The organism is Citrobacter sp. LST-B2 (genome assembly GCF_057983045.1).
The window spans coordinates 4,543,953-4,601,623 of sequence record NZ_CP192598.1 but is presented as its reverse complement, the minus strand read 5'-3'; the positions used below and the strand labels follow the sequence as shown (position 1 = coordinate 4,601,623).

Below are 57,671 nucleotides of genomic sequence, written 5' to 3'. Positions count from 1 at the left end.
AAGCACCGGTATTCGGTGCCAGGGTATTTACAACCGCACCCAGCAGCAATGGAATCAACATCATCCCACCAGGGATGCGTTCAATGGTGGCTTTAATTCTCATAAATGTCCTCACTTCTTGCCCGTGGAACATACGGGTAAGGTGGCAAAAAATATTAAAATTCAGAAGGTTGTATCTGGAAAGTATGCAGGAAAACCTACATTCTCTTTATGTTCTACGTAACGATTGCACCGTGTATCGGCGTTTTTCGCTTCCCGGTGGTATTGCAACGACTATTATCTTGCATTCATTGGAATGTTGATTCAATCAAAACGAAACGCTGTTTTAGTTATCTTTGTCACATAATCAATGTAAACATTCCCGCGCGATCTGAATATTTAAAATTACCGTAAAGAAGTTGTGAAAAATGAGAGGGAATTGCCTGGCAGAATAATAATAACTGCAGTGACTTTTTATGAAGCAAGCACAACAAAATAGAGATCGAAAACGTAAAAAAGAACAACTCTGTGCTTTAAAAAAAGAGACTCAGGATCACCTTATTTACCTCCGTTGACGAAACCCAAACATATATGTGAAGTTGATCACAATTTTAAACACTGGTAGGGTAGATAGCTCATTAACCGCCCAAATCAGGCGTCAACAGGTTCGGTTGTACAGACCTTAACCAGTCCGTGTAAGTAAACCTGCTACGCTTGTTACAGGAGTTGCGTCTGAGCAACCCCGCGCTCGACGGTGACGTTGCGCCCAGTGCGCCAGTGCAGTCGATATGCCGCGAGACAGGGCTTAGTCTACGAGGACAGCTATGCTGAAAAGGAAAAAAGTAAAACCGATTACGCTTCGTGATGTCACGATTATCGATGACGGTAAATTGCGAAAGGCGATTACCGCTGCTTCGTTGGGTAATGCGATGGAGTGGTTTGATTTTGGGGTTTATGGTTTTGTTGCTTACGCATTAGGTAAAGTGTTCTTCCCGGGGGCTGACCCCAGCGTGCAGATGATTGCCGCCCTTGCTACTTTCTCTGTTCCCTTTCTGATTCGTCCGCTCGGTGGTTTGTTCTTCGGTATGCTCGGCGATAAATATGGTCGCCAGAAGATTCTTGCCATCACCATCGTGATTATGTCGATCAGTACCTTCTGTATCGGTCTGATACCGTCCTACGCCTCGATAGGCATTTGGGCACCCATCCTGCTGCTGCTGTGTAAGATGGCGCAGGGCTTCTCCGTCGGCGGTGAGTACACCGGCGCGTCTATTTTTGTGGCCGAATATTCCCCGGACCGTAAACGCGGCTTTATGGGAAGCTGGCTGGACTTCGGCTCCATTGCCGGGTTCGTGCTGGGGGCGGGTGTGGTCGTCCTGATCTCGACGGTGGTCGGAGAAGAGAACTTCCTTGAATGGGGCTGGCGTATTCCGTTCTTTATCGCCCTGCCGTTAGGGATTATCGGACTCTATCTGCGTCATGCGCTGGAAGAGACCCCGGCGTTCCAGCAGCACGTCGATAAGCTGGAACAGGGCGACCGGGAAGGCTTGCAGGACGGACCAAAAGTGTCCTTTAAAGAGATCGCCACTAAGCACTGGCGCAGCCTGTTGGCCTGTATTGGCCTGGTGATTGCTACCAACGTCACCTACTACATGCTGTTGACCTATATGCCGAGCTATCTGTCGCATAACCTGCATTACTCTGAAGATCACGGCGTGCTGATTATCATCGCCATTATGATCGGGATGCTGTTTGTCCAGCCGGTGATGGGACTACTGAGTGACCGTTTTGGTCGTCGTCCATTCGTGATCATGGGTAGCATCGCGCTGTTTGCCCTGGCAATCCCGGCCTTTATTCTGATTAACAGTAATATTATCGGCCTGATTTTTGCCGGTCTGCTGATGCTGGCGGTGATCCTCAACTGCTTCACCGGGGTCATGGCGTCTTCACTGCCAGCTATGTTCCCGACACATATTCGTTACAGTGCGCTGGCGGCGGCATTTAATATTTCGGTACTGATTGCCGGTCTGACGCCAACGCTGGCGGCCTGGCTGGTGGAAAGCTCGCAGAATCTGATGATGCCTGCTTACTACCTGATGGTGATTGCGGTGATTGGTTTCATTACCGGTATCACCATGAAAGAGACCGCGAATCAGCCGCTGAAAGGGGCAACGCCCGCCGCCTCGGATATTCAGGAAGCGAAAGAAATTCTCGGTGAACACTACGATAATATCGAGCAGAAAATTGAGGATATCGATCAGGAGATTGCGGACCTGCAGGCGAAGCGTACGCGCCTGGTGCAGCAGCATCCGCGAATTGACGAGTAAAGCTTAAGGTTTGCTTAATCTCTGACTGGCACACTCTCTTCCATACCCTGGAGGAGAGTGTGATGAAACAGCGTATTTATGAAAGTGTCACGACCGTATTCAGCGTACTGATTGTCAGTAGCTTCCTGTACATTTGGGTCTCAACCTACTAAACCTTCTTCAACAGCACCGAGGCGCGGGTTCCGGTGGTTCCACTGCGATTTTGCAGGAAAAACTGCCCGTGGTGCAGCTGCGTAATGCGGCTGACGATGCTTAACCCCAGACCGATTCCACCGTAACGGCTGTCCATGCGGACGAAGGCTTTGCTGAGTTCGCCGCACTTGCTTTCATCGATCCCCGGTCCTTCATCTTCTACCGCCATTGTCATTGTTGCTTCGTCATCAACGTTCAGCGTAATGGCGATGGTGGTGCCTTCCGGACTGTAGCGATGGGCATTTTCCACCAGATTACGCAGCAGCATCCGCAGCAGCGTCGCGTCGCCCTGAACAGCCGCATCGTCCTGACTGTCAGGCAGCAGGAGTGTCTGTTCGCGCTGTTCCAGCATCGTGCTCAGCTCATCGTAAGACGGCAGGATCACATCTTCCAGCAATCTGACATGCTGATAATTTCCCGATGAAAAAGACTGACCCACGCGGGCGAGTTGTAAAAGCTGCGAGACGCTGTCCATCATTTGATCAAGACGACCCAGCAGCGGCGCGACATCCACGTGATGCGCTTTTGACAGCAGTTCCAGATGCAAACGGACGCCCGATAGCGGTGTTCGCAGTTCGTGCGCCACGTCGGCGGTAAACAGACGCTCGTTTTCGATGGTCGTGGTCAGTCGATTGACCAACTGGTTGAGCGCCGAAACGACCGCTTCAATTTCGACCGTTGAGCTGTGAATGTCGATAGGGGAGAGATTATCCGCCGTGCGGGTTTCTAATTCGTGTTGCAGGTTGGCGAGCGGACGGGTAATGCGGCGAACGGCCTGATAGCAGATGAACAGCGTTAACCCCACCATAAACAGGCTGGGGACGATCAGACTGGCGACCGCCTCGCGGATTTCATGCATGATGTGGCGATCGTTATTGCGGTTATCCCGCAGCGCCTGTTCAAACAGCTGGATCTGCTCAGTGCTTTCATGCCAGAGCCAGAAGGTGCTGATGAGCTGGAAAACCAGCAAAATCATGCCGATGGTGATCATCAGCCGCCGACGCAGGGTCATGGGCTGGCGTAGAAAACGCTTCAGATTCAATTAGCTTTCCTCAGTCGCGGTCGCCACCAGCATGTAGCCAAAGCCGCGCACGGTACGAATACGGGATTTGCCCACTTTATCGCGCAGGTTATGGATATGCACTTCCAGGGTATTGGTGGACGGTTCGTTATCCCAGTTATAGATGTCGTTATAGAGAATTTCCCGGTGCACCGGGCTTCCCGATTTCAGCATCAGACGCGACAGCAACGCGTACTCTTTAGGGGTAAGAATTAACTCCTCTCCCTCTTTCCACACCTGTCGACGGCCCATGTTCAGCGTCAGGTTGCCGACGACCAGTTCACTCTCGCCCTGGTTATTGTGACGACGCAGCAGCGCGCGGATCCGGGCGTGCAGCTCTTCCAGCGCAAAAGGTTTCACCAGATAATCGTCGGCCCCGACGTCCAGCCCGGAAATCTTATCGCCGAGCGTGTCCCGCGCAGTAAGGATCAGCACCGGCAGGGTATATTTTTTCTGCCGGATGCGAGCAAGGAAATGCAGGCCATCTTCGTCAGGCAGGCCGAGGTCCAGCACCACCAGACTGTAATGACCGGTTTCCAGACATTGCTCAGCCGCACGGGCGGTCGACACGCCATCGCAGGCGTACCCTTCGGTTTGTGCCGCCAGAATCAGGCCCTGCAAAAGCAGCGTATCGTCTTCAACAATCAGTATTTTCATTGCGTGGTTCTCCTGCAGGGCTGCAGAATATCATCTGCGGCCTGATATTGCGTGGTCTGTACGCCGGTCAGTCCCAGCATGGTCGAGAAAAGATTGTCCTGCGAGTAATCCTGAGTACGCGCCTGTTTTTGCAGGCAACTGGCATCAACCTGATAGCGCTGCTGATAATCCTCTGACAGCCACAGCAGCATCGGCACATGCTTCTGGGAGTCTGGCGCAATGGCATACGGCAGGCCGTGCAGATAAACGCCGTTTTCACCCAGCGACTCGCCGTGGTCGGAAAGATACACCAGGCTGGTGGTAAATTTATCCTGATGCGCTTTCAGAAGATTAATTGTTTTATCAACAATATAGTCGACATACAGCACGGTATTATCGTACGTGTTCACTAATTGTTCCTGTGAACAGGTCTGGATTTCATTGGTATCGCAGGTTGGGGTAAATTTCCTGAACTGCGGCGGGTAGCGGTTGTAGTAGGTCGGGCCGTGGCTGCCGATGGTATGCAGTACAATCACCCCGTCACCTTGCAGGTTGTTGATGTACTCTTCCAGACCGTGGAACAGAACCTCGTCATAGCATTCGCCGTCGATGCATTCCCCTTTCAGATTTAACGCCGTCATATTCTGATGCGGCACGCGGTCGCAGGCGCCTTTACAGCCGCCATCGTTGTCATTCCACAGTACGTTAACGCCCGCGCGCTGGATAATATCGAGCATCCCTTCCTGATGCTGCGCCAGCTCTTCGTCGTAATGCTTACGCGGCATGTTAGAGAACATGCACGGTACAGAGACCGCCGTAGCGGTACCACACGACGTGGTGCGTGGGAAGTAAACCACATTATCTTTTGCCAATAGCGGATTGGTTTTGCGGGAGTAGCCGCCGAGCGAGTAGTTTTCGCCACGTGAGGTTTCACCGACGATCAGGATAGTCAGATTTTTGCGCTTCTCTTGCTGCATCACCGGATTACGATGGGCGTCTTCCCCGATGCGTACCAGCGGCAGGTGCGCGAGGCGCTGATGGGAGTACCATGACCAGCTGGCGACAATGCCGTTAGACGGGCTGAGAGCTTTGACCAGTTCTTTATTGTTGCGAAACAGTGAGGCGTAATCTTTATAGAAAAAGGCCGCCACCAGCACGATCAATAACACGGATACCAGCACGTTGGCAGCGCGATACAGCACGCTGCGCAGGACAGGCGTGGTCGGTTTGATTTTAATCCAGCAGGCAACGATGGCCGCCACAATGCCGCTAAGACCGAGCGTGAGCACCATTCGCGGCGTCATCAGGGCGAACGTTTCGGCAGGCGTCGTATCCACCATATTGGCAATCATTGAGCGGTCAATGATGATGCCGTAGGTCATGATGAAATACTGCGCCGACGCGGACATTAGAATAAACAGGCAGGCCAGCAGGCGGTTCAGCCACAGGAAAGAGGCCAGCGTCAGGACAATATTCATGACGCTGAACGCCACGACCGGCATCGACAAGAAGACCAGCACGTTACGCAGGGAATCCAGCGGCAGATTCTGCACAACCTGTTTGTAGAACGCGATGTTCAGACAAACAGACAAATAGAATGAAACCAGTAGTAACCAGGCCAGCAGGCTGAGAAGAGGTCTTTTGACAATGCGCTTTAACATGGTGGAGCTTCCGTAGACTAATTAGCGCAGATCCTCGCAAAGTAAAGTTAAGCCAACCTTAAGAACTTAAGGTTGGCTTCATCGTGTAAAAGAGGGGATTAACTGCGGTTAACCGGCGCATCCAGTGGGAAGGGGTTTTTGTGGATCCGGTTGTAGTTCAGGGCGTACAGCGCGGTGATGATCATCAGGGTCACGAATGACCACATCACCTCTTTCGCGCCGGACCCCACCACTGCCCAGATGCAGTAAATAAAGGCCACAAAGGTTACCAGCAGATAGAGCGGACGCGCTTTGCCGAAGTGTCCGTGACCGAGCAGCAGCAGCGCGGCACAGGTGTACAAATAGGGCACCAGCGTAAAGATGACGGACACTGAAGAGACGAGACCAAACTCTTTCGCGGCGTTCGGCGACATACTGCTGAACTGGAAGATAGTCATCAGAATCCCGACAATAATCAGCCCGGCAACCGGTGTGCCCGCCTTATTTACACGGGCAAAAATCGGTGGGAACAGACCGTCATCGGCGGCGGCTTTCGCGGTCTGTCCGGCCAGCAGCGTCCAGCCGCCCAGCGAACCTAAACAGCCTGCTGCCGCGCAGAAGGAGACAATCGCGCCGGCGGTGTTACCCAGCGCCATACGTGCCGCATCACCGAACGGTGAAGCGGAGACGCGCAGCGCGGCGTTAGGGATCATCCCCATGATGGCGGTGGTGGAGAGCACGTAGCACACAGCCGCGATCAGCACCCCGCCAATGGTGGCAATCGGCACATTGCGTTTCGGGTTTTTGACCACCCCTGCCGCTACCGAGGCGCTCTCGACCCCGATGAATGACCACAGGGTGACGTTAAGGGTGCTCTGAATCGCGCCGAAGGTGTTCATGCCGCTCACGTTCCAGGCCGCCATGTAGGTTTCGCCACGGAACCAGAACCAGCCAAACACCGCGATACCGACGATGGGGACCAGCGCCAGCACGGTGGCGACGGCCTGAACGCGGGTGATCATTTTCGGACCGACAATATTGAGCAGAACGAAGATCCACAGCACCACGACGCAGGTCAGGGTCAGCACCAGCGGATCTTTCAGAATGGGGAAGAAGTAGCTCAGGTAACCGACGCCGATAACCACCATCGCGATATTACCGATCCAGCAGGCCAGCCAGTACAGCACGTTGGTCTGGTAACCGAGGAACGGCCCAAAGCAACGACGAGCATACGCGTAAGAACCGCCGGGACTGGGATCTAAGGACGACATTTTTGCGTAGACCATCGACAGCGCCAGCGCGCCGATAATCGTGACTAACCATCCGTAGATTGCAATCCCGCCGGTGGCGGCCAGGTTCGCAGGGAGCAGGAAAACCCCTGAACCCATGATATTCCCCGACACCATTAAGGTGACGGGGATTAAGCCCACTTTGTGAGCATCAGCATCCGAGGACATAATTAATCTCCTGAAGGGAACAATAAATGATGTCTCATAATACGCCTTCAGGTGTCGGTTGAATTATGTGCGACGTGGGTTATCGCTAATGCTGATATTATCGTAGCTCATTACAAAATGCTCAAAAATCACGCTGCCGTACGGTCTTTAAACTGGCTGACATAATGTAGCGGGGTCATGCCATAATACTCTTTGAACACAGAGATAAAGTAAGATGTACTGTTATAACCACACAGTTCGGAGACCTGGGATATATTCTTGCCATCCATCAGAAGTTGATTAACGGCGTAGCGCATGCGGCAAGTGGTGATGATTTGACTGTAGCTGGTATTTTCGCTTTTGAGTTTCTTCTTTAGCAAACTTGGACTCAGACAGAGACAACGGGCGACCTGATTAAGATTCCACGCTTTATGAATGTCACTCTCGATAATATGGTAAACGCTGTCGCTGACGCGGTTTCGCAACATAAACATCAGCAGGGACAAAAACTTCTTACTGTCGAGAAAGCGGGATAACACGGCGAACAACAGGCAGCGTGTACGTTCTTCTTCGCCAGGGCTGTCGGTATGCGCAATGCTGTGTTGTGCTGCCACCCGGAAGACATCGGGGGTCACACATTCAGCGGTTAATACCGGTGAGGAACTCCGTTGCCAGAGTGGAATATTTGAAAGATCTTTATTTAAAAAGCGAAGATAATCTTTAATTATATCTCGGCTAATATGTGCGACCAGTGCGTTATTAATCGATGAGATATCGATGATATTGTTTTCACAGGCGATGAGTGCCATATGATTCGCTTTTAAATTGATAGCCTCTTTACCGTTTACTCGTAGCCAAACGTCTTTTTCGGTTAACACGACAATGCAAGGATTATTGCTGAAAATTCTCATACCCTAACTCCCGAATATGAACATAAAATATCCTTTCTCGCCAAAGGGGAGAGATAAAGCAGATATTTTGATTTGTATGACGAATGAAGTCCGCATTAAAATAATGGTTTTGTCTGGAAATACAATAGGCGACAGATAATTGCTATGTACAGAAACTTTTACGCGGTGGAAACCATGCATAAGGGATAAAAAAAGCGCGGGGAGCACCCGCGCAAAAAGGTATGACAATGGTAGTTTTTCTCAGCAATACTCAGGAAACGCTCGTCATAACCCTACGGCCTAAACCAGGCTGCGTCAGGGTGGCCATGTCATGACGCAGTCGTCGGAATAGATTTACGCTTTCACGCACATTACGTGATAGACGCCATCAATGATTTCAGTGCCTTCGGTTTCATGTTCGAAACCAGGGAAGTGGTGATCCCAGGATTGCAGGGCGCGGAGATAGCCCACCTGCGGACTGTTTTCATCACCGAAGTTCTCGCCGGAAAGCAGCATCGGAATTCCCGGCGGATAAGGGATCACCGAGTTTGCTGCAATGCGACCCGGCAGTTTATCAATGGCCACCATTTCGATGTTGTCGTTAACGATAGCGTTATAGGCTTCACGCGGCGTCATTGCGGCAACCGGCAGGCCGGAATAGGCGGCGTTGAGTTTCGCGCCTGGGTTGTTTTCCCGCAACCAGGCGAACATCCGATCGCCCAGGTCGTGAATACCCATATTGGCGTAGGTTTCAGGGTGTTCGTCGACCAGTTCCGGCATGACCTGCGCCAGTGGGGTGTTGGCATCGTAGTGATGTTTAAATGAGCACAGGGTGTTGATCAGAGTTCCCCATTTCCCACGGGTGATGCCCATCGAGAACAGGAACATGATCTGGAAATCGGTGGTGCGGGTTGGCACGATTCCGTGACGTCCAAGCCAGGCGGTGACCAGCGCGGCAGGCACCCCCGTCTCTTCCAGTTCGCCGTCGTCACCCATCCCCGGTGCGAGAATGCTGACCTTGATCGGGTCAAGCATGCTCCAGTTATCGGGTAAGTCTTTAAAGCCGTGCCAGGATTCGCCCGGACGCATCACCCAGCAGTTCTGGTCTGTTGCCAGCAGTTTCGCCGGTGCGTCAGCAAAATCGAATGTTTTCCCGGTCTGCGGATCGGTGACCACTTCTTTGTTCCACGGCTTGAAGAACCAGTCGCCGTCGGCTCTGAACTCTTTATACAGACGCGCCATGGCCTGGCGGAAGTCGATGGCTTCGTCGATCACTTCCTGAGTCAGCGACAGGCCGCTGTTGCCGTCCATCATGGACACCGCCACATCGTTGGATGCGCAGATGGCATACAACGGCGAGGTGGTGGCATGCATCATGTACGCCTGATTGAAGCGGGAAAAATTCACCGCGCCGCGACCTTCACGCACATGGATGTAAGACGCCTGAGAGAGGGCGTTCAGCAGTTTGTGCGTAGAGTGGGTGGCAAAAACGGTAGGACCACTGTGATCGCCCGGTTCACCGCGCATCGCATAGTGGTCGGCGTAAATCGGGTTAAAGCGGGCGTAGCCGTACCAGGCTTCGTCGAAGTGAATGCGGTCGGTAGTTTGCGCCAGTAACGCCTGTGCGGATTTCGCGTTATAGCAGACACCGTCGTAGGTACAGTTGGTCACCACGCTATAAGACGGTTTTTGTCCTGTCTTCTCTTTGGTCAGCGGGCTTTCGCTGATTTTTTTCTGTAAGGTTTCCGGCTGCATTTCCTGTGGGTAGATAGGGCCAATGATGCCGTAGCGGTTACGGCTGGGCACCATATACACCGGTTTCGCCCCGGTCAGGATCAACCCCTGTTCAATCGATTTATGGCAGTTACGGTCCAGCACCACCACATCGTTATCGGTCATACAGGCCTGCATAATGGTACGGTTGGAGCCGGATGTCCCGACCACGACGGACCAGGAACGGTCTGCGCCAAAGACCCGTGCAGCATATTTTTCGCTTTCGCCAAAGGCCCCGGTGTGATCAAGCAGAGAACCCAGCGAAGCACGTTCAATCCCCATGTCGCTGCGGAACAGGTTTTCGCCGTAATAATCATGATAGAAGCGGCCGGCAGGCGTTTTGGTAAAACCAACGCCGCCCTGGTGGCCCGGTGCAGCCCAGGAGTATTCGTGGATATCGCTATATTTCATCAGCGCACTAAACAGCGGCGGCAGCAGTTGCTGACGATAACGGCTCATGGCGGCGACCGCGCGCCCCGCGATAAAGTCAGCGGTGTCTTCGAGGATCCAGGCGAACTCATCGACAAGCTCCAGCATATCGCGGTCCAGCGAGGCGGTGGCTTTCTCTCTGTCACCTAACAGAAAGACCGGCACATTTTGCTGGCGCTCATGAAGCTTACCGATCAGTTCTCTGACATTTTGATGTTCATCAGGCTGTTCCATTTGATAGCTGAACATCAGGCAATCAATGGCTTCGTTTGCCGACAGGATGGCGTAGCCGTCGTCGAAAGACGTGGACTTAATGACGGTAACATTTTGCCGACTTAAGGCGTCTGCCAGACGTTCCACGGCCTTGCCAACCCAGGTGTCCTGATGCAGAAATTCACTTTCAACAATTAATACTTTCATCATCTCTTACCCGGTTGTGGAGGAATCTGTGATGCGGGCAAGTATTATCCTGACTAAAAAAGGTGTAAAGAGGGCGCGAAACGACGGGGATTCATCAATAATTGTTTATAAACAATGGATTAAAGTGATTTGCCAGCCGTTTTTGGCGATGGTTTATCGACAGCTGAATTATTTTTTGAGCTGATAGTGATATCGCCGGAGCCTGTGTATGCCTCCGGCAGATAAATACGTTATGCGTCGGGGGGCGTTAATCCATAGCGCTGCAACTGACGGCTATGCACTCCCGCCAGCAACGTTACCGTAGTTAATGAACCCAGCAACGCGCAGAACATGTCTGACTGGGTATCCCACGGGTCGCCCTGCGTGCCAAGGAAATCGTCCGCGCCCTGTCCCATCGCCAGCGCGGCCCACCATTCAATTAACTCATAGGTGGCACTGATCGCCAGCGCCACGCAGCAAACCAGAAATGCCAGCATCTTACCGCTGCGAACACTCTTTGTGCGTAGCAGAATTTCGCGCGCCACCAGTGCCGGAACCAGGCCCTGGAAGAAATGGCCGAGCTTATCATACGGATTTCGGCTTAAGCCCAGCCACTCCTGCACTTCAAAGCCCACAGGGACTTTGGCATAGGTGTACATACCGCCCACCATCAGGATGATGGCGTGGAAAAAAATCAGGGTATAAAGCAGAGGAGTGAGCGGGTAGCGCTTTGCGGTTGTCAGCAGCAGCGGTATCACAATAATGACCGGCGTAACTTCCATCAGCCAGGTGGTTTTCTCACCTGCCGAGAAGCCAGTGTAGATCAGGATAAGCGTCAGGATCAGTGCGCCGATATTCAGCAGGGTGGGGTTTAATGTGCGGATCATGGTGATTTCGCAAGTGATGGAAAAGGCTACTATTCACCGAAGTGGTCGAAAATTCAATGTCAGCCATGACGGGAAAAGGTGGCCCGGGGGGATCACCGGACTGCCTTCAAACGTTGAGAGCAGTCCGGTGCCGGGCCGAAGAGGTTATTTCGTGCAGTTAGCGCACTGCTTGTTCACTATCTGCTGGAAGAAATCGTTGCCTTTGTCATCGACCAGGATGAACGCCGGGAAATCTTCCACTTCAATTTTCCAGATCGCTTCCATACCCAGTTCCGGATACTCAACGCATTCCAGATGCTTGATACTCTGCTGCGCCAGAACCGCTGCCGGGCCGCCAATGCTGCCCAGATAGAAGCCGCCGTGTTTATGGCAGGCATCGGTCACCTGTTGGCTGCGATTGCCTTTTGCCAGCATGATCATGCTGCCGCCGTGCGATTGCAGGAGATCAACATAGGAGTCCATGCGGCCTGCGGTGGTCGGTCCTAATGAGCCTGAAGGATAGCCCGCCGGTGTTTTTGCCGGACCGGCGTAGTAGATCGGGTGATCTTTAATGTACTGCGGCAACCCTTCGCCAGAGTCGATACGTTCTTTCAGCTTCGCATGCGCAATATCACGACCGACGATAATGGTTCCGGTCAGCGACAGACGGGTGGAAACCGGGTACTGTGAAAGCTGTGCCAGGATCTCTTTCATCGGGCGGTTGAGGTCAACTTTCACCACTTCGCCTTCACCGGCCTGACGCAACGCTTCCGGGATGTACTGGCCTGGGTTGTGCTCCAGTTTTTCGATCCAAATCCCTTCGCGGTTGATTTTGGCTTTGATGTTACGATCCGCCGAGCAGGAAACGCCCATGCCGACCGGACAGGAGGCACCGTGACGCGGCAGGCGGATCACGCGGATATCGTGGGCGAAATATTTACCGCCAAACTGCGCGCCAAGACCGAGTTTTTGTGCCTCTTCCAGCAGTTCCTGTTCCAGTTGTGTATCACGGAACGCCTGACCGTGCTCGTTGCCTTCGGTCGGCAGCGCATCGTAGTAATGCGTGCTGGCGAGCTTCACGGTTTTTAGCGTGCTTTCTGCAGAAGTGCCGCCAATCACAAAGGCGATATGGTACGGCGGGCAGGCTGCTGTTCCCAGCGTCCGCATTTTCTCAACGAGGAAGTTTTTCAGCTTGCCCGGGGTGAGCAGCGCTTTGGTTTCCTGGTACAGGTAAGTTTTGTTGGCGGAACCGCCGCCTTTCGCTACGCACAGGAATTTATACTCATCACCATCGACGGTGTAGAGGTCGATCTGTGCCGGCAGGTTGGTACCGGTATTCACCTCTTTGTACATATCCTGCGCGGCGTTTTGCGAATAGCGCAGATTGTCTTCGATGTAGGTGTTGTACACCCCTTTTGACAGCGCCGCTTCATCACCGCCACCAGTCCAGACACGCTGGCCTTTTTTCCCCATGATAATGGCCGTGCCGGTATCCTGACAGGTCGGCAGAATGCCTTTGGCGGCGATTTCAGAGTTTCTCAGGAATTGCAGGGCAACGTATTTATCGTTTTCGCTGGCTTCGGGGTCATGAAGAATGGAGGCGACTTGTTGCTGATGTTCGGGGCGGAGCATGAAGGAGGCATCGTGAAAGGCTTGTTGCGCCAGCAGCGTCAGGGCTTGCGGCTCAACCTTCAGTATGGACTCACCTTCAAACTCACTCACGCTGACATAATCGGAAGTGAGCAGGTAGTACTCTGTTTCGTCTTTCCCCATCGGGAAAGGTGCCTGATAGAAGAACGCTTTATTTGACATGTGCTTCCAGCCTATTGATTTCTTTTAATATCATAAGTGACGTGCCGCCCGGTGACGGACGGCACGCGGGAGACCTTTACAGGAATCCGTACATGGCAGCAAAGATCCAGCCAAAGACGCAGGAGACGCTCACGCCAATCAAACCCGGGAGAATAAAGCTGTGGTTGATGACGAAGCGACCAATGCGGGTGGTTCCTGAACGGTCGAACTGAATGGCGGCCAGATCGCTCGGATAGGTCGGCAGAATGTAGTAGCCGTAGCACGCCGGGGCAGACGCCACGATGTAGGCCGGGTCAACGCCAATCGCCAGCGCGACCGGAACGATAGCCGCCAGCGCCGCTGCCTGAGAGTTAACGAATTTAGACACCAGCAGCAGAACAATCGCATAGGCCCACGGATACTCTTTCACCATGTTACCCAGCACACCTTCGATTTCTGTCATGTGCGCGCCGAACATGGTTTCCGCCATCCAGGCGATACCGTACACCGCCACAATCGCGATCATACCTGAACGGAAGACTTCGTTTTTAGAGATTGAAGCGGGATTGGTTTTGGTCAGAATAATAATCAACGCGCCGGTCAGCAGCATGAACATCTGGATAACCAGCACCATCGACAGCGCTTTGCCACCGAATGAAGGGCGAAGTTCAGAGAAGGCACCCAGGATAGCGACGACAGCAATGGCGGCAAGGAAGATCCACATCGCAAGCCAGTTGCTTTTCGGCAGCTTTTTGTCCAGCAGTGTAGCGGTATCGCCATACACGTAGTGATGGTTTTCCGGTACGGAGATGAATTTCTGGAAGTCTTCATCTTTATCCAGATCTTTACCACGGAACCAGCTGAAAATACCGATAGCCAGAATACCAATCAGCGTGGACGGGATAGTGATCGCCAGCAGGTCGAGGAATTCGAGGTGTTTGCCTTCAAACGTCACATTACCCAGCATGGCAACCAGAGAAACCACCGCCACCGATACCGGACTTGCAATGATCCCCATTTGTGCGCCGATGGAGCTGGCGGCCATCGGACGTTCCGGGCGGATGTTATTTTTAATCGCCACGTCGTAAATGATGGGCAGAATCGTGTAGACCACGTGGCCGGTACCGCACAGGATAGTCAGGGTACAGGTCACGAACGGGGCAACGATAGAGACATATTTCGGGTTGCGGCGCAGCAGTTTCTCTGCGATCTGCAACATCACATCCAGACCGCCTGAGGCCTGTAGCGTTGCTGAGGCCGCGACCACGGCGATGATCACCAGCATGACGTCAACCGGTGGTTTACCCGGCTGGAGGTGGAAAACGAACACCAGAATGACCAGGCCGATACCGCCTAACAAACCCAGCGCGATACCGCCCTTTCTGGCACCATAAAACAAACATATTAATATTATGAGAAGTTGTATACTAAATAGCATTTATTTACCCTCGCGATAAAACCAGTCAATTTTGATAAATGGATCACAGCCATGTTCTGTTTTTTGTGTAATGGGCGCAGAGCCTGGCTAATATTCGTTTCGTCTGAAAGTGCGATTAGTTTTTAAACATCGAATAACGTTATTCCTAAGGACAGGAAAACTCTTATCGTTTTTTCAGGCTGTTTTCAGAGAGCACGACTCTCTGGCGATGGGCAGTGTTGAAAAAGAAGAGCAGAGGCAGGTTCGGGCTATTTTTTGTATCTTTATGAAAAACATGAACATATCATCTGCTCACAGAGTGTGCTTATCCTTAAGATGTAGCATGAGCTCCGTTGCTACCGTTTATCGTTTTTGTTAATCCGTCCGGTTATTTCCAGACTACTCCTTTGTGATTAAAAATACACACTCTGCGCAGGGGATAATACTTTATTAACTTTTGTTAGCGTTTTTGAAATTAAAAACAATGGCGTGTCGGATAATAATAACGCATTGAAAAATGTGGAATGATGCAATTATATTTGATCTGGCACAATTTCTGAATTTGCAGGAAGTAACCTTAACCTTTTTATTTTTTCATTATTGTAATAATTGTTACCAATATATAACGAAATAATGCAAGGTTAAGATTTATCTTCTACTGACAATATTGCTTAAGTAAAGAATAATGTTCTGCCTGAATACGGTAACGGTAAACCGGCCTGCCCGTAACGCCATAATGGATGCTGGTAACCAGAATATGACAGTTGACCAGCCAGATAAGATATTTGCGGCAGGAGACGCGAGAAATATTCACCGCATTTGCCAGTTCATCGGTTGAAAACTCATAATCCTGATGTGCATCGATCCACTGACACAGCGTGCGCAGCGTCTGCGGCGTCAACCCTTTCGGCAGGCGGCGGGTGTCCTGCTCACTGGACGCATTGCCGTGAATCAGTTGGTCCAGCTCTGACTGCTCATAATACTGGTGCTTATCCATGTCCCTTTTCTTTTGCAGCCAGCTGGTGAGGGCTTCCTCAAAGCGTGAGGCCTGAAACGGCTTGATTAAGTAATCTACAACGCCGTAGTGCAACGAATCCTTGATCGTCATGGCATCGGCGGCAGAAGAGATGACAATGACATCGCTTTTGCAGCCAGCGGCATGCAGAAGCGGTAGCAGGTCCAGCCCGTTCTCTTTCTGCATGTAAATATCCAGCAGAATCAGGTCAATCTGAACATCGCTATTAAAAATAACCTCTTTGGCTTTTTCCAGCGTTGAGGCGGTTCCGCAGCACTGAAAACCGGGGATCTGTGCGACATAGCGGCGGTTTAACTCCGCGACCATGGCGTCGTCATCGATAATAAAGACATTGATCATGTGCTGGCCCTCTCCCCATCCCAGGGTATTTGTACAAAAAATTGTGTGAAAACGCCAGGTTCGGATTCCACAAAAATATTGCCACCAAGACTTTCAACTTGTTGTTTAACAAGCGCTAAACCAACGCCGCGTTCAGTTCCTTTAGACGAGACGCCTTTATCAAAAATAGCGTCAAGGCGGTGCGGTTCAATGCCGGGACCATCGTCACTGACTTCACAATGTAGCCAACCATTGCGATAGTATAAGGAGACGCTGATCTCACCTCCTGACTGCTGTGCTAACGCGTCGATCGCGTTTTCAATCAGATTTCCGAGCGCGGTAATCAATACCGCAATTTGATCTTCATTGCCGCTGTCCGGTACCTGGCTGTCATGGCTAATCACCAGTTTGTGCCCTGAATCGGATGTGCGATTAATCTTACTAAGTAAAAAGCCAGCAATGACCGGCGATCTAATTTTGCCTAACAGTGAGCCGATCTCTTCCTGATAGTTGTTTGCCGTCTTAATAATATAGTCTTCAAGCTGCTTATAACTCTTCAGATGTAACAATCCCAGAATCACATGTAATTTATTCATGAATTCGTGGGATCGTTCACGGAGTGAGTCGGCATAGTTCACCATGCCATCCAGTCGCTGCATCAACTGGCGAACTTCCGTTTTGTCCCTGAAGGTGGAGATCGCGCCAATAATCTTGCCGTCGCTGCGAACCGGGACGGTATTAATGAGCAGCAACCGATCTTTGATGTTGATCTCTTCGTCGCGGTGCGACGTACCGTCGCGCAGCACTTCGCTGAGATCCACCACCTGCGACCATGCATGGCTGAGCGTGGAAAACTGGGGGTCATCCTGTGACTTACGGTAATCCAGCAACTCCTGGGCGGCCTCGTTGATTAACGTCACTTCGCCTTTGTCGTCAACGGCGATGACCCCCTCTTTGATTGATTGCAGCATCGCCTGGCGCTGTTCAAACAGGGTAGAAATTTCATACGGTTCCAGGCCAAACAGGATGCGTTTGAGCACTTTCACCAGCACCCATGTTCCCAGCAGGCCAACCAGCACGCCAAAAAGTACGGACCAGAGGATGCTGCCGCGACTGTCGTTAATCTGTTCGGTCACCCGACTCAGTTCCAGGCCGATTGCCACCACCCCAATCTGGTGGTGATTGTCGTCATAAATGGGGGTGAAAACGCGCAGCGCCTGGGCGAGAAAGCCCCGGTTGATGGCGATATTCTCTTTGCCATCCAGCGCCAGCAAAATATCGTCGCCCTTAAATGGTTGCCCGATGCGTTGGGCTTCCGGATGAGAATAACGCAGGCTTTTCATGTCGGTGACAACAATGAACAGCATATCGTTTCGCTTGCGCACCGCTTCGGCAATCGCCTGAATCCCGCTATCCTCGGGTTTTTTCATCAACCCCGCACGGATCTCCGGCGAGTCTGCCAGCGTCCGGGCAACGGCCAGCGCTTTGTCTGCCAGCGCATCACGCGTCATGTGGCTGATTTGTGAGAAGTAGAACAGATGGACGACCAGCAAGACAGAAAACAACACGGCGCTGACCATCAGTATCACCGTCGTACCGAGTTTCATCGGCCGTTCACGTAGCTTGCGACAAGGCAGGGAGTGTCTCATGGTGGTCCCGGGTTCACAGTTCGTGTGGATATTATCCCTATTGGGACGCGTAATTCAAAGGTGGCAGGGAAATTCACTGGGGCAGGTGTCCCATTATCGGATCATTATTACGCAGGTCGGATCAGCAACCTGCGGCAATATAATCGCCGTTGGCGCTAATCGGGATCACCGTTAAGAACAGAATTGTGGCAAACAGGATCAGCACCACACCGCCGACTATTTTCGCTGCAGGCGCAAGCCATTTCAGAGCGGGATGTCCTGTACCGAACCATGTGAGTGTCTGATTTCGGGCATAACGTACCGCCAGAGACAGTCCCATGATCGACAGCGCAGTGCCAAAGGACATGGTCATCACCGCTGCAATGCCCCAGGTGACGATACCGAGAGCATTGGAAAACAGCAGGATCATGATTGCCCCGCTGCATGGTCGGGCACCGATGGCGAGAATCACCCCCAGCCGGGTTTTCCAGTTACCGTCCACCAGCGTCTGCCCGACGCCGTGATGCCCGCAACCGCACTTCTCGTCATGGCTGTGCAAGGGAGTAAATCGGGTGAAGGTTATCGGGCGTATGGATTTAAGTGCCTGATAAATGAGAAACGCGCCGAATCCGGCGATCAGCGCAGCGCTGATTTTTTCAACGTACCATCGGCTGGTGCTCAAATCGCCGGCTGCCAGGTTAAAGCCAATCGCGAGGATAAACACAAACAGGATCGCACTGACTCCTTGCATCAGGCTGCCAATAAAAGGCACGACCCGCGCAGCCAGCAGGCTTTCCTTATTGGTACTCAGATAGGTCGTCACGATGAACTTTCCGTGTCCCGGTCCGATGGCATGCAGTACGCCGTACAGAAACGCCCCCGTCAGTAACCAGAAACCGCCGCTGTACTGATGATTATTCAACTGCAGCAGATACATCACCAGATAGCGATGCAGGGTGATTTGCGTCGCCAGACACCACTGAATAAATGCTCCCCAGTGCAGATGCAGGGTATAGCCGATCCCAAACAGTGTCAGCGTCAGGAGTCCTGCCAGCGACAGGCGCAGAGAGGGATGGCGTCCGGATACGATCATGATTCAGTCTGGCTATGGGGATGATGAAACAGTATAGCCCGTTTGCGGTAAGAACTCAGTTCACGCAGAAGGCTTTCTTCTTTTTGTATAACAAAAAATCATATTATTGCTAAATTAGCATAAAAAGTAATATGTTCCTGAACGCCAGGAATATTCATTTTGACCAGAAATACTCTTTTTGGCATACGTTCCAAAAATAAGAATTTTATTGCGCTTGCCTGACGGAATATATAAGCGCAATATAATTAACTATACAATGATTATGCTGTTGTTCTGTTTTTATCTCTTATATGTTTACAAAAATGTCATCTTCAGTTAAATCACTGCTTTTTATCAGATGAAAAATGATAAGAGTGTCATGGTTTTACCACTTTATTTTTCCATAAAAGCGCGTTTTATCATAATCAACCATCAGCCGTGTTTAGCCCTATATGATTACTTATTAATAATAACTATGGATGCAATGTGAGAAAAAAAGATGGAAATAAAAAAGTGGCTAAACACAACGCTGTCCCGACGGGATGCGGTGACAGGCACCGCAAAAATAGGTGCCGCTGTTGCACTCAGTAACGCGATTACGTTGCCTTTCTCTACCACCGCGCAGGCTGAAACGACCGACGCTTCTGCGCAAGGCGGCAATGGCGAAACCGTTCGCCACAGTGCCTGCCTGGTCAACTGTGGCAGCCGTTGCCCGCTGAAAGTGATCGTTAAAGATGACCGCATCGTGCGTATTGAACCGGAGGATGCAAAAGACGACGCGGTATTTGGCGAACATCAGATTCGTCCGTGTTTGCGCGGTCGTTCCAGTCGCTGGCGGGTATATAGTCCGGACCGGATTAAATATCCGATGAAACGCGTAGGTAAACGTGGCGAAGGGAAATTCAAACGTATTTCCTGGGACGAAGCGACAGCATTTATCGCTGCAGAATTAAAACGCGTGACGGAAAAATATGGCCGTGAGGCAATTTATTATAATTATCAGTCGGGCGCTTATTATCATACCCAGGGCACGCCTGCCTGGAAACGTCTGCTAAATCTTACCGGCGGCTATTTAAATTATCATAACACCTATTCCACGGCGCAAATTGCCACCGCAACGCCCTATACTCACGGCGTGTATGTCGGAAGTCACTTTACGCAAATTGCGCATTCCGATCTGGTGGTGCTGTTTGGTCTGAATTTGTCTGAAACGCGCATGTCTGGCGGCGGACAGGTGGAAGAGTTACGTCGTGCGCTGGAAGCCTCGAAAGCGCGGGTGATTATTATCGATCCGCGTTATACCGACTCGGTAGTTACCGAGCATGCCGAGTGGCTGCCGATTCGCCCGACGACCGATGCCGCGTTGGTGGCTGGTATCGCCCATACGTTGATTACCGAACAGTTGATCAATGAAACCGAGGTGAATAAGTACTGCGTGGGCTATGACAGCAGCACGCTGCCTGAAGGCGTTGCGCCGAATGCCAGCTATAAAGACTACGTGATTGGTAAAGGTGATGACGGTATCGCTAAAACGCCGGAATGGGCGGCGGAGATCACGGGGCTTCCGGCGACGCGCATTCGCCAACTGGCACGCGAAATCGCTTCGGCTCGTGCCTGTTACATTTGTCAGGGCTGGGGGCCGCAGCGTCACGCTAACGGCGAGCAAACCGTGCGCGCCATTCAGACGTTACCCGCACTGACGGGCCACTTTGGCCTGCCGGGCACCAATAACGGTAACTGGCCTTATGGCACCCCGTATGGCGTACCGCTGTTACCGATTTTGACCAACCCGATCAAGACTTCCATTCCGTGCTATCTCTGGACAGATGCGATTCAACACCCGGAAATGATGACGGCCACCACGATGGGGGTGAAGGGGGCGGATAAACTGAAAACCGGCATCAAGCTGTTCTTCAACCAGGCCGGTAACACGCTGCTGAATCAGCACGGTGAAACCAACCGCACGCGCAAAATTCTCGCGGATGAAAGCTTGTGCGAAACCATTATCGTCATTGAAAACCACATGACGCCGAGCGCGAAGTATGCCGATCTCCTGCTGCCGGAAACCAGCTATCTCGAAGCGGAAGATCTGGTGGACAGCTCCTATGCCACGGGGTCTCACAACTTCATGATCGCCTTGCAGAAAACGGTCACGCCGATGTGGGAAGTACGTAGCACCTACGATATTTGTGCTGATATCGCCGGGCATCTGGGGCTGCGTGAGCAGTACACCGAAGGGCGGACACAGGCGCAGTGGGCAGAAATGCACTATCAGCAGATCCGCGAGAAACGTCCGTACCTGCCGGAATGGTCGGTGGCGAAAGAGATGGGGGTCGTTGACCAGCGCATCGCAACCGACAAACAGAGCCTGGCGTTTGCTGATTTCCGTGCCGATGCCGTGGCCAATCCGCTGACCACGCCATCCGGCAAGATTGAGATCTACTCGCAGGCGCTGGCCGATCTCGCGAAAGCGTGGACGCTGCCGGAAGGCGATCGCATCCCGGCGGTACCGGAGTTCTGCGCGGTGACAGAGTCGCATCTGAACAAAGCGCTGACCGCGAAGTATCCGCTGCAGTTAAGCGGTTTTCACACCAAAGGCCATACCCACTCAACCTATACCAACGTGTTGATGCTGCATGAAGCGGTACCGGATGAAGTGTGGATCAACCCGATAGATGCCAGCGCACGCCAGTTGAACTCTGGCGATCTGGTGCATGTGTTCAACGATCGCGGCGTGGTGGCGATTCCCTGCAAGGTGACCCAGCGGATTCTGCCGGGTGTGGTGGCGATGCCACAGGGGGCGTGGACCCGTCTGGATAGCAACGGTGTGGACGTTGGCGGGTGCATCAATACCCTGACCAGTCATCTGCCGTCGCCGTTGGCGAAAGGGAACCCGCAGCATACCAACCTGGTTGAAATCAAACGCGCTTAAGGAGTGATCCGCAATGAAACAGTATGGCTTTTATGTTGACTCCTCGCGCTGCTCGGGCTGTAAAACCTGCCAGGTCAGCTGTAAGGATAATAAAGATCTGGACGTCGGCCCGAAATTCCGCCGGGTCTATGAATACGGCGGCGGAAGCTGGATGAAAGAAGGAGAAAGCTGGCACAACGACACCTTTACCTACTACCTCTCTATCGCCTGTAACCACTGTGATGAGCCAGTCTGCGTATCAGGCTGCCCGACCGGCGCGATGCACAAGCGTGAAGAAGACGGTCTGGTGCTGGTCGATGACAGTATCTGCGTGGGCTGCCGCTATTGCGAGATGCGCTGCCCGTATGGCGCGCCGCAGTTTGATGCTAAGGCCAAAGTCATGCGCAAATGCGACGGCTGTCTCGACCGACAGGAGCAGAATCTGCGCCCCATCTGTGTGGATTCTTGCCCACAGCGAGCGCTGGATTTCGGCCCAATCGATGAACTGCGCGCGAAATACGGTAGCGAGAACGAAATTGCGCCACTACCCGCCGCGTCGTTTACCCATCCTAACCTCATCATTAAGCCGCATCCGAAGGCCAAACCTACGGGCGATAAGGAAGGGGCCATTATGAACATGGGGGAGGTGCGCCATGCATGAGTTACCGCTGGTCTTTTTTACCGTCTTTACCCAAAGCGCAGTGGGGGCATTTATTCTGCTGCTGATTGGCGGCACCCTGGGGCAGATCGAGGCGCGGCGGATGGCCATCGGCCTGTTCTGTGTCATGTGTCTGTTTGGGGTTGGGGTGCTGCTGGGGGTAATCCACGTCGGACAACCGCTGCGTGCGCTGAATATGCTGCTGCGCGTGGGTCATTCGCCGATGAGCAACGAAATTGTACTGTCGGCAGTGTTTGCCACGCTTGGCGGGCTGGGTTCTCTCGGTCTGCTGCTTAACCGTGGCGCGACTGCGCTGTGTAAAGCGCTGGTATGGCTGGCGGCGGTGGTGGGCGTGGTCTTTATTCTGGCGATCCCGCAAATCTACCAGTTGCCGACGGTGGTTACCTGGCGCACCTCGTATACGACGGTGATGATGGTGCTGACGCCGCTGATTGGCGGCGGCATTCTGGCCGGGCTGTTCGGGCTGCGTCTGGGCCTGTTGGTGAGCGTACTGGCGATACTCGTAAGTTTCTGCCTGCGACCGGGGTATGTGTCGACGCTGATGAGTGCGGACGACGCGTTAACGGCGGCGCAAACCAGTTGGTTTACCGCACAAGCGGCGCTGCTGGCGCTAGGCATTGTTGGGGTGGTGACCTGGGCGCGGTTGAAGTCCAGTGTCACGGTTCTGGCGATGACCGCCGTGGTCGTCATCGTGGCTGAGCTAGTGGGCAGGATTGCGTTCTACAATCTGTGGACGTTACCGATGTAACCTGTGAGCGGCTTCGGCCGCTCTGTTTTCAGGAGGAGCCAGAGATGACCCCCGATGCTGTATTACCGAGGATCCTCGGTGCACTGTTTTATTACTCTCCCGGACGACCGGAGGTGAAAGCGCTGTTCGACAGTCTGCCCATGCTGCCCGATCTGTATCCGTGGCGCGATCCGGTGCAGATTGCCAGGCTGTGTGCTGACTGGCCGCTGCCGGATGATGAAGAACTGGCGTGGCAATTTTCCGTGCTGTTCGAAGGGCAAGGGGATATGCCCGCGCCGCCATGGGGTTCCGTCTGGCTGGAGCGCGATAATCTGCTGATGGGCGATACCACCGCGGAATACCGCGCGTTTTTACAGTCGCAGGGAATGGCATTTGACTCGCGCCAGAGCGAACCCGAAGATCAGTTTGGCCTGATGCTGTTAGCCAGTAGTGCGCTGCTGGAGGCCGGTAAAGACGCGGCGGTAAATCAATTATTCGCAGTGCATCTGCTGCCGTGGGGATATCGCTATCTGGAACGCGTGCAGGACAGCGCGGTGAGCCCGTTCTATGCGCGTCTTGCCGCCGTAACGGCGTGTTATCTGCAGGAGATGGAGCAGCAACGCGCGCTACAACCTGCGGTGAAACGGCTGTACTTCGGATGAACAAGTCAGAGAAATATTATCAGGCGCTGATGACGCATCGGCACGTCAGTCGGCGTGGGCTGTTTCGCGCGTTTGTCAGTGCGGCAAAGCACACTGCGCCGGAGGGGGTATCGGTGCCTCAACTTGCGCATTCGTTGCCACCGGGAGCCGTGCCTGATGCGCAGTTCATCGCGCAATGTACCCGATGCAACCAGTGTATCGATGCATGCCCGATGGGGATTCTGACCCGTCACGAAGACGGCTACCCGCAACTGGCTATTGATTATGCCAGTTGCGATGGCTGTGGGGCGTGCATTGCCGCATGCCCGAGTGACGCGCTGTGCGTACAGGCGCGTTTTGATACAGGCCTGCGGCCAACGTTCAGCGCTGCCTGCGTTAATCCAGTGCGCTCGTGTAACCAGTGTGTTGAGGCATGCCCCGAACTGGCCTGTACCCTCGGCGCGACGGGGATCCCTGTGCTGGACAGCGAGCGTTGTACCGGCTGCGGTGAATGCCGGGTACAGTGTCATGTTGATGCCGTCAGTCTGAAATAATCCTTCCGCCCGAATTTGCGAGACGGCTTCCCGTTTTGATCTTTTCCTCCTTTATAGGCTTTGAATCCTCTGTCATTGCGAGTTTCTGAGTGTAACGTTCAGCTCCGTGAGTTCTTTGCTAACAATGCAACTACATTGCAATGCGTTTGCATTGTTTTTCTGGCGAGCCTACAATGCGTTTAAAATTTGTACACAGCAACGCAAAGGGATAAATATGTTCGCCTATGTTCGATCTGAAGACATTGCCATTGAAGCGGATTCTAAATTGACGGAACGACATCAAACGACTATCCCTGCGTCGATCAGGGACGCTTTACATCTTCGCAGTGGTGATCGTATTCATTACACATTGCTTTCCACGGGTGAAGTACTGCTTTCAAAATACAGTGAAGCAACGGAGGACGGTGTGATGCGATCATTCCTGGACTTCTTATCACAGGATGTGGCGAATAACCCACAAACGCTGAAGAAGCTGGATTTATCCCGTGGCTATGAACTGGTTGATGGTATCGACGTCAATCTTGATGATGAAATCAGCGACGAAGACTGAAAAAATGGATTTTCCCACATGGCTGAACGGGTGGACGATCTACGCTCATCCCTGTTTTATCGATCAATACAACGCGCTGGTCGCACGTGTTGAAGACCTTAAGCACAGGTTTCCAGATCCCATTGTTTTCCAGAAGAAGAAAGAGACCATGGTGCTGGCGCATTTATTGAAATCCATTGCCAACATTACCCACGAACCCCGAGCTTCTGTTTACCGGCCTGGTGACAGTATAGGGAAAGCTTATACAGACTGGTCGAGAGCGAAGTTTGGTGGGGGACGGTATCGCTTATTTTTCCGTTATAGTCTCGAGAGTAAGATCATTGTCATCGCATGGGTGAATGATGAAGGGTCATTGCGCACCTGCGGCAGCAAGACCGATGCCTATAAGATTTTCGGGAAAATGCTTGATGAGGGGAATCCACCCGACGACTGGCTAAGTTTGCTTCAGGCTTGTCAAAACGACGGGAAGGAACATCTTTGAGCTCTACTGTTGATATTTTCACCTTAACTATTCCAATAATTTACTGAGTCATTATTTTATTTCCGGTATTATCGGGAATTATCCTAATCTCTTCTCCGCTTTTGAATTCTATATCCGCTAAAACCCGTCATGTATTTCGGATTTATCACACCACTTCGCGAGATATAAATCCACCTTTCCTTTCCCTGCGAGTTAACAATGCGTATCTATCCCACAGCAAATGTAGCGCTTTGTGTGGGAATTTTGATTTGGTAGCATTTTCATCAGTTCAAAGGAGTGGTGGTAATTAATATTATTGCATTTTTAATTATTGCCAGGACATTTCCAGAACAAAACCAAGAGTTGATTACAGCAGGACGAAATAACGAATGCGACGTGATGACTCTTTATTTCTCAGGATATTGGTACAAACAGGAAATTGTTATGAAAATGAATAAAGTTGCTATGGCTGTTGCGTTCAGCGCCGCTCTGGGTTCTATGTCTGTTTTAGCTGACACAACGAACGGTGTGATTGAATTCCAGGGTGAACTGGTAAATACCGCCTGTGGTCTGGCACCAGGTTCAAGCCCGGTGACCGTTGATTTTGGTCAGATTCCTGTTTCTGCACTGGCTAACGGTGCTCGCGCCGGAAACGTACACCAGAACATCGAACTGCAGCACTGCGACATCACGGTAGCGCAAACTGCAGAAGTGACTTACACCCCGACCAGCACCAACCCAACTGACGCCACTCTGGCGGCCTTTACTTCAGGCACCGCGTCTGGTGCGGGTATCGGCCTGCGTGACAGCGCCAGCCAGGATGTGGTGTGGGGCACTGCAACAACACCTGTCCAGCTGGTTAATGGCACCAACACCATTCCGTTTGTGGCCTATGTGAAAGCAGAAAGCGCAAGCGCAACCGTGGCTGCTGGTTCCTTCCAGTCCACCGTGAACTTCGAGATTGCGTACCAGTAATTGACCTGAAGTGATGAGTGCGGGGCGTGTTCCCGCACTTTCTCCATCGTAGACCAGGGAGGGACAAAGTGAAAATAAACAATACGCTCCTCATTGCCGTCTATTTTTGCGCTCTGGTCGGGTCGGCTTCGGTTTCAGCATCCACCGTCACGCCGGGTAAATTAGCCATGAGCGGTGAACTGATTGAGGCGGCATGCAGCCTTGACCCGAACAGTCGGGATATAGAGGTTGAGTTTGGTAATGTTTCTGCCAGCCTGATTAATCGTAATGATGAAGGCAATATTACGCGGCCAGTGTTGATACGCCTGACAGGATGTTCCGTGGTGAAACGAGGCAACGATGGTTCACTTTATCCTTATGCTTCGGTCACTTTTATGGGCAATGCGGCGGCATCCGATCCCACCACATTATTAGTCAGTGGTGACGCCGATGGCTTTGGTATTCGTCTACGTGACAGTCAGGGTGAAATATTAACGCTGGGTCAACCCTCTCAGGAATATGAACTGAGCGAGACCGATAACGTTTTAAAATTTTCCGCATCGCTGGTACCGGTTCAAAAATATATAAAAGCGGGCGAGTTTACTGCCGTTGCGCAGTTTTTTATGGATTACCACTAACAGCATAACAATAACCTGGCAGGAAGCAGGACGTTTTTAACGGATTTATTCGGGATGAAAATCATGTCGGTAAAAATAAAAACCCCTATAACGATGATTGCTCTTCTGGTAATGAATAGCTGCTATGCAGCGACAACCAGTGCTGAGGAGAGCGTTGAGTTTAATACCGATGTCCTGGATGCAGCGGAGCGCACGCAGATTGATCTGTCGCGTTTTGCAACCGACAACTATGTCACGCCTGGTGATTATTTGTTGGATATCCGTATTAACGGTCAGCCGGTCGGTCAGGAGAAAATTCGTTATATCGAGGCTCCTGAAGGCAAGCGCACGCTGCCGTGCATCAGCGGCGACCTGCTGGACAAACTGGCGCTGAAAGATGAGGCCCGCGCGCAAGTCACCCAGCTCTATGAGAACTGCTATTCCCTGCAAAGTCTGCCAGGGGCGAAATTAAGCAACTATGCTGGCGTGCTTGAAATTACCGTGCCGCAGGCGTGGATGAAGTATAACGATCCGAACTGGACGCCGCCTGAGCGCTGGGATGAAGGGATCGCGGGTCTTCTGTTTGATTACAGCCTCAACGGGCAACTTACCCGCCAGTTTAACGGCCAGGAAAACTACAGCGCGGTTTCAGGCTATGGTCAGGCGGGCGCGAACATCGGCGGCTGGCGTGTGCGCGGTGAATATCAGACCAGCTATTACAGCCAGAACCATCAATTCGATTTCGACTGGAATCAGATCTACGCCTACCGTCCTTTGCCGATGATGGCGGCGAAACTGACGCTGGGTGAGATCTACCTGAATTCGCAGGTTTTCGATACCGTGCGTTTTACCGGGGTCAACCTTGCCAGCGATGAGCGGATGCTGCCACCGGCGTTACAGGGCTATGCCCCTGAAATTCATGGTATCGCCCGTACCAACGCCAAAGTGACCGTCAGCCAGAGTGGGCGCGTCATCTATGAAACGACCGTACCCGCCGGGCCGTTCAACATTCAGGATTTGCGCAGTTCAGTGCGTGGCACGCTCGATGTACGCGTCGAAGAACAGGACGGCTCGGTCTCCACTTTCCAGGTGAACACCGCCAATATTCCGTATCTCACGCGTCCGGGCTACGTTCGTTACAACATCTCAGGCGGTACGCCGTCCCGTTACAACCATAAAATGCAGGGCCCAACGTTCCTTTCCGGCGATTTCTCATGGGGGGTCAGTAACGCGTGGTCGCTGTATGGCGGCTTACAGTCTTCAGGTGAAGAGTACACCGCGGCGTCGTTGGGTATCGGGCGCGATCTCTATGCGTTTGGCGCTATTTCCATTGACGCCACCGAGTCGTGGAGCCGTGAGCCAGACGGCAACCGGCTGAAAGGAACCTCTTACAAGCTGAGCTACGCGAAAACCTTCGACGAATACAACAGCTCTATTACCTTTGCGGGCTACCGCTTCTCGCAGGAAGACTTCCGCACAATGGCGCAGTATCTCGATGAACGCTATCAGGGATACGACCACATCGGGCGTGAAAAAGAGCTCTATACCATCACCGGGAATAAAACCTTCTGGGCTGGCGAAGCAGGGAAGGCGACGACCGTCTTCCTGACCTGGACGCACCAGAACTACTGGGATAAGCGTAGCCAGGATCGTTACGGCATGTCGGTGGGGCGCGCCTTCCGCATTGGTGACATCAACGGTATCACCGCCAACCTTTCCGCTTACCGTACCGATTACAAAGGGCGCAAAGACGATTCGATCTCCTTCTCGCTGTCGGTGCCGATTGGCGACAACAAATGGGCGGGTCTGGATATCCAGACCAACAACGGCAAAACCAGTCCGATGGCGTCCTACACCGACAACAGTGATTACAACAACTTGTGGCGTATTCGTGCCGGTGCCAGCCAGAGCGGTAACGCCAGCGTTGACGGTTATTACCAGCATCGTTCGCAACTGGCGGAAATCAATACCAATGCCAGCTATCAGCAGAGCCAGTACATGGCGCTGAGCACGACCCTGCGCGGTGGCTTCACGGCAACCCGCCACGGTGCCGCGATGCATAACAGCGGCGCAACGATCAACACGGCGCGCGTTATGGTGGATACCAATGGCATTGGCGGCGTGCCGCTTAACGGCAAGAAGTCGCGGACTAACGGCTACGGCATTGCCGTGGTGCCGGATGTGGTGAGCTACAACAGTTTTGACACCCGCGTGGACGTGGATGCGATGGACAGCGACATCGAACCGTCAAAAGCCATCAGCACGACAACCCTGACGGAAGGCGCGATTGGCTATCAGGCCTTCGGTATGGCGAAGGGGATGAAGATGATGGGGACGCTACGCCTCACGGATGGCAGCGTCCCGCCATTCGGCGCGGAAATTTACAACACCGATGGCGTAAGCGTCGCGATGGTGCTGGAAGACGGGCAAGCCTGGCTTGCGGGGGTCAATGCGAACGAAACGCTGAACGTGATGTGGGGCGGTAAACAGCAATGTCAGGTGACGATCCCGCCAGGCGCAAACAACGGATCGGCGAACACGCTTCTGCCGTGTCGTTAATCCCGACAGAACGAGTTATCTCACTGTAATAAAAGGCCAAAAATGAGCAAGAAAAGACATAGCGGATATCTGATGGCGGCGTGGGCGCTGAGCATGATTGGCGGCTACGCGCAGGCGGGGGTCTCTCTGGATCGGACCCGCGTCATTATTACGGAGAAAGAGGCCTCATCGAGCGCCAATCTGTCCAATACCAGCCCGGATATTCCCTTCCTCGCCCAGTCGTGGGTCGAGGATGAAAAGGGCAACAAGATTACCTCGCCGCTGATTGTGTTACCGCCGCTACAGCGAATCAACGGAGGGCAGAAAGGGATCGCGCGCGTCACCAAAACCGCCGGGATCGAAAAGCTGCCGCAGGACAGAGAAAGCCTGTTCTACCTCAACGTCCGGGAGATCCCGCCGAAGCCGGATAAACCGAATACGCTGCAACTGGCCATGCAGTCGCGCATCAAGCTGTTTTACCGCCCGGCGGCGGTGATCCCGAAGACCCGGAGTGAAATCTGGCAGGACCAGGTGGTGTTCCAGAAAAACGGCAACCAGATGACGGTACAGAATCCAACGCCTTACTACGTCACGATCCTTGGGTTGTCCAAAGGGGCCGGACAGAAGATCACCCAATTCCCGGGGATCATGATCGCGCCCAAATCGAGCCAGCAGTTTGCGGTAACGGACGGAAATGTCAGCCAGTTTTCCATGATGTACGTGAACGACTATGGCGGACACCCGGAGCTGAAGTTTCGTTGCGATGGCAACACCTGCAAAGCGCTTCCACCGGCGCAGCAGGGCTAACCAGGAGGAACCTGACAATGCAAAATCCTTTATTCACGGTGGCCCTCCTTGCGATGGGCGTGGCGTTTCAGTGCGGGGCGGATGTGCCCGCGCAGCCACAGCATAGCGCTCAGGAACATGTCAGCGAAGATAGCGGCATTGTCCGGTTTCACGGCACCGTGTTTGCCTCTCCCTGTGTGCTGATGACACAAGGGCGTATTCAGGATGTCGAGATGGGCGAGATCAGCGCGCAGAATTTTCGCCAGGCGGGCGATCGCAGTGAGCCGGTACGCTTCAAATTGTATCTGAAGGACTGCCTGAAAGGGGCGTCGCAGTCGCGAGGGAGTCTGGCGTCCAGAACCACCGGGAATGACTGGCGTGCCTACAGCACCGGGGAGCAGGCGGTGCAACTGACGTTCGTTGGTGAATCCGATCTTAATAACGGCCAGCTATTACGCACCAGCGGTACGACCCAGGGAGCCGGCGTGCGCCTGCTCGATAAAAACGGGAATGCGCTGGATGTCGGGCAGACCCATGCGCCCTGGCTGGTGAACTCTGGTGATAGTGAACTGAATTTTATGGCGGCGCTGGAATCCACGGGGTTGCATGTGAGCGCGGGTGACTTTAGCAGCCTGGTCCGCCTGAAGATGGAGTACTTGTAATGAAACTGTCAGGCCTGTTCCGCCGCAAATGGCCGGTCTTACTGGCACTCAGCACGCTCGGCTTACCGGGCGCGGCGTGGTCCGCACTGGACGGTGAAATTGAACCGGTGAATGGGACCTATGACTATCTGATTAATATCAGCAATCATGATATTACCTCCAACCAGGCAGGGGCGACCATTACTGACGAGTTTAATCTGGCAGGGATGTTCCAGGGGCGTGCGTACTGTACACAGTCAATGGTGGATCAGCCGGTGTATTACATGTCTCAGGCGACGTTGACGCAGTCCGGAATGACGCCGGGTTACCTCAAACTGAATGACTATATGGACGTTAAAATTGAGATCTACATCGGCGGGAATCTGCAAGATTATAAAACAGTACCGTTTGATAACATCTCAAACGACGCCAATCAGAACTACTGTAACCCGCCCAGCACGATCCTTGACAACCAGTTTACCTCCGGTGCAAAGGGGAAAGTGACCTTTATGATCACCAAACCGATTATCAACGGGGTGAACCTGCAAGGATCTGAGATTGCAAAACTCTTTGGTCGCCTGGGGCCGGGCGCAATGGGGCAAACGCCGCTTTCCCGCATCACCATCGCTTCCGGTGTCATCACCGTGCCGGATAAATGTATCGTCAATCAGGGGACGCCGATCGTCGTTGACTTCGGCAACATACCGGGGATCGGTAGCCGACTGAATGGCATCAATTACAGCAAAAACGTACCGATTCATGTGAAGTGCGAGGGCGGCAGTTTTGCCCAGGGGGCACTGAATATCAAATTGGGGATCCAGCAGGCTAATCCTGCGTTTGACGATGGTAAATACCTGAGTACGCAGGGGACAACGGATCGTTCCGAGCTGGGCATTGCGCTGCGCGATCGTCAGGGCAACCCGGTGGCACCCAATACCTTCTATAACGTGCCGGGGTTTGCCAATAACGAAGGCGACTGGAACCTGACTGCCGCGCCGGTGGCGAAATATACCACCTCCGTCATTCCGGAAGGTGAGTTCCATGCATCTGCAACGGTTGTGGCTGAATTCCAGTAAGGAGGGAATATGCATCGCATAACAATGGTCTTTGCCGGTTTATTGACGGCGCTCGCTCCGGCCCCGGTGTGGGCGCTGGGGGAGTTGCTGGGTGGCGATCTCAGTTTCACCGGCGTGGTGATGGCTTACCCGTGCAGCATTGCGCCTGATTCAGAGCGAGTGCCAGTCGATTTCGGGAAAGTATCGACCAAGTCACTGTATATCAACGGAAAAACAGTGCCGGTTCCGTTCACGATCAAATTAGAGGATTGCACGCCGAGCGTCTTTGATTCCGTGACGGTGACGTTCAGCGGTACTGCCAATGGCAATCTGGCGGACCGACTGGCGATCAGCGCCACATCACCGGGCAACGCGGGTGGCGTGGGGATCGGTCTTCTGGAGGAAGACGATACGCCTGTGCGCCTGAATGTGGCGACCCGTCCGGCCGCGATCAGCGACACCACTTTACGGCTTAACTTCCAGGCATTTGTGGAGGCTGAACCGGATGCCTTAGCAAACGGCACCCTGACCACCGGACCTTTTACCGCCACAGCGAATTACACATTGAACTATCAGTAGCGTCATCAAAAGGATATTGAGGCATGGTGTATCAGTGTTTTCTTTACAACAAAGATCTCTTTTTTTCGCAAGGAATCAAAACAGTGATTGCCAGTTTGCTTGCGGAGAAAACGGATGTTTTATATTCCTTAACGGATGATTACACGCAATTGATTAAGCAGTTACAGACTCGCGTGAATGATGACTGCTGCCTGTGGATCCTCTGCGATTTGGACAGCCTGCCGCGTGAGCGGATTCGCGCGCTGCAGCTCATGAATAATTTCTATCAGCGTGAAAACAAGAATCTGATCATTTTATTAAGCGAGCACAACATGCCGCTGTTTTTCACGTTGTATGCGCTGTTGCCAAACGCGCACTGGTTATTGAAAAGCGAGAATCTCGCCAATATCACCCCTTTTTTTCAGGAATTATTGGACCAACGACGCCAGGGATGCTGCTTTAGCTATTCATTAGTGAATTACACCCGCAGAAGACTGCACCACCGGGAAATGAATTATACGATTTCCGGCAATGAATGGTGGCTGATGGAAGAGATATTCAAAGGGAAATCGCTGTCGCAAATTTCCGGTGAAGTGAATATTGATGTCCGACGCCTGAGCTATATCAAACGGCACTTAATGAAACGACTGAATATTAGAAACAACATTGCGTTATTCACGGTGTTCAAGGGAATTATGCCGTGTGACCCGTGAACTGTCTTTTCGGCAGTGGTATTTGCCGAGCGATCGGTGCAAGTGATTGCACCCCATTAAACCCTAAGTAAGGAAAACAGAGATGAAAAAATTAACTGCGATCGAAGTGGCTAACGTGGTGGGCGGAACCTGTAAAACCTGCGAAACCACGTATCAGAACGTCACTATTGGTGGTGTGACCTCCTGTAAGGAACTGACAACCTGCACGGATAAGCACGGTACGACCACGTCAATGAAAGATGCGAACGCCAGCAAGTGTGGTGGGGTTCCGAACCGCTAATCATTGGCTATGACCTGGAGGTACCCGCGCCTCCAGGTTTATCTTTTCCGCTGCGAGAATACTATGGCGACCCAATTTAAACGCATCACTATTATCAGCTATTCGCTGTGTTTGATCGTCATCTCTTCGTTGATGACGGTGCTTTGTTATCACATTTTTGTCTTTAATACCTTTGCCACGGATAACTCACAAACACAGGCTTTTCGTGAAGTCAGCACAGAACAAATTGCTCAGAGTCCGATTAAAGACGCGCGCAGCATTATCGAGGTGATGTCTTACGGTTGCCATTATTGTGCGGCTAATGAAGAAAATCTGGCGGAATTTTCCCGGACCCTGCCGCCGGGCAGTGTATTTACCGCGATTCATATTACCAGTGAGGACAGCGGTCTTGCTGCTTACGCGCCGATTTTCGCCACGCTGGAAGAGATGGGGATTGAAAAGAAGGTTCGCGACAGCGCCTATAACGCCGTTATTACCCGTAATGTCGACCTCACCGATGAGAAGGCATTGAATGCCTGGCTGGTAAAAAACAATATTGATGTGGATAAATTTAATACTCTGCGTCAGAGCGACGCGGTTAAAAACCGTCTCAGCACGATGGCGGCCATTACCGCGCATTATGATATTAACGCGACGCCGATGTTTATTATCAATAAACGCTATGTGGTCGCCCAGGACAGTGAATTTCCTCAATTTGCGCAGCGCATGCTGCAATTGCTGAAAGAGGATAAATAACCGCGGTGGTCAGATTTTTTATTATCTGGAGCGTATTTAGTTTTAAAAACAGTGCGGGATGGCTGTATGACGCGAAGCGTAATTTTTCTCAGGGAACACTGATTCTGCTGCGAAAAATGGTGCGTTATCTACCGCTGCCCGCATTACTGACCGTGGCGAAAGGACTCTGCGCGCTACGGTTGCTGGGGCGCTCTTATCGCTTACGCAATGCGGTGGCAAACGAAAACACCCGCTGCCTGATCGGGCAAACCGGCCGGGTGAACGCGGCCTGGATCGCGGTGCGTCGCCGCCTGCTGGAAGAGGCCGCAACATGGGGACAAAACCCGGCGCTACTCCAGCAGATCCGTGCCTGTGCGGCAGAACTTGATGCCGTAGTCGCACCGCTGCATCAGCAGAACATTCCTTACATTCTGGCGCCGTTACATACGGTGTCGGACGTGCTGGCGGCGATGGTCGGTGCCTGCGTCACGCCGGGTAAAGCCTGCGTGGTGGTCTCTTCCAGCGCCGAACTCTACAACGCGCAGACCCGTGCCCTGGGCGGTATCGACCTCTCCTATTGCTCCATCCATCAGCAGAACAAAACGCTGGCCGGCAGCCTGATGGAGCTCATCACCGATGTCGCTACCGGACGGCAGAACATGATTATTTTTCCCGATATCTCGCCGGACTACACCCTACAGGCCGAAGGGGCGCTGGCGGCGAAACTGCCGTGTCGTTTATTCGGCCGCAGCGCGAAGTTACACAATGGCGTGGTGCGCCTTTCCGGAGTGATTGCGGCGCAGGTGGTGTTTTATCACCTCAGCTACCACAACGGTCTGCACATTCATATTCGTCCGCCGGTGAGCAGTCAGAATGTCGCCCGCGAACTGCCTGACATTATTGAATCCACGCTGCGCGAATATCCGCAGGAGTGGCTTCTTTGGCACAGCCATTCTCTCTTCTTTATTAATCACTGATGATAAAAATGACGACCACGATCCCGAATCTGATCTTTCAGGAAGAGACCAACGAGTGCGGCCTGGCGTGCGTGGCGATGCTGGCACAGACGCAGGGGCAGCCTGTTTCGCTGGCAACATTGCGCGAGTGGTTTCCGGCCTCTGACCACGGAACCTCACTGGATACGCTGATGAGCATTCTGGCGCGGCTGGGTATTGCGACGACGCCGGTCCTGTTTGAGCACGATGAGCTGAGCGACCTGCCGCTGCCGGCCATTTTGCATTATGGTGCAAGTCACTATGTCCTGCTGGCCTGGCGCAAAGGCAACCACGTGTGCGTGATGAACCCGGCGATTGGTGAGCAGTGGTTACCGTTTGCCGCGCTTAAGCAGGAGATCAGCGGCTATGCCCTGATTGTCGAACCTGAGCAGGCCGTTGCCGCAGACCCTGATTTGCCGTTGTCGACAACCGCGCAGAGCGCGCCGCGGGCGATGAGCATGCAGGAAACTGCGGCGGTGCCGGGGATCTATCGGCTGATGCTGCTGACCTTCCTCGTCTCGCTGACGCTATTTCTGATGCCGACGATGGTGAGCAACGCCATCAACCAGGCCTTTTCCAGCGTGGAGAGCAGCGACTTTCCCTACGGCTGGTTTATCCTGGCGTTTGTCGCCTCCTCACTGATGGCGCTGGGCGTGCGGGTGATTAGCGAACGCTTTATCAAACGCTTTGTGCTGATTCACAGCGGTGTGGGGTTTTCCCGCCTGCTCCACAACCCACTGCGTTTTTTCGAAAAACGGGCGCCGGGGGAGATCTTCAGCCGCTTCACGGCCTGGCAGATTGGCCTGTTGCAAAAGATTGAGCTGGATAACGGCCTGCGCTCCGACTGGGTGATCTGCACGATCGCGCTGGCGATCATGTTCTGGATTGCGCCCGTGCTGGCGGCGATCTCCGCCGTCGGCGTCACGGTAATGGGGGTCATCAGCGTCTGGGCGGTGATCCGAGACCGCTGGTTCACCCAGCAATTGCAGCTGAAAAGCGCCACCCTGAATGATTTTTTCATGGAGACAATTCAGGGCATTTTGACCGTCAAAACCGCCGGACTGGAAGGGCAGCGCCAGGGACAATTTGCCAACTTCAGTCGCGATCTGTTTTCGTGTCTGCAACGCCAGAAGGTCTATCAGCAGGTGAAAGAGGGGCTGTATCAGCTCACCGGAAGCCTGGAGATGGTGGTGTTTATGCTGGTGGTTCTGCCGATGGTGCACAGCAAACTGATCTCACTGGGCGATTTTTTTGCCTATAGCTTCCTGCGGCAAATATTCACCTCCTACGTCACGCGTATCTTCTACGCCATCATTCAGAAATCGCAATTGAACGTGATCGACACCCGCGCCCATGCGCTGTTTGCGCCACGAGACGAGGCGAAGCCCGCTTCGTTTGCGATGCAACTTCCCACCGATACCGCGCCGGATCTGACGTTTGCGTCGTTGTGCTATGGCTACGATCCCGCCAGGCCGGTGCTGTCGTCGGTGTCGCTGTCGCTACGCGCGGGCGATCAGATTGCAATTGTCGGTGAATCTGGTGCGGGTAAGAGCACTTTACTCCGTCTGATTGCCGGCCTGTTTTCTCCGCAGGCGGGGGGCTGTTATGCCGCAGACGAGGCGTTGACTGCGCAACAACTTGCGCAGTTTGTCTGCCTGCAAAGTCAGGAGGATATTCTGTTTAACGCCTCGGTTCGCGAAAACATTACGTTGTTCGACGCGCACTACCGCGAACGCGACCGTGGGCGGATTGAGGCATTGCTGGAATCCCTCGCGCTGGGTGAGGTGGTACGCGGATTACCGGGCGGTATCGACGCCCTGATCCGCGAAAGCCACGCGGCGCTGTCGCTCGGTCAGCGTCAGCGGTTATTGCTGGCGCGCGCGCTGTACAGCTCACGTCCGGTGTTGTTGCTTGACGAACCGACCGCCAATCTTGACGACGACACCGCGGCCATTGTTATGGAGACGATTCACGCTCATTGCCAGAAAACCGGTAAGTCACTGATTGTGGTCACCCACAGCGACGCGATTCTGTCGCGGTTTCAGCGAGTTTATCAACTGAACGACGGCACGCTCAGCCCGCTGGAGGTCAACGTATGACGCCGAAATCGCGTTGGCTGCTGATCGGTGGTGCAGTAGCGCTGGCCGTTGCGATCGGTGGCACCTGGGCGTCGCTGGCTTCGACCTCGCCGCAGGAGAGTTTACCGCTGGAAACCATTGGCACGGGCGATATCGAAAAGGTGGTGCTGGTGACGGGGGTTCTGAAACCGGCGGTGCAGGTTAACGTCGGGGCGCAGGTCAACGGACAATTGCGCAAGCTGTATGTGCGCCAGGGCGAGAAGGTGCAAAAAGGACAACTGCTGGCGGAAATTGACCCCACGTTGCAGGAGTCCGATCTGAACAACACGCGCGCGCAACTGGCCAGCGCTAAAGCGCAAAAGCTGTCGGCGCAGGCGACGCTGTTACGTTATCGCCAGGAACTGAACCGCCAGCGCATGATGCTGCGTGACGGCTCTGCCGTGCGCAGTGAATACGAGCAGGCGAAGGCGCAATACGATGCGCAGGTGCAGCAAATTGACGTGAGCGATGCGCAGATTGTGCAGGCGGAGATGGCGGTGAAAACGGCGCAGGCCAATCTCAGCTATACCCGCATTGTGGCGCCCATCGACGGCGAAGTGCTGGGTATCGTCACCCGGGAAGGGCAGACCATCGTCTCCTCGCAAACGGCACCGACCATTCTGGTGCTGGCGAACCTCGACACCATGCAGGTGCAAACGCGTATCTCCGAAGCCGACGTGCAAAAAATCCGTCCCGGTCAACCGCTGCGCTTTTACGTCATCGCCAATCCGGATAAACGCTACGTCAGTACGATGGGCTTCGTGCAGCCTGCGCCGCAGGAAGCGCTGGAAGCGCCCGGCGAGAGCGGCATGGGCGGTAATCAACAGGCGATGGCGGTGTACTACACCGGTACCTTTGAAGTGCCTAACGCTGAGCGCGAGCTCAAAACGTCGATGACGGCGCAGGTCTTTATTCAGATTGCCGAAGCAAAAAACGTATTGCGCGTGCCGGTCGCGGCGCTCGGGCAGGCGCTGGATACCGAGCGTTACACCATCACGACCATTGAAAACGGGAAAACGCACACCCGCACCATCCGCATCGGGATAAATGACCGGCAATACGCCGAAGTGCTGGAGGGATTGCAGGTCGGCGATCGCGTGGTGCTGGCGCAGGACACGGTGCGAGGATAGCGGATGGAACCGATTATCGTCTTACGCCAGGTTTGCCGGACATTCCGCGCGGGAAGCGAGACGCTTGCGGTGCTGAGCGACATTTCACTGACCCTCCACAGCGGTGAGATGGTGGCGATTGTGGGCGCTTCGGGTTCGGGGAAGTCCACGCTGATGAACATCATCGGTTGCCTGGACAAACCTTCTTCCGGCGAGGTGTTGATCAACGGAACGCCGGTACATGATGCCGACAGCCTGCACCTGGCCGATCTGCGCAGTCGTTATCTGGGGTTTATATTTCAGCGCTATCACCTGATGCCGTATCTGACGGCGGAAGAGAACATCGCCATTCCCGCGCTGTACACCGCAATGTCAGCGCAAGAGCGCAATGCACGCACCCATCGTCTTGCACGTCAGCTTGGCCTGGAAAACCGACTCCAGCACCGCCCCGCCCAGCTTTCGGGGGGGCAACAGCAGCGCGTGAGCATCTGCCGGGCGCTGATCAACGGTGCGCATATCATCCTCGCGGATGAGCCCACCGGCGCACTCGATAGCGTCAGCGGCAAGGCGCTAATGGACGTGCTGCATCAGCTGCATGCGGCTGGGCACACGGTCATCATCGTCACCCACGACCGCGACGTTGCCCGGCAGGCGCAGCGAATGATTGAGATCAGCGACGGGCGAATTATTCGCGACGTTCAGCACGCCGCCGTTCGTCGGCCGATTACGCTGCCGGAGCAGGATAACGGACGCGCCTCGCTGGGCCGCCGTCTTCATGAAGCGGTCCGCATGGCCTGGCGTTCGCTGCTCGGACACCGGATGCGCGCGTTTCTCTCCATGTTGGGGATCATCATCGGCATTGCGTCGGTGGTGTCGTCGATGGCGGTAGGCGAAGGCGCACGGCAGGCGATCATGAGCGAGATTGGCAAACTGGGAAGTACCACGCTGGAGATCCATCCCGGCACAGGGTGGGGCAGCAAGCGCCCGGATATGGAGCGCGCATTGTCGATGGACGATGTGCGCAGTTTACAGGCGTTGCCGTGGATCATGGGCGTCTCGCCGGTGGTCAGCAGCACAACGCTCGCGGTTCGCAAAGGGCTCGACTCCTCCATGATGCTCTCCGGCGTGTCACAGGACTTTTTTGCCCTGCAAGGGCTGCGCTTTGTGCAGGGAAATGGCTTTACCGCACGCGACGTCGCGGAAGGCGAACCGCTGTTGATTCTCGATGAGACCGGGCGCGATACGCTGTTCCCCGGTGGCGAAAATCCGCTTGACGAGATAGTCCAGATTGGCGGCGCGCCGTGGCGGGTGATCGGCGTGGCGATACGACCCGGCCCGAAAGTGGTGGGCGGGTTTATGACCGCCTGGGTTCCGCATACGTCATTACAGCAGCGACTTACCGGCGAAAAACCGCTGGAATCGTTGATTCTGCGTTTTCAACCGCGGCTGGAACCGCATGAGGCGGCGCTGCGGGCGGAACGTCATCTGCTGCGGGAACATGGCCGGAAGGACTTCTTTATCCAGACCGACGATCAGCTGGCGAACGCATTGCAAAAAACCTCTGACTCGATGTCGTTGTTGATTACCGCCATTGCGGCGATCTCCCTGCTGGTGGGCGGCGTCGGAGTGATGAACATCATGCTGGTGTCGGTGACAGAGCGGACGCATGAAATCGGCATCCGCTTGTCGGTGGGGGCGCGTCCCTCGGACATCATGAACCAGTTTCTGATTGAGGCCGTGATGATCTGCGCCCTCGGCGGCCTGTTGGGCGTGTTCGGTTCGTGGGTGGCGGGGCATCTTTTCGCCCTTGCGACCGATGCGTTCTCAATGGTGTTCACTGCGTTTCCGGTGCTGATGGCCTGTGGGTTTTCTGCCCTGATCGGCCTGACGTTTGGCTATTTTCCGGCGCGCAGGGCGGCTCGCCTCAACCCAACCGAGGCGCTGGCCCGCGAATGAAAAGACTGCTTGTGTTGCTCGCACTTTTATTGCTCGCGGGTTGTGGCTCACTGACCCGCAGCGACTACCAGCGTCCGCTGTTGTCTTTGCCCACCCAATGGGGGCCTGCTACCGACACGGTGTCGGAATACGGCTGGCAGCGTTTTGGCGATCCCCGACTGTCGCGGGTGATTGAACAGGTGCTGGAAAGCAATAACGATCTCGCGGCGGCGGCCATCACCGTGCAACAGGCGCGCGTGGCGGCAGGATTAACTGACACCAATATGACCCCCGATGTGGCGGTCAGCGGTTCTGCCAGTAACAGCAAAAACACACGCCGGGGAACATCCGCGCAGGAAAACTACAGCAGCGGCATCACCATCGGCTGGGAACTGGATCTGTGGGGAAAACTGGCGCGGGCCCGTGAGCAAAGCGAGTGGGAAGCGGTGGCGAGCGAGCAGGATTATCACGCGACGGTACTCACCACGATGGGCACCACCGCCCAGTTGTACTGGCGTATCGCACTGTATAACCAGCAGATTCGCAATCAGCGTGACGGTCTGGCGATTTCGCAACAGACCGTGCAGCAGGTGACGTCATGGTTTAACGCCGGGAAGGTCGGCCAGCTCGATGTGTTGCAGGCGCAGCAGGCCCTGCTGGAACGAGAGAATCAGTGGCGAACGCTGGTTCAGCAACGTCAGAATACGCGCAATGCGCTGGCGCTGTTGCTCAACAGACCGGCAGAACAGCATGCCGATGAATCACCCGCGCTGGATGCAAACCAGCAGGTGCCGATTGCGCAAAAAACACCGCTACGGGTGATTGCGCAGCGGCCGGACATTCAGGCCGCGGAGTCGCGTCTGCGCGCGGCCCTTGCGGGTTACGACGCCTCAAGGCTGCAGTTTTATCCCGCACTTTCGCTTGATGCCTCACTGAATGCCGGCAGTCAAATCTTCAGCCAATGGTTCCGCGATCCGATCCGCACGATTGGCGGCACGCTGGCGCTGCCGTTTATCCAGTGGAACACCCAACAGCTCACCGTGAAGCAAGCGGATCTCGCGGTAAAACAGGCGGCAATCGCCTTTCGCTCGACGGCCTACGCCGCGCTCGCCGAAGTGGATGAAGCGATGGAAAACCGCCTGAGTGCTGATGAACAGCGCGCACGACTTCACCAGTCGCTGATCCTCAGTCAGCGGCGTTTAACCCTGACGGAAAGCCGCTATCGCGCGGGTGCCGTGGATTTTCAGACGTTGTTGAACGCGCAGGACGATCTGTTGACGTTAGAGAACGCCCTCGCACAAACCCAATACGACTACCTCTACGCCACGTTGCAGCTCTGGCTGGCGCAAGGGGGTGGCGAAACGCAATACAGGATGATGCAACATGAAGCCGAATAATGAATTTAAGCGGGTCGTCGTTACCGGGTATGGCGCCGTGACCCCACTTGGCGCGACGGCTAATGAGAGCTGGCAGGCGATGATGGATAACCGTCTGGGCTATCGCTACGTCGATAAAACGGCGCAGAATATCAACACCCATTTTCTCGGGCTGGTGGATAACGAGCCGAGCCTGGCAGGTGTTCCTGCAGTGATTCGTCGTCGGCTGCCACGCTTTGCCCGGCTGACCGTTGGCGCGGCACGTCAGGCTATGACGATGGCCTTTGGCGTCAGGCCGCCGCAGGAATACTACTGCACGCTCGACTGCGGCGTGATCATGGGAACCGGCTGGGGAGGACTGGACGAAAGCTACGACGCGCAAAGTGAGTTTGCGGCCGCGGGCGTCGCTTCACCGTTTAACTGTTTTTATTCGATGCCCAGCGTCACCACCGCAGCATGCAGCCAGTTCTGGGGACTCAATGGTTACCAGAATACGGTGGTTGCCGCCTGCGCGACGGGGACGATCGCTATTGGCGACGCTTACGAGGTGATCCGCAGCGGCAGGGCAAAGATGATGCTGGCCGGCGCCGGAGAATCTCTCACCAGCCACTGCGCGGTGTGGAACATTGACGTGCTGGGCGCACTGAGTAAGGAGGCGTCGGATCCGCAGCGCGCCAGCTGTCCGTTCAGCGCCCATCGTAGCGGCTTTGTGTTATCGGAAGGGGCGGCGGTGCTGTGTCTGGAAGAGCGCGAAGGGGCACTGGCACGCGGCGCGACGATCCTCGGCGAGATTACCGGCTACGCCAACTTCTCCGACGCCTGGGATTTCACCTCGCCGGCGGAAGACTGTCTTGCCCGCGTGCAAACCATCACCCATGCGCTGCAACAGGCGGAGCTGGAACCGGAGCAACTCGACTACATCAACGCGCACGGTACCTCGACGCCGCTGAACGATATCAATGAAACGCAGTCGCTAAAAATGGCGCTGGGGGACGCGGTGTGGTCCATTCCGGTTTCCAGTACGAAATCGTACTCCGGGCACTTAATTTCCGCGGCGGGCACCTTCGAGAGCATTGTCTGTCTGCAAGCTATCGCCAACGGCATCATTCCCGCGACGGCCAATTTCCAGCAAGCGGATGAATGCTGCGATCTGGATTATGTGGTTGAGGGCCATCGTGCGGGCAATGTCCGTCGCACGCTAAACCTGAGCTTCGGCTTTGGTGGCGCGAATGCGGCGTTGATTCTGGAGAAGCACGTATGATGCCGCTTCATTATGGTCAACAGGATGCCCGGCGCTGGGCCGCGTTTTCGGGCGATTACAACCCGGTACACTTTGACGAGGCGTGGGTGAAAGCGCGGGGCGGAAGCGGACTCAGCGTACATGGCATGCGCGCCTTGCTGGACGTAAAGCGGTTTATCAGTCCGCCGGTCGACGACGCCCCGTTTCTGAAATGTACCGTGCGTCTGCGTCGACCGCTGTGGCGGGATACCGCCTATCGACTGACGCGCGATGCGACTAAGCGGGTTGCGGCGTCGGTGCGGGAGTTTTCTGCCGAAGAGACCTGCCTTTCTTGCCAGATCACGCCGGAGAACCACCTGCCACTCGTCGATGGCGAAAGCCAACGGGTTCTGGATTCGTCGGCGCTGGCCGCGCTGCACCGGACGTTTCTGCCGCTGTTGCCCGACGCTCAGCAATGGCATTTTCTCGACGCCCTGTTGTTTCGTCATCTTCTCCAGGATACCGCGCTGTTACGCCAGCAGGCGATTGCCGACATACTGCCGACGTGTCGGACGCTGGATGCGCTGTTTTCTCACTTTCCTGTTGTACAGACCCATCAGGAAGTCATTTTTGACAGTCATCTGCTGGCCCCCTGGCGAGCAGAGTCGCTACCGGAACATCTAGAGATCGACACCTTGCCGGCCCTGGTGGTTGGCGACCTTGCGAATGGCGCGGTGGTGGTGCGAATCGCCGCGCGAACCTGTTATCAACATCACTACATTAGCAATGCCGTAACGCTTAAAGTCGGCGCGCTGACAAAAGGAAAATCAAATGAGCCAGCATGAAATGATCTACGACAAAATCAGTGAAATGATCTGTGACGCCAAAGACCTGGCGCCGGAGGCGCTGACACCAGAGACGACGCTGCCTGAACTGGAGCTGGACAGCCTCGACTACGTTGAACTGATGGTACTGGCGAAGCGTGAATTTAACGTCACGCTCAACCCTGAAATGTTTATGAAAAATCCAACCATGACGCTTCGCGAACTCAGCCAGCGTATTGCGCAGGAAATGGCAGGTTGATATGGCAAAGAAATGGATGCTCATCACCGGCGGCAGTCGGGGAATCGGCCAGGCGCTGGTGAGTCACCTGTTGCCTGAATGGAACATTGTCTTTACCGGTCGCAACGAGGCCGGGATCGCCCGCACGCTGGACATCGCGCAAAGCCAGAGTACGTCGACCTGGGTGAAGGGCATTCGCTGCGACGGCAGCGATGAAGCCAGCGTCGAGCAGTTAGCCATGTCTCTGCTCGAGGCGCATGGCGCGCCTGCCGCTATCATCCATAACGCCGGTATGACCAATGACGCGCTGCACATCCACCAGAACGCGCGAGACTGGCAGGAGGTGCTGGGAAACAATCTGGTCGCGGTGGTGAACTGGAATCGCATTCTGCTGCCCGCCATGATGACCCAGGGCAGTGGCTCGATTGTGTTTATGTCATCCGTGACGGCCATAAAAGGCAACAGCGGACAGACGGCCTATGCCGCCAGCAAGGCGGCGATGATTGGCCTGACACATTCGCTGGCGCGAGAAGTGGGGCGTTTTGGCATTCGGGTGAATTGTCTGGCTCCGGGGTTGATTGAAGGTGAGATGGTTCAGGCTATTCCGGAAGCCCGATTGAAAACCATGCGGCAGAATATTCCTCTGCGTCGCCTCGGACGCACGCAGGACGTCGCCCGCGCGGTTGCGTTTCTGACCGGGGAAGGGAGTAGCTATCTTACCGGTCAGACGCTGGTGCTGGACGGTGGTTTGTCCGCCTGATAAGCAAGAACCGCGAGAATGGCATCTCGCGGTTCAGGTCAGGCCTAGCTGGTTAATTCTCTGGACCAGGGCGCGTCGCTCTTTGACCGACTCCTGAAAAATTTGCAGTAAAACCTCGCTATTTTGCCGCACAATGTCCGCCAGTTCAGGGGCGATTTCTGCAGTTTCCCCGACGCGTACTTTAAATTCCGATGACAGCGTGACGCCCTGCAGCAACGACGCCAGCCAGATGCTGGCCTTCAGAATCCTCACTTCAAGAGGATGGGTGGCTTGTGCAACCCCTGTCTTTTGAATTTGACACCAGCGGGCAATATCCCGAATGGCTTCAATTGGATAGAGTTCACCCCAGATAGCATTATCTTCCCCGGTATGTGCCGGAGCGGCGCACAGCGCCAGAGACGTCAGGTTATGCAACAAGCCACCTATTTCGATTTTCAGGCACTGGACCGGGGAAATTCCCATTTCTCGAGCCAGGTAACCGGAGATACGGCCGACAACCAGGGAGTGCTGGACGCCGTTCTGGCTGAACCCATCAATAATAAACGCCAGCATGTTGGCGATATCGCGAAAGTTATGCAAAGAGATGGAGTCGTTATGGATGCGGGGGATGTCCTGGATATAATCGTCGAACTCTGTGGATTTAATTTTTAACCAGAAGTGTTCGCAATTTGCTACTTTTCTGAATGCATTGATAAATTCGGGGTTATATAAAATATGTTCGCCGCCAACAATGATATTAATAATTTCCTCTTTTGCCGATAATATATCGCTAGCACGGTAAAGGGCGATTAAAACATCCAGACGATCCGCCAGATAAACGACATGGCTCTCTCTGGGCACTTTTTCACCGTTAACGTAGTCGCCTTTTCCATTGTCCCAGTGGGTGTGGTGATAGCGAACAATCGAACTTAACGGATTCAGTAAAGGAACGCTCGCCAGTAATTCAGCACCGACGGCCGCATGGTTATTGAGTTCATTATCGTAATAGCTGAGGGGTTGAAGACGCGATTCCTCGTTCAGTCCTCCAATATCATGAAGCAGGGCCGCCAGCAGCGTTTTCCTGCACTGTGCAGGTGTGAACCGCGATTCCCTGGCCAGGTGCCAGGCGATGAATGCCGTTCTGACATGATGCAGGTTAAGCCTGGGGTTAATCATGTCTATTATTTTTGAGATGCAAGCCAGTGATTCTATTAATTTTATATTCATATAATGAGACATTTAACTTTCGCTGTGCTTCGTTAAAGAAAACCACGCTAATTAATCTCGTTTGCAACCATATTGCGGGAATACGTGGTTACCAAATAGTATGACATTATTATTGACTTTTTTTAGGAAAATTATTTTGTCGTCAGGGCCTTTGCCAAACAACAAACTATTAGCAATCTCATCATCAACATTATCAGTATTATCATGTATGGTTTTGACACTCATTATCTTATACAGATGCGCATTGGCATTGTATGTTTCATATTTCATTTTGAGCGTGCGCGAGATTAAATACTTTTTTTCATTATGTGTGAGCAGCCCGTCAATATTGATAAGAAGTTGATCATCCGTCATGTGGACAAAAATTAGCCCTTCGGCGCGAATGTTGTCGCTGTTGATACTCTGGATAACAGAAAACTGTGACTCGCATGAGAAAACCGGGGGCCGGGTAAAACAGTAAACCGCGCCGATCAATAACAGGCCGACACCGATCAAAAGAAAAATGGCTTGTTTAGGCATTATTTTTTTCTCTGTAATAAAAACTCATGCAGCTGTCTTTATCACATTTAATGAGTAACAATTGCACAATATCACCCAGGTCTCCTTGTACCTGTTGCTTGTAAACGTACAACTCCTTTTGCTCTGAGCAATCGAATGGTTGTGGGACAAAATCAAAGCTCTTTGTCACCTCTCGTAATGAGAGTGAGGAGGGCATAAAAATGACGCACTGACCCTCAACCAGTTTTTGTATATCGGTGTCGGCTCTGAATGAACCTGGATTTATTATGAGCAGAAGGAAGGCAATTGCCAGAGCGATAATGCGGGTAAAGCGCTTAAGACAGCGTTTCTGTGGTTCAACTGGCGGAGCCTCCGGCTCCTTTTCTTCAAGGAATGGCGTTCGATACTCACGATCGTTATTGATAATGGCATCTTCCGCTATTTTGAAACCAATACGAGGAACCGTGACAATGATTTCTTTTGCGATACCCAGATCGCTCAGGTTTCTGCGCAATGTGGAGATATATTGATTTAGATTACTATTTGACGCTCTGGCGCCATATTTATCAAAAACAGTCTGAAAGATTTCATTTCTCGAAAGGATATCGCCTTGATGATTGAGCAATTCAGCCAACAAGCGTGTAGAGGTTTGGGATAATTCAACGCAATCCCCAGTCAACAGGTTAACGAGAGACGCATCCTCTGTGTCAAAAGTGATAAATCCCTCAATGTCGAACCTCATGTTCATCTCCACCCTAGACCCTGCTTTCCTCTAACATACAGTCATCTCTCAATAAAACGACATGAATATTAGATAAAAATCCTGTATTTGCGTTCATTTCAAGCTAATGTTGCTGGTTGAATCAGATGAACGCATACTGCTAACACCTTCAAAATCCAGGAGTCTGCAATGAAACTCTCGCTGCGTTCATATAACCCGGGTACAGCACATCCAGGCTACAACGTACCTCATGACAATCTGCAGATGTTAGCGGCGGAAATGGGAATAAGTGACCTGCCGATGATCAGGGGGCCGGAACAATTTTTTATTCTCAATCTATTAAAAGATCACAGTACTCAGGGCCTGTCGACCAGAGAACTTGCCGATCTGTGTGGCATTTCAATTTATAAAGTCAGACACTTACTTCTTCCGCTGGAGAAATATGGCCAGGTTATAAGAAATAAAATGCAAAAGCACCATCAGTGGTTTTTGTCAAAGGACTCTACAGATATTGATTGGCATTCTAACAAGGGGTATTTTCATTTGCAACAATGAGTGAAAAGTCAATTAGATAGCCCTGATAATATGAAAAATACTGGTTATAATCTCGCGAACCATTAGGAAAAATCCCAATAAAATATTAATGTTCGCATGCTGTCACTATTGCCTTTTGTCCATTTTGTTTATACTTGTGCAGAGTGGACGCTTGATCCGTATTTACCAGTAAGTACAAGCGTAGCACTAAGCACTTTTTAAGCCGCATTACATTTTTGAATGGTTTGCTTATCAGTTGCCCTTGAAATCTGGTTTCAATGGGCAACTATTTCTCGTTAATGATCTTTATATCCTGCCAGAGATTATTGCATCTGACTCTACTGGTATCCGGCCTGTGTCCTGATGAGTTTGTACACACTAGCGATCATGGTTAGCATGTTTTTTCACGAGGAACCGCGCATACCGTTGTAGATATATTCTCTTTTGTTTTTTTTGTTCTGTCCTGAAATAAAACGGAAGGTGACAATCACCTCTGTATTAACCATGAGATTGGTTGCTTAGGTGAGACCGTTCGGTGGCTGGCACGAAATTAAACGGCATCATCGCATCTCTATCTTAATGAGATCAGCATTACGCGTGCTTAATACTTTATGTCCATCGCTACAGAGGAGGACAACACCCTGTCGGGCGCGGACGGTCGGTCGGGGATACACGAAATCCTTAATCTGCGCATTAAAACTCGCTGAGCAGGTGTGCGGCAAAAACCAGACTGATTTTATCCCGGAAGCAATCCGCACTGCTGTCGGAGAAGCGCTGATCGAGAAGCGTATCATTACGGCTGATCCGCAGACCGATCAGGCATTTCGCACTCGCCTGGATCAGGCACCTGATTCGCCTCACGTCGGTAATATTTGTACTCCGTTCTGCTGCGGTGTTGATTTTATAGATAACCGGTTGAAATTGCTGTGAATGAAAAAATCAGGTTACCGGCGCCTTCCGTACTTTGATTTGTTGCGTCGGCGATTCGAAGGTAATGGTTTACCACTCGCTGGCCTCAAGCGTGGTGATGACGAACATTCATCTGGCCGCTTTCGCCGCAATGCGATCGATACGATCCCTGTTGTGGTATTGGCAAGGGTTAGGGGAGAACAATCTCTGCATTCTCTGGGAATCGGGCCAACGTTGGTGGGTAATGCCGGATTGCAGGTGATTCATGTAGAAGAAACTATTAGGATCTGCGGGATACAAGTTTATGACGTATACTGAGAGAGTCCATTACACCCCATTGAAGTTATGACCCAGAAATTCAGTGAAAAGTTTATCGTTTTTCAAAAGTGTGACATCGTGCGCAGTGCGTTTATTAGAAGGTTTATTTGTAATGGTCAGATATTTGAATAGATTATCGAAATAGTCATTGCACATGAGCATCCCGTTTAATACGAAAAATATCTAGAATTTCTTCGGTAGAGAATTAACTTCGAGTAACACTCCCTTTATTATTTTTATATATCCACCGGCTTTCAACTGCTTGAGGATATACATTACTCGACTGCGAGACAGCCCAGTGCGGTCGATGATAAATGTCGACGTTACAATTCCAACCCGCTGTTCTAACGTGTACTTGATTAATTCCTGTAGTTGTTTGCTGATGAGTTCATAAGCATCTTTTCCTAGTATGGATTTGTCCCTATAAGAGTAATAGCCAATACGTCTTGAAAGCAGTTCAGCAACAGACTCCCACAAATTAAGCTCACTAATTAGTGCTCGAACTTTGTCATTAGGCAGCACATAGGCTACTGTTTTCCCACTCCCTTTAATAACGATATCAATGGGGTTAAACATCAGAGCAAAACCAAACATGAAAGGGGCATTTATCACTCCGACAACAATGTTATCTCCTTTTCGAAACACATTGATGGTTCCTTCGGTGACGTAATAGATATTCTTATCATTCGTTGCATCAACAACAAACTGTGCCCGATTATACAACCGCTTTTCACCATGACGTATCATCAACTCAAAAAGTGGGTTTGAATAGTTATTATTAGCGGGCGAAGTATTCATGTTTACTCCAGTCAAAAACATAGCCTCATAAACATGGTTCCCATGTTTTCATATCAAGTTTAGTGTAATAAAAAAAAAGATTCCATCGTTATCGCTTGGCTGATATGACAAGAGGCGTTCGGGTTTGCATATTTTAATCAAGGATATAAAATGGTAAACTCAACGACCGCTGACAGAGTGCCTGATTTGAGCGTCCCGTCTAAAGGTACAATCTTTGCTTTCATCGGAAACGATGCTCTGCCTGTATCGGGATCAACGACCTGGCTTAAAACACGCCCGTTACTGATCAAAGTATCATCAGTTTTGCTTCTTATTTCTACCGCGACATTTGCAGCTGTCCCATTGTTTTTTATATATTGGTTATTCGTGCCTGCGGCTTCGCCAGCGAATTGTAGGGAAACACTCGGCATCCCTACATTACAATTCAGATCGATACTAAATTCCTGGGCAGGTGTTGAGTTTACCTGCTTCACATCGACTTCGCTAAAGTCAACATAGATATCTTTATCACCAATAACAGTGCAACCGTTCTGATATAACCTGACATGGAAATTAAGGTTGAATGAGCCTACTGCATATACGTATGCAGAACACAGCAGCAGCAAAGCAACCAAATATTTATAAATAAACATATAGCTCCCGCTAGTTATAAAAAACTGATACCGTCACAGTTGGGCTATATTCCCCTGGCGTAAGTACACTGCCATCAAAATAAAGCTCTACTGAAAAGGGTAACGTAACACTGAGCACATTAGTCAGATTTGCAAAGTCAACCAATTGAAACATATCAGAGAAATTGACATAACCGTTGCGAGTTTTATCAAAAATTTTCAGATACATCCCATTAAATCTCACTTTGTCACCATCAGTTTCCGCAGTGGTGGTATAAAGGGCCGTCAGATTGAATGGGTCGTTACAACTACGCGAAACGGTGATTGAAAAATCTTTTTTATCTTTAAATTGATCCGGCGAGGTCGTATCGGGCAAAAGGATATTACCGAAATCGATAATTGTTGGCGTGACATTTATATTTGCACTGCAGCCTATAAAGCGAATTTTTTTCAAGCCTGTGATTTGAAAACGATAGTTACCATTGACGTTCAAGCCACCGACGCCATCAAGCTGAAAAACAGCGAATGTATCACTCCCCTGATAGGTTCCTGATGCAGATCCCTTTTTCCTGACCTTGACATAATAATCGATTGTATAAAAGCTACTGTGGTTGGCTTTACATTCAGATGACGTGCCACCGCCCGGGCAGCTCACCATCCAGCCCGGTATATGCCACTTGCTTCCCTGGCTTATATCGTCAAAATCCTGGCCATTTACCACGACCCCCAGCTGTATACCTGTGCCGACAGCCGATTTTAGTGGGTTAGTGTATAAATAGACATCTTCATTTTTATCGCCGTTATCTGACCAGCATTGAATTTGTAAATGAAAGAGTGGTGAACGCCATGCCATACTACCATCAGGGTCAGTTTTAGGTATCGCCACAGACCCTACCGCCTGGGTTGCAGTCTGACTCTGTGTTTCCGCATCGACACATTTAATGGCCAAAGCCTCTCTGGACATTATCAGCAATAAGAACGAGAAAACGATAAGTAGTAGTCGATAATATTTGAAATTATTCATGTAGTTATTACTCACACGTTGCAGTTGTCTTGTACATATTTCCGGCGGAAGGTTGACCGACCAGATTGTAATGAGACTTGCAGTTATTGTTTGCATCATTGCCCCATCTCACTAACAAACTTCCTTTTTCGCTTTTCAAACCACTGATATAAACCTGCCCAAGATCCCCAACAATAAAACTCTGTTCATCGGAATTATCGCTCCCGACTAAATTTACCATTGCGCCAAATGGCACATACCCTGAGCCATTTTTCAAAGTTACTAATGCCTTATAGCCATAATGAGAATTAAACCTGGCTTTGACAACAGCACCTTTGGTTGGCGTGACGGTAACACCATTATCTTCAACTTCAACATTATCCGAAAAAGTGCCTGGATCGAGAGAAATATCATTTTTACGATATGGACTAAGGCTATTCATTACCGCATAACCAAACCGATCAATTCCAGAACCGGCCTGATTATAAATACCAGCACCCTTAGCTCCTTTCGCTTCAACAATAGCAATAGTTTCACCCAGCGGTTGAGATAAAGTCACACCGCCACTGTGGATTACCACACCACCCGATATACCGTAATTTATTTGCTGTGAGTCCGGGCTATAGTTATAACCCAGATTTGTTTCCGCCAACGCACCTCTGTAATCGGCCATGAAGCTTCCAGAATAACTTTCCCGGTCTTTTGTTTGTTGTATATTCCAGGTAAGGTTATTTTCTTCCAATGCAGAACCGCTAAGACCTATAGTCTGTGTTGCGCCGCCATGCTCGCTGTTATTTAAGTTATAACTTGCCCATGTATCAGGCAAAAATCTTGACAACGGGATATTAACATTGAGCATCAATGAGTTTTCGTTATACGTCGTTCCGTCGCCGTTATTGGCTGTAGTATTTTTGTTTAAACTATAGACTATAGAATAAGTAACGCCTGAGAATGAATTATTATAACTGAATGAATATGATTTAAGTTTTTCATCATTATTCCAGTATTTTTCTTGTACCGCGTTGCCTGTTATACTGCCGAGATTCTCTCCCAAGGATTGTGTTAAGCTGATTTCAGCTCGGTCACGGCGGCGATTCGGCATTGCATCTTCATTGCCATATGATTCAAGCACTTCTTGCAAATTATAAAAACCTTCCGTCGAGTAGCGGTAACCGGCAATGGCAAAGTTGGTGCCTGTATCGACAAAATCCTTACTGTAACGCACACGGAATGAGCGTCCGGATTCACTACGTGAGTCATTTAGTTCTGATTTTGCAGCAATAACATCTACTGAAATAGCACCAATGATTCCTAAATTACGCCCAAGGCCGATTGCAAGAGAATTATAATATTTCGCATTCTGCACACCACCGTATATAGTTATTCCCCACGGCAAACCATAAATTGCAGTCCCTTGCACGAACGGTGTTTTTTCTACATCAGAATTAGATGGACGGTATTGTCCAGCGGTAACACTGTATTTCAAGCTTTTTTCACGTTGCAACAGGGGCAAAGATGCATAAGGAACAACAAATTCCTGTGTGCTCCCGTCCTGCTCTTTCACTGTCACAGTCAGATCGCCCCCCTGTCCTGTCGGATAGAGATCGTTAATTTCAAATGATCCCGCAGGAACATAACTTTGATAAATAATGTATCCATTTTGCTTGATCATAACCTGAGCATTACTTTTGGCGATGCCACGCACAACGGGGGCATATCCACGCAAGGAATCAGGTTTCATATCTTCATCTGTTGCCAATTGCGTCCCGCGAAATGCGACACTATCAAATATATCGGATGGGGTGTTGCTATCGCCCATAGTCAATTGGCTACTAAGAAACTTTATATCACGCTGAACATAGGTATAAACGCTATCAACCTGAGTCCCATTGACATCATCATGATTTATAGAACTGTAATTTCTGAAACGCCATGGGCCGATATTTATTCCAGGTAGAATGCGTGCATACTGACTGTTCGTTGTGCCACCGGCATCATTTTTCGTCTCATCGCCAGAAATACTGTAATTCAATAAAAAGGCAGGAATACCTTCATCCCATAATGAGGGGTCTACAAATCCGCGCACTTTTTGAGACAATGCAGCCTGAGGAATACTCAACTGCAATTCCTGGCTTGATAAATCATAGTTAGCTGAAGCTTGAGATATGACCTTAAAATTTACACAACCATCAGTTTCTTTTAGTTCTGGAAAATTTGCGACAAGGACACCTAAATTTTTTAGAAAGTCCATGCTCAGGCAAGGCGTTAGTTCCCCATCTTCGCCATTGGAAAAATTAATATCTTTTGAGGCAAAGAAATCATTATTCAAAATGATATCAACGCGATACTTCCCTGCGCGTTGCATTCCATTTTCAAATGATGACAAATCAACCCCTTTGATCTCTGGTCTATTATTTTCTAATAGCGCAGAATTAAAGTGGTCGCGAGGCAAAACATTAAATGGATAACCTAATGATACTAAGGCAACCAACAATGCCAACCTCTTCATTCGAGGGCTAGATCCTTGCAAGCAGTTCATTAGATAGTCCATTATTATATTTTGGAATTAAATTCTTTACTCAGGCCGCCATAATCATTTATTAATTTAAACGATATAGCGCCATTTTTCATTAGACCAGGAAGCGTAAAGTTTGCGCTAGAGTTTGGTGCAACATAGGATGCTGATTTGATCGCGCTACCATTGAGCTTAATCTCTCCAAAGTTCATATAAAATGGAGATGGATTTTTTACACTTAATTGATTCCCACTGATATTCCATTGCAGATTTTCAGCAAAACTTTCAGGCTCTATACCTTTTAATTTTTTGGGTCGGTAAATCAATTTCATTTTACTTTTAACAACAACCTGTAAGACATTACTGGACGTTTCCGATGATGAAGGTATTGCTTTTACATTGAAATAAAACATTGATTCCTGATTTTCAGGCAAGGAACTTTCTGTATAGACAATCCGCATCATGCTTTTCTTGCCAGCATTCAGTCGATACAGGGGCGGTGTGACAATAAAAGGCACTTCCTTTGTGACATTCTCTACATTATCCACCCAGGTCTGAATCAAATAAGGATGATTGTCAGGATTGGATACAGTAATGGACGCATCTTTTTTTGTCGCATCATAAATGATACGAGTACCGCCTATAACAACCCCAGCATGAGCAGAGGAAGCCAGGAAATAGCCACCTAAAATAGCTATGATAGAGATAATTGAACGATTCATAATGATATCTTATATAATATTATAAATAGCACGTGAAAATTACTCCACGTGCTAATTAGTCAATACTCCACCAATTAGTTGTAGTTAAGAGTAAATTGAACACTGGAGTTTGCCGGACCGGCAGTAACAGCTGCGGCCACCTGCTTATAACGAGCATACATCGGCATGGTAAGCTCAGTTTTACCCGCCTCTAAAGCGTATGAATCGCTATCGGCAAACAGTGGAACGGCGTTTTTACTCTTATCTAACAGCTCAATCGCAATGCCTGTTGCAACGCCGTCTTCCTCGGTAAGAGCAAGAACACTATTATCGCCAGCGTACGCAGTACCATCAAACTTAACGGTAATGCCATTTATACCAGTTGCAGGACAGTCCTTCACTTTTAAGTCAAACTCAGTCGCTGAAGCGTATGTACCCGTTCCGGTAAAAACAGTTTTACTCACTTTACCGAGATCAACATTCATTGTGTTATTTGCGCCGATATCAACCGTACAGGCTGTACCAATAATTTCACCGGTGAAATTAACAGTACCATCGTTGTTAGCCTGGGCTGTTGACATCCCCATAACAACAGACATACTCATAACCGCAACTGCAAAAAACTTATTACTCATTTTTAAATCCTTCTATCCTTAGACGCATGTCTTTTATTAACCTTTTAAAACCACTTTGCTGAGCCCAGAAGGTTAGCTGGAGTAATATTAATTCTATGTGACTCTAATCCGAATAGTAAATGTGTCCTAATTAGTATGTCCACTCCCATATAGGACTTCATTAATTAGTTATTCGTATGCTAAAAAGACTAATCGCAATAAAATTATATCATTGAACAATTCATCTGTAGTCGTTGCGCCGAGCTACAATCCGCACCACCAGGGGCAATCCCCCCTCGTTAGCGAGGCTTTTTGTCTCTAAGCAACCAATACTTAAGTCATACTAACGTATAAATGTGATGTATTAATTTTTATTTGCAAAGTCTTTGGATATAGGCAGAAAATGCGATTTCATCACTTCAAAGCGGTCATTTAGTAAGCTTTTTTTATTGTGAGTAACAATGGCTGTTGCATGTCACTATTTTCAGAAAACTGAAACTGTCCGAAAAATGGTGTGGAAAAAATAGAGGAGTCAGTTATAATTGTCAGGTCTGCTTTTTCTCATTTCAGAGAATTTATCTCTACAATACATATAGACAGGGCGTTATAGATAATATTGTCGCCAGCGGACACTCCTTCAGGAAATTAGTCTGACTTTTATTATTATCAATGAGTTGGATAGTTGGGACATGAAGTTCAGCCAGAAAAGCATCTTATTGGTATGATATTCACGCAGAATCTTGAATGTCATAATCTGAATTTACGTATAATTATTACATTAATCCTGTTTGATTTTGAGTTAGTGCAGAACAAAATATAACTTTATATGCGTCCAGATAATCTGGATGGGTCATTATTCTTTTTATTGCGTTTTCCCCATGATTGATCTTTTGATTACGATTTTCACCCGACATTACTCTATAGCTCAAGATGGTATAAAAACGCCACAAAGAAAAGTAATATTAATATCGTCATCACTCAGCGATTTATTATAACCCCCGATCTGCAAAACCAGTCGTTATTGCGCTGTCAGCGTATAGCGCTCGCGCAGGATTTGGCCGGGAATTCAAAAAATGCATGGAACTAAAGCGGGTTTGTTTACAGGCTTATCAGAGAGTATGGATGTCTTTGACAGCAAAGAACATTTGCAGAAATGGCGTGAAATCCAGCAAACAAATAACGTGTTGCAACGACCAGAAATCTACCGTAGCCAGAAAAGAAAAAAGCCCCGCTTTTCAGCGAGGCCTTATGAATAGTGGTGCCCGGACTCGGAATCGAACCAAGGACACGGGGATTTTCAATCCCTGTGACAAAATGTTAAATTCCATAGAAGAATGATCGGTATTTGTTGAATCGCATCCTGATTAATTTTCAGGTGCTAAAATGCATTTACAATCAATCGATTATCCAACGTTGGGTGTTAAGCCTCGTATTATACCTGTTGTTTCCACTAAGGGTGGCGAGGGTAAGTCTACTCAGTCAGCTAATCTTGCAGGATTTCTGGCCGATGCAGGTATCAAAACACTTCTGATTGATGGCGACCATGCTCAGCCAACGGCCAGCAGTATATTCCCGCTTGAATATGAAGCCCCTGGTGGTTTGTACGAACTGTTGATGCAGACAGTTGATCTCTCAAATCCCGATAATCTGATCTCCCGTACGTCGATCAATAATCTGGACATTATCGTTTCCAACGATCCTCGTAATTTTCTCCCAACTGCAATGCTGAATGCGCCTGATGGGCGAGTTCGCCTCCGAAATGCTCTTTCACATCCCCTTTTTAATTCATATGGCGTGATTATTGTCGATTCACAAGGCTCACGGTCAGTGATGTCTGAGTTAATTATCCTGGCCTCCACCGGAACCATGGTGGGTATTGCCAAACCGATTCTTCCTGATGTCAGGGAGTTCATGCGCGGAACAGTCGCGCTGATGGAAGAATTGCTGCCTTATTGTGCGTTTGGCATTCAGCTTCCAGTCACAAAATTGCTCATCAACTGTATGGAATACGACAATCTGTCTGTTGAGACCCTCGCTGAAGTCAAAGCGATCGTTGAAGATAAACGCTACAGCGCCCATGCAGACAAAATTCATATCGACCTGCTGGAGACATGTATCTATGACCTGACTGTCTATGTCCTTGGGCATGTTAAGGGCGTACCGGTACATCGTCTTGAAAAAAATACCCGGCGTAAAAGCGACTCAGCGTTTACGTCAATGTATCAATTGGCTTGTGAACTTTTCCCAGAGTGGAAAACGAATTTTGATGCGTTAGCTAATGCGGGGGGCGAGGAATGACCTCTAATAACCGCAGAAATGTTTCGGGGCTGTTTTCTCAGGATGCTGAGCAGAGCGTCATTGGTGGCCTGATGCTGGATAACGACTGCTGGGATGAAGTGGCGC

56 protein-coding genes (2 of these 56 cut by a window edge) are annotated in these 57,671 nt (G+C 51.5%); 34 read left to right on the top strand and 22 right to left on the bottom strand.

What is annotated here, in order from left to right; genetic code table 11:
• Positions 1-103, bottom strand: partial view of a 2-keto-3-deoxygluconate transporter gene (gene kdgT, locus ACQ0PY_RS22220; protein ID WP_042999090.1) — the 5' end (the start) only. The gene continues 896 nt to the left of window position 1, outside the view; the window shows 103 of its 999 coding nt (coding positions 1-103); it begins with the start codon at positions 101-103; its stop codon lies off the left edge, out of view.
• 700 nt (positions 104-803) lie between these two features.
• Here kdgT and proP point away from each other — a divergent pair.
• Positions 804-2,306, top strand: a complete 1,503-nt coding sequence (gene proP, locus ACQ0PY_RS22215; protein WP_042321219.1) for a glycine betaine/L-proline transporter ProP — start codon at positions 804-806, stop codon at positions 2,304-2,306.
• A 62-nt stretch (positions 2,307-2,368) separates the two neighbouring features.
• Positions 2,369-2,458 (top strand): LpxT activity modulator PmrR, encoded by a 90-nt coding sequence (gene pmrR / locus ACQ0PY_RS22210; RefSeq protein WP_042999091.1) that lies wholly within the window; start codon positions 2,369-2,371, stop codon positions 2,456-2,458.
• Here the strand turns inward: pmrR and pmrB are convergent.
• The 12 genes from pmrB to ACQ0PY_RS22150 form a co-directional block, all read right to left on the bottom strand.
• A complete protein-coding gene (gene pmrB / locus ACQ0PY_RS22205; RefSeq protein WP_042999092.1) occupies positions 2,455-3,540 on the bottom strand; it encodes a two-component system sensor histidine kinase PmrB in 1,086 nt (361 codons plus the stop codon). The two genes, pmrR and pmrB, sit on opposite strands and share 4 nt — an antisense overlap.
• Entirely contained in the window at positions 3,541-4,215 is a 675-nt protein-coding gene (gene basR, locus ACQ0PY_RS22200) for a two-component system response regulator BasR (protein ID WP_042999093.1), read from the bottom strand. It lies immediately after the preceding gene.
• On the bottom strand, positions 4,212-5,855 hold the full coding sequence (gene eptA, locus ACQ0PY_RS22195) for a phosphoethanolamine transferase EptA (protein WP_109739565.1): 1,644 nt from the start codon (positions 5,853-5,855) through the stop codon (positions 4,212-4,214). Before eptA ends, basR begins: the two co-directional genes overlap by 4 nt.
• Before the next feature lie 98 nt (positions 5,856-5,953).
• Positions 5,954-7,291, bottom strand: a complete 1,338-nt coding sequence (gene adiC, locus ACQ0PY_RS22190) for an arginine/agmatine antiporter (protein ID WP_042999095.1) — start codon at positions 7,289-7,291, stop codon at positions 5,954-5,956.
• A 128-nt stretch (positions 7,292-7,419) separates the two neighbouring features.
• Positions 7,420-8,181, bottom strand: coding sequence for an AraC family transcriptional regulator (locus ACQ0PY_RS22185; RefSeq protein WP_042999096.1), 762 nt, complete (start codon positions 8,179-8,181; stop codon positions 7,420-7,422).
• A gap of 333 nt (positions 8,182-8,514) precedes the next feature.
• Positions 8,515-10,782: an arginine decarboxylase gene (gene adiA / locus ACQ0PY_RS22180; protein ID WP_150547122.1), complete on the bottom strand. Its 2,268-nt coding sequence runs from the start codon at positions 10,780-10,782 to the stop codon at positions 8,515-8,517.
• 230 nt (positions 10,783-11,012) lie between these two features.
• A complete protein-coding gene (locus ACQ0PY_RS22175; RefSeq protein WP_042999098.1) occupies positions 11,013-11,648 on the bottom strand; it encodes a DUF2238 domain-containing protein in 636 nt (211 codons plus the stop codon).
• A gap of 144 nt (positions 11,649-11,792) precedes the next feature.
• A complete protein-coding gene (fumB, locus tag ACQ0PY_RS22170; RefSeq protein ID WP_109739564.1) occupies positions 11,793-13,439 on the bottom strand; it encodes a class I fumarate hydratase in 1,647 nt (548 codons plus the stop codon).
• Positions 13,440-13,515: 76 nt separating this feature from the next.
• Positions 13,516-14,856: an anaerobic C4-dicarboxylate transporter DcuB gene (dcuB, locus tag ACQ0PY_RS22165; protein ID WP_042999100.1), complete on the bottom strand. Its 1,341-nt coding sequence runs from the start codon at positions 14,854-14,856 to the stop codon at positions 13,516-13,518.
• 634 nt (positions 14,857-15,490) lie between these two features.
• The gene (gene dcuR, locus ACQ0PY_RS22160) at positions 15,491-16,210 is read right to left on the bottom strand and encodes a two-component system response regulator DcuR (protein WP_042999101.1); all 720 of its coding nucleotides are present in this window, start codon (positions 16,208-16,210) and stop codon (positions 15,491-15,493) included.
• Positions 16,207-17,838 carry a sensor histidine kinase gene (locus ACQ0PY_RS22155; protein WP_044264069.1) on the bottom strand — a complete coding sequence of 544 codons (1,632 nt, stop codon included), beginning with the start codon at positions 17,836-17,838 and terminating at the stop codon, positions 16,207-16,209. Before ACQ0PY_RS22155 ends, dcuR begins: the two co-directional genes overlap by 4 nt.
• A 121-nt stretch (positions 17,839-17,959) precedes the next feature.
• The gene (locus tag ACQ0PY_RS22150; RefSeq protein ID WP_109739563.1) at positions 17,960-18,910 is read right to left on the bottom strand and encodes a nickel/cobalt transporter; all 951 of its coding nucleotides are present in this window, start codon (positions 18,908-18,910) and stop codon (positions 17,960-17,962) included.
• Positions 18,911-19,388: 478 nt separating this feature from the next.
• On the opposite strand from ACQ0PY_RS22150, the gene ACQ0PY_RS22145 reads away from it, so the two are divergent.
• From ACQ0PY_RS22145 to ACQ0PY_RS22020, 26 genes are all read left to right on the top strand, one after another.
• Entirely contained in the window at positions 19,389-21,821 is a 2,433-nt protein-coding gene (locus ACQ0PY_RS22145) for a DMSO/selenate family reductase complex A subunit (protein WP_150547119.1), read from the top strand.
• A 13-nt stretch (positions 21,822-21,834) separates the two neighbouring features.
• Positions 21,835-22,461, top strand: coding sequence for a DMSO/selenate family reductase complex B subunit (locus tag ACQ0PY_RS22140; protein WP_109739562.1), 627 nt, complete (start codon positions 21,835-21,837; stop codon positions 22,459-22,461).
• Positions 22,454-23,227 carry a dimethyl sulfoxide reductase anchor subunit family protein gene (locus tag ACQ0PY_RS22135; RefSeq protein ID WP_044327723.1) on the top strand — a complete coding sequence of 258 codons (774 nt, stop codon included), beginning with the start codon at positions 22,454-22,456 and terminating at the stop codon, positions 23,225-23,227. The genes ACQ0PY_RS22140 and ACQ0PY_RS22135 overlap by 8 nt, the downstream gene beginning before the upstream one ends.
• A 44-nt stretch (positions 23,228-23,271) precedes the next feature.
• Entirely contained in the window at positions 23,272-23,868 is a 597-nt protein-coding gene (locus tag ACQ0PY_RS22130) for a molecular chaperone TorD family protein (protein WP_042999106.1), read from the top strand.
• A complete protein-coding gene (gene napF / locus ACQ0PY_RS22125) occupies positions 23,865-24,401 on the top strand; it encodes a ferredoxin-type protein NapF (RefSeq protein WP_042999107.1) in 537 nt (178 codons plus the stop codon). The genes ACQ0PY_RS22130 and napF overlap by 4 nt, the downstream gene beginning before the upstream one ends.
• A gap of 124 nt (positions 24,402-24,525) precedes the next feature.
• Entirely contained in the window at positions 24,526-24,951 is a 426-nt protein-coding gene (locus ACQ0PY_RS22120; protein ID WP_334262943.1) for a type II toxin-antitoxin system PrlF family antitoxin, read from the top strand.
• 4 nt (positions 24,952-24,955) lie between these two features.
• Positions 24,956-25,432: a type II toxin-antitoxin system YhaV family toxin gene (locus ACQ0PY_RS22115; RefSeq protein ID WP_109739561.1), complete on the top strand. Its 477-nt coding sequence runs from the start codon at positions 24,956-24,958 to the stop codon at positions 25,430-25,432.
• A gap of 423 nt (positions 25,433-25,855) precedes the next feature.
• Positions 25,856-26,386 (top strand): fimbrial protein, encoded by a 531-nt coding sequence (locus tag ACQ0PY_RS22110; RefSeq protein ID WP_042999110.1) that lies wholly within the window; start codon positions 25,856-25,858, stop codon positions 26,384-26,386.
• Between the two features lie 68 nt (positions 26,387-26,454).
• Complete coding sequence (locus ACQ0PY_RS22105; RefSeq protein WP_052443907.1) at positions 26,455-27,003, top strand: fimbrial protein; 549 nt, start codon at positions 26,455-26,457, stop codon at positions 27,001-27,003.
• 63 nt (positions 27,004-27,066) lie between these two features.
• Positions 27,067-29,541: a fimbria/pilus outer membrane usher protein gene (locus ACQ0PY_RS22100; RefSeq protein WP_044257386.1), complete on the top strand. Its 2,475-nt coding sequence runs from the start codon at positions 27,067-27,069 to the stop codon at positions 29,539-29,541.
• Between the two features lie 42 nt (positions 29,542-29,583).
• The gene (locus ACQ0PY_RS22095) at positions 29,584-30,327 is read left to right on the top strand and encodes a fimbrial biogenesis chaperone (protein ID WP_044264050.1); all 744 of its coding nucleotides are present in this window, start codon (positions 29,584-29,586) and stop codon (positions 30,325-30,327) included.
• A gap of 17 nt (positions 30,328-30,344) precedes the next feature.
• Positions 30,345-30,968, top strand: coding sequence for a fimbrial protein (locus ACQ0PY_RS22090; protein ID WP_052517371.1), 624 nt, complete (start codon positions 30,345-30,347; stop codon positions 30,966-30,968).
• Positions 30,968-32,023, top strand: a complete 1,056-nt coding sequence (locus tag ACQ0PY_RS22085) for a fimbrial protein (protein WP_044257299.1) — start codon at positions 30,968-30,970, stop codon at positions 32,021-32,023. The genes ACQ0PY_RS22090 and ACQ0PY_RS22085 overlap by 1 nt, the downstream gene beginning before the upstream one ends.
• A 9-nt stretch (positions 32,024-32,032) precedes the next feature.
• Entirely contained in the window at positions 32,033-32,581 is a 549-nt protein-coding gene (locus tag ACQ0PY_RS22080) for a fimbrial protein (protein ID WP_044257297.1), read from the top strand.
• A 23-nt stretch (positions 32,582-32,604) separates the two neighbouring features.
• Positions 32,605-33,273, top strand: a complete 669-nt coding sequence (locus ACQ0PY_RS22075; RefSeq protein WP_054176700.1) for a helix-turn-helix domain-containing protein — start codon at positions 32,605-32,607, stop codon at positions 33,271-33,273.
• An 82-nt stretch (positions 33,274-33,355) separates the two neighbouring features.
• On the top strand, positions 33,356-33,553 hold the full coding sequence (locus ACQ0PY_RS22070; RefSeq protein ID WP_044257294.1) for a DUF4762 family protein: 198 nt from the start codon (positions 33,356-33,358) through the stop codon (positions 33,551-33,553).
• Positions 33,554-33,616: 63 nt separating this feature from the next.
• The gene (locus ACQ0PY_RS22065) at positions 33,617-34,288 is read left to right on the top strand and encodes a thiol:disulfide interchange protein DsbA/DsbL (protein WP_109739560.1); all 672 of its coding nucleotides are present in this window, start codon (positions 33,617-33,619) and stop codon (positions 34,286-34,288) included.
• A gap of 5 nt (positions 34,289-34,293) precedes the next feature.
• Complete coding sequence (locus ACQ0PY_RS22060) at positions 34,294-35,244, top strand: ABC transporter (RefSeq protein WP_109739559.1); 951 nt, start codon at positions 34,294-34,296, stop codon at positions 35,242-35,244.
• Between the two features lie 8 nt (positions 35,245-35,252).
• The gene (locus ACQ0PY_RS22055; protein WP_109739558.1) at positions 35,253-37,361 is read left to right on the top strand and encodes a peptidase domain-containing ABC transporter; all 2,109 of its coding nucleotides are present in this window, start codon (positions 35,253-35,255) and stop codon (positions 37,359-37,361) included.
• Entirely contained in the window at positions 37,358-38,509 is a 1,152-nt protein-coding gene (locus ACQ0PY_RS22050) for an efflux RND transporter periplasmic adaptor subunit (RefSeq protein WP_109739557.1), read from the top strand. Before ACQ0PY_RS22055 ends, ACQ0PY_RS22050 begins: the two co-directional genes overlap by 4 nt.
• 3 nt (positions 38,510-38,512) lie before the next feature.
• Complete coding sequence (locus ACQ0PY_RS22045; RefSeq protein ID WP_109739556.1) at positions 38,513-40,444, top strand: ATP-binding cassette domain-containing protein; 1,932 nt, start codon at positions 38,513-38,515, stop codon at positions 40,442-40,444.
• Positions 40,441-41,820, top strand: coding sequence for a TolC family protein (locus tag ACQ0PY_RS22040; RefSeq protein ID WP_044268451.1), 1,380 nt, complete (start codon positions 40,441-40,443; stop codon positions 41,818-41,820). The genes ACQ0PY_RS22045 and ACQ0PY_RS22040 overlap by 4 nt, the downstream gene beginning before the upstream one ends.
• Entirely contained in the window at positions 41,807-43,060 is a 1,254-nt protein-coding gene (locus ACQ0PY_RS22035) for a beta-ketoacyl-[acyl-carrier-protein] synthase family protein (protein WP_109739555.1), read from the top strand. Before ACQ0PY_RS22040 ends, ACQ0PY_RS22035 begins: the two co-directional genes overlap by 14 nt.
• Positions 43,057-43,863, top strand: coding sequence for a hotdog family protein (locus ACQ0PY_RS22030; RefSeq protein WP_109739554.1), 807 nt, complete (start codon positions 43,057-43,059; stop codon positions 43,861-43,863). Before ACQ0PY_RS22035 ends, ACQ0PY_RS22030 begins: the two co-directional genes overlap by 4 nt.
• Positions 43,850-44,101, top strand: coding sequence for an acyl carrier protein (locus tag ACQ0PY_RS22025; RefSeq protein ID WP_044268444.1), 252 nt, complete (start codon positions 43,850-43,852; stop codon positions 44,099-44,101). The genes ACQ0PY_RS22030 and ACQ0PY_RS22025 overlap by 14 nt, the downstream gene beginning before the upstream one ends.
• A 1-nt stretch (position 44,102) precedes the next feature.
• A complete protein-coding gene (locus ACQ0PY_RS22020; protein ID WP_090050314.1) occupies positions 44,103-44,840 on the top strand; it encodes an SDR family NAD(P)-dependent oxidoreductase in 738 nt (245 codons plus the stop codon).
• A 33-nt stretch (positions 44,841-44,873) separates the two neighbouring features.
• Here ACQ0PY_RS22020 and ACQ0PY_RS22015 read toward each other — a convergent pair whose 3' ends face one another.
• The 3 genes from ACQ0PY_RS22015 to ACQ0PY_RS22005 are packed head-to-tail and all read right to left on the bottom strand — an operon-like array spanning position 44,874 to position 47,286.
• Positions 44,874-46,058, bottom strand: a complete 1,185-nt coding sequence (locus ACQ0PY_RS22015; protein WP_224788351.1) for an HD-GYP domain-containing protein — start codon at positions 46,056-46,058, stop codon at positions 44,874-44,876.
• A 39-nt stretch (positions 46,059-46,097) separates the two neighbouring features.
• Complete coding sequence (locus tag ACQ0PY_RS22010; RefSeq protein ID WP_044257272.1) at positions 46,098-46,565, bottom strand: FidL-like protein; 468 nt, start codon at positions 46,563-46,565, stop codon at positions 46,098-46,100.
• On the bottom strand, positions 46,558-47,286 hold the full coding sequence (locus tag ACQ0PY_RS22005) for a winged helix-turn-helix domain-containing protein (RefSeq protein ID WP_044257270.1): 729 nt from the start codon (positions 47,284-47,286) through the stop codon (positions 46,558-46,560). The genes ACQ0PY_RS22010 and ACQ0PY_RS22005 overlap by 8 nt, the downstream gene beginning before the upstream one ends.
• Positions 47,287-47,454: 168 nt before the next feature.
• Between ACQ0PY_RS22005 and ACQ0PY_RS22000 the strand changes: the two genes are divergently transcribed.
• The 3 genes from ACQ0PY_RS22000 (at position 47,455) to ACQ0PY_RS21990 (ending at position 49,026) form a co-directional block, all read left to right on the top strand.
• Complete coding sequence (locus ACQ0PY_RS22000) at positions 47,455-47,820, top strand: FaeA/PapI family transcriptional regulator (protein WP_044257268.1); 366 nt, start codon at positions 47,455-47,457, stop codon at positions 47,818-47,820.
• A gap of 558 nt (positions 47,821-48,378) precedes the next feature.
• Positions 48,379-48,729, top strand: a complete 351-nt coding sequence (locus ACQ0PY_RS21995; RefSeq protein ID WP_109739553.1) for a type II toxin -antitoxin system TacA 1-like antitoxin — start codon at positions 48,379-48,381, stop codon at positions 48,727-48,729.
• Complete coding sequence (locus ACQ0PY_RS21990) at positions 48,730-49,026, top strand: hypothetical protein (RefSeq protein ID WP_146255629.1); 297 nt, start codon at positions 48,730-48,732, stop codon at positions 49,024-49,026. It begins immediately after the preceding gene.
• 183 nt (positions 49,027-49,209) lie between these two features.
• Here the strand turns inward: ACQ0PY_RS21990 and ACQ0PY_RS21985 are convergent, their stop codons facing one another.
• The 6 genes from ACQ0PY_RS21985 to ACQ0PY_RS21960 all read right to left on the bottom strand — a co-directional run bounded on the left by ACQ0PY_RS21985 (position 49,210) and on the right by ACQ0PY_RS21960 (position 55,289).
• Complete coding sequence (locus tag ACQ0PY_RS21985; RefSeq protein ID WP_044268435.1) at positions 49,210-49,824, bottom strand: helix-turn-helix domain-containing protein; 615 nt, start codon at positions 49,822-49,824, stop codon at positions 49,210-49,212.
• A gap of 137 nt (positions 49,825-49,961) precedes the next feature.
• On the bottom strand, positions 49,962-50,456 hold the full coding sequence (locus ACQ0PY_RS21980) for a fimbrial protein (protein WP_044268433.1): 495 nt from the start codon (positions 50,454-50,456) through the stop codon (positions 49,962-49,964).
• 10 nt (positions 50,457-50,466) lie between these two features.
• Positions 50,467-51,459 (bottom strand): fimbrial protein, encoded by a 993-nt coding sequence (locus tag ACQ0PY_RS21975; protein ID WP_142765428.1) that lies wholly within the window; start codon positions 51,457-51,459, stop codon positions 50,467-50,469.
• Between the two features lie 7 nt (positions 51,460-51,466).
• Complete coding sequence (locus tag ACQ0PY_RS21970; RefSeq protein WP_109739551.1) at positions 51,467-53,947, bottom strand: fimbria/pilus outer membrane usher protein; 2,481 nt, start codon at positions 53,945-53,947, stop codon at positions 51,467-51,469.
• 44 nt (positions 53,948-53,991) lie between these two features.
• Positions 53,992-54,675: a fimbrial biogenesis chaperone gene (locus ACQ0PY_RS21965; RefSeq protein WP_109739550.1), complete on the bottom strand. Its 684-nt coding sequence runs from the start codon at positions 54,673-54,675 to the stop codon at positions 53,992-53,994.
• A 74-nt stretch (positions 54,676-54,749) separates the two neighbouring features.
• A complete protein-coding gene (locus ACQ0PY_RS21960) occupies positions 54,750-55,289 on the bottom strand; it encodes a fimbrial protein (protein WP_044257259.1) in 540 nt (179 codons plus the stop codon).
• A 1,052-nt stretch (positions 55,290-56,341) separates the two neighbouring features.
• Between ACQ0PY_RS21960 and ACQ0PY_RS21955 the strand changes: the two genes are divergently transcribed.
• The 3 genes from ACQ0PY_RS21955 to dnaB-PI all read left to right on the top strand — a co-directional run.
• Complete coding sequence (locus tag ACQ0PY_RS21955) at positions 56,342-56,524, top strand: hypothetical protein (RefSeq protein ID WP_146255631.1); 183 nt, start codon at positions 56,342-56,344, stop codon at positions 56,522-56,524.
• A gap of 127 nt (positions 56,525-56,651) precedes the next feature.
• Positions 56,652-57,566: a ParA family protein gene (locus ACQ0PY_RS21950; protein ID WP_000550614.1), complete on the top strand. Its 915-nt coding sequence runs from the start codon at positions 56,652-56,654 to the stop codon at positions 57,564-57,566.
• Positions 57,563-57,671, top strand: the 5' portion of a protein-coding gene (gene dnaB-PI / locus ACQ0PY_RS21945) for an SPI-7-type island replicative DNA helicase (protein ID WP_032676543.1). It continues 1,259 nt past the right edge of the window; only the first 109 of its 1,368 coding nucleotides appear in the window; it begins with the start codon at positions 57,563-57,565; the stop codon falls past the right edge of the window. Before ACQ0PY_RS21950 ends, dnaB-PI begins: the two co-directional genes overlap by 4 nt.

Excerpts from the sequence above, each read along its gene's own strand:
- proP (WP_042321219.1), top strand. The coding sequence starts at position 804 with ATGCTGAAAAGGAAAAAAGTAAAACCGATTACGCTTCGTGATGTCACG.
- pmrR (WP_042999091.1), top strand. The coding sequence starts at position 2,369 with ATGAAACAGCGTATTTATGAAAGTGTCACGACCGTATTCAGCGTACTG.
- basR (WP_042999093.1), bottom strand. The coding sequence starts at position 4,215 with ATGAAAATACTGATTGTTGAAGACGATACGCTGCTTTTGCAGGGCCTG.
- eptA (WP_109739565.1), bottom strand. The coding sequence starts at position 5,855 with ATGTTAAAGCGCATTGTCAAAAGACCTCTTCTCAGCCTGCTGGCCTGG.
- adiC (WP_042999095.1), bottom strand. The coding sequence starts at position 7,291 with ATGTCCTCGGATGCTGATGCTCACAAAGTGGGCTTAATCCCCGTCACC.
- ACQ0PY_RS22185 (WP_042999096.1), bottom strand. The coding sequence starts at position 8,181 with ATGAGAATTTTCAGCAATAATCCTTGCATTGTCGTGTTAACCGAAAAA.
- adiA (WP_150547122.1), bottom strand. The coding sequence starts at position 10,782 with ATGAAAGTATTAATTGTTGAAAGTGAATTTCTGCATCAGGACACCTGG.
- ACQ0PY_RS22175 (WP_042999098.1), bottom strand. The coding sequence starts at position 11,648 with ATGATCCGCACATTAAACCCCACCCTGCTGAATATCGGCGCACTGATC.
- fumB (WP_109739564.1), bottom strand. The coding sequence starts at position 13,439 with ATGTCAAATAAAGCGTTCTTCTATCAGGCACCTTTCCCGATGGGGAAA.
- dcuB (WP_042999100.1), bottom strand. The coding sequence starts at position 14,856 with ATGCTATTTAGTATACAACTTCTCATAATATTAATATGTTTGTTTTAT.
- dcuR (WP_042999101.1), bottom strand. The coding sequence starts at position 16,210 with ATGATCAATGTCTTTATTATCGATGACGACGCCATGGTCGCGGAGTTA.
- ACQ0PY_RS22155 (WP_044264069.1), bottom strand. The coding sequence starts at position 17,838 with ATGAGACACTCCCTGCCTTGTCGCAAGCTACGTGAACGGCCGATGAAA.
- ACQ0PY_RS22150 (WP_109739563.1), bottom strand. The coding sequence starts at position 18,910 with ATGATCGTATCCGGACGCCATCCCTCTCTGCGCCTGTCGCTGGCAGGA.
- ACQ0PY_RS22145 (WP_150547119.1), top strand. The coding sequence starts at position 19,389 with ATGGAAATAAAAAAGTGGCTAAACACAACGCTGTCCCGACGGGATGCG.
- ACQ0PY_RS22140 (WP_109739562.1), top strand. The coding sequence starts at position 21,835 with ATGAAACAGTATGGCTTTTATGTTGACTCCTCGCGCTGCTCGGGCTGT.
- ACQ0PY_RS22135 (WP_044327723.1), top strand. The coding sequence starts at position 22,454 with ATGCATGAGTTACCGCTGGTCTTTTTTACCGTCTTTACCCAAAGCGCA.
- ACQ0PY_RS22130 (WP_042999106.1), top strand. The coding sequence starts at position 23,272 with ATGACCCCCGATGCTGTATTACCGAGGATCCTCGGTGCACTGTTTTAT.
- napF (WP_042999107.1), top strand. The coding sequence starts at position 23,865 with ATGAACAAGTCAGAGAAATATTATCAGGCGCTGATGACGCATCGGCAC.
- ACQ0PY_RS22120 (WP_334262943.1), top strand. The coding sequence starts at position 24,526 with ATGCAACTACATTGCAATGCGTTTGCATTGTTTTTCTGGCGAGCCTAC.
- ACQ0PY_RS22115 (WP_109739561.1), top strand. The coding sequence starts at position 24,956 with ATGGATTTTCCCACATGGCTGAACGGGTGGACGATCTACGCTCATCCC.
- ACQ0PY_RS22110 (WP_042999110.1), top strand. The coding sequence starts at position 25,856 with ATGAAAATGAATAAAGTTGCTATGGCTGTTGCGTTCAGCGCCGCTCTG.
- ACQ0PY_RS22100 (WP_044257386.1), top strand. The coding sequence starts at position 27,067 with ATGTCGGTAAAAATAAAAACCCCTATAACGATGATTGCTCTTCTGGTA.
- ACQ0PY_RS22095 (WP_044264050.1), top strand. The coding sequence starts at position 29,584 with ATGAGCAAGAAAAGACATAGCGGATATCTGATGGCGGCGTGGGCGCTG.
- ACQ0PY_RS22090 (WP_052517371.1), top strand. The coding sequence starts at position 30,345 with ATGCAAAATCCTTTATTCACGGTGGCCCTCCTTGCGATGGGCGTGGCG.
- ACQ0PY_RS22085 (WP_044257299.1), top strand. The coding sequence starts at position 30,968 with ATGAAACTGTCAGGCCTGTTCCGCCGCAAATGGCCGGTCTTACTGGCA.
- ACQ0PY_RS22080 (WP_044257297.1), top strand. The coding sequence starts at position 32,033 with ATGCATCGCATAACAATGGTCTTTGCCGGTTTATTGACGGCGCTCGCT.
- ACQ0PY_RS22075 (WP_054176700.1), top strand. The coding sequence starts at position 32,605 with ATGGTGTATCAGTGTTTTCTTTACAACAAAGATCTCTTTTTTTCGCAA.
- ACQ0PY_RS22070 (WP_044257294.1), top strand. The coding sequence starts at position 33,356 with ATGAAAAAATTAACTGCGATCGAAGTGGCTAACGTGGTGGGCGGAACC.
- ACQ0PY_RS22065 (WP_109739560.1), top strand. The coding sequence starts at position 33,617 with ATGGCGACCCAATTTAAACGCATCACTATTATCAGCTATTCGCTGTGT.
- ACQ0PY_RS22055 (WP_109739558.1), top strand. The coding sequence starts at position 35,253 with ATGACGACCACGATCCCGAATCTGATCTTTCAGGAAGAGACCAACGAG.
- ACQ0PY_RS22050 (WP_109739557.1), top strand. The coding sequence starts at position 37,358 with ATGACGCCGAAATCGCGTTGGCTGCTGATCGGTGGTGCAGTAGCGCTG.
- ACQ0PY_RS22045 (WP_109739556.1), top strand. The coding sequence starts at position 38,513 with ATGGAACCGATTATCGTCTTACGCCAGGTTTGCCGGACATTCCGCGCG.
- ACQ0PY_RS22040 (WP_044268451.1), top strand. The coding sequence starts at position 40,441 with ATGAAAAGACTGCTTGTGTTGCTCGCACTTTTATTGCTCGCGGGTTGT.
- ACQ0PY_RS22035 (WP_109739555.1), top strand. The coding sequence starts at position 41,807 with ATGAAGCCGAATAATGAATTTAAGCGGGTCGTCGTTACCGGGTATGGC.
- ACQ0PY_RS22030 (WP_109739554.1), top strand. The coding sequence starts at position 43,057 with ATGATGCCGCTTCATTATGGTCAACAGGATGCCCGGCGCTGGGCCGCG.
- ACQ0PY_RS22025 (WP_044268444.1), top strand. The coding sequence starts at position 43,850 with ATGAGCCAGCATGAAATGATCTACGACAAAATCAGTGAAATGATCTGT.
- ACQ0PY_RS22020 (WP_090050314.1), top strand. The coding sequence starts at position 44,103 with ATGGCAAAGAAATGGATGCTCATCACCGGCGGCAGTCGGGGAATCGGC.
- ACQ0PY_RS22015 (WP_224788351.1), bottom strand. The coding sequence starts at position 46,058 with ATGTCTCATTATATGAATATAAAATTAATAGAATCACTGGCTTGCATC.
- ACQ0PY_RS22010 (WP_044257272.1), bottom strand. The coding sequence starts at position 46,565 with ATGCCTAAACAAGCCATTTTTCTTTTGATCGGTGTCGGCCTGTTATTG.
- ACQ0PY_RS22005 (WP_044257270.1), bottom strand. The coding sequence starts at position 47,286 with ATGAGGTTCGACATTGAGGGATTTATCACTTTTGACACAGAGGATGCG.
- ACQ0PY_RS22000 (WP_044257268.1), top strand. The coding sequence starts at position 47,455 with ATGAAACTCTCGCTGCGTTCATATAACCCGGGTACAGCACATCCAGGC.
- ACQ0PY_RS21995 (WP_109739553.1), top strand. The coding sequence starts at position 48,379 with ATGAGATCAGCATTACGCGTGCTTAATACTTTATGTCCATCGCTACAG.
- ACQ0PY_RS21990 (WP_146255629.1), top strand. The coding sequence starts at position 48,730 with ATGAAAAAATCAGGTTACCGGCGCCTTCCGTACTTTGATTTGTTGCGT.
- ACQ0PY_RS21985 (WP_044268435.1), bottom strand. The coding sequence starts at position 49,824 with ATGAATACTTCGCCCGCTAATAATAACTATTCAAACCCACTTTTTGAG.
- ACQ0PY_RS21980 (WP_044268433.1), bottom strand. The coding sequence starts at position 50,456 with ATGTTTATTTATAAATATTTGGTTGCTTTGCTGCTGCTGTGTTCTGCA.
- ACQ0PY_RS21975 (WP_142765428.1), bottom strand. The coding sequence starts at position 51,459 with ATGAATAATTTCAAATATTATCGACTACTACTTATCGTTTTCTCGTTC.
- ACQ0PY_RS21970 (WP_109739551.1), bottom strand. The coding sequence starts at position 53,947 with ATGAAGAGGTTGGCATTGTTGGTTGCCTTAGTATCATTAGGTTATCCA.
- ACQ0PY_RS21965 (WP_109739550.1), bottom strand. The coding sequence starts at position 54,675 with ATGAATCGTTCAATTATCTCTATCATAGCTATTTTAGGTGGCTATTTC.
- ACQ0PY_RS21960 (WP_044257259.1), bottom strand. The coding sequence starts at position 55,289 with ATGAGTAATAAGTTTTTTGCAGTTGCGGTTATGAGTATGTCTGTTGTT.
- ACQ0PY_RS21955 (WP_146255631.1), top strand. The coding sequence starts at position 56,342 with ATGCATGGAACTAAAGCGGGTTTGTTTACAGGCTTATCAGAGAGTATG.
- ACQ0PY_RS21950 (WP_000550614.1), top strand. The coding sequence starts at position 56,652 with ATGCATTTACAATCAATCGATTATCCAACGTTGGGTGTTAAGCCTCGT.